At 40.0% G+C, this 56,448-nt stretch carries 71 protein-coding genes, 9 tRNA genes and 1 pseudogene (2 of these 81 running past the window's edge); 3 read left to right on the top strand and 78 right to left on the bottom strand.

Annotation, left to right across the window (positions count from 1 at the left end):
* From hemC to VAHSUH02_RS09845, 28 genes and pseudogenes are all read right to left on the bottom strand, one after another.
* Positions 1–358, bottom strand: partial view of a hydroxymethylbilane synthase gene (hemC, locus tag VAHSUH02_RS02410; RefSeq protein WP_005382339.1) — the beginning only. Its footprint begins 581 nt before the window's first position; the window shows 358 of its 939 coding nt (coding positions 1–358); its start codon is at positions 356–358; the stop codon falls past the left edge of the window.
* Between the two features lies 1 nt (position 359).
* Positions 360–1,634 carry a glutamyl-tRNA reductase gene (gene hemA, locus VAHSUH02_RS02405; RefSeq protein ID WP_005380364.1) on the bottom strand — a complete coding sequence of 425 codons (1,275 nt, stop codon included), beginning with the start codon at positions 1,632–1,634 and terminating at the stop codon, positions 360–362.
* Positions 1,603–2,250: a precorrin-2 dehydrogenase/sirohydrochlorin ferrochelatase family protein gene (locus VAHSUH02_RS02400; RefSeq protein WP_005380381.1), complete on the bottom strand. Its 648-nt coding sequence runs from the start codon at positions 2,248–2,250 to the stop codon at positions 1,603–1,605. Before VAHSUH02_RS02400 ends, hemA begins: the two co-directional genes overlap by 32 nt.
* Before the next feature lie 114 nt (positions 2,251–2,364).
* A complete protein-coding gene (locus VAHSUH02_RS02395) occupies positions 2,365–3,150 on the bottom strand; it encodes a YlmH family RNA-binding protein (protein ID WP_005375694.1) in 786 nt (261 codons plus the stop codon).
* Positions 3,150–3,938, bottom strand: a complete 789-nt coding sequence (gene proC, locus VAHSUH02_RS02390; RefSeq protein ID WP_005382338.1) for a pyrroline-5-carboxylate reductase — start codon at positions 3,936–3,938, stop codon at positions 3,150–3,152. The genes VAHSUH02_RS02395 and proC overlap by 1 nt, the downstream gene beginning before the upstream one ends.
* 26 nt (positions 3,939–3,964) lie before the next feature.
* The gene (locus tag VAHSUH02_RS02385) at positions 3,965–4,459 is read right to left on the bottom strand and encodes a cell division protein SepF (protein ID WP_005375690.1); all 495 of its coding nucleotides are present in this window, start codon (positions 4,457–4,459) and stop codon (positions 3,965–3,967) included.
* Positions 4,460–4,498: 39 nt separating this feature from the next.
* Positions 4,499–5,185 carry a YggS family pyridoxal phosphate-dependent enzyme gene (locus VAHSUH02_RS02380; protein WP_005382336.1) on the bottom strand — a complete coding sequence of 229 codons (687 nt, stop codon included), beginning with the start codon at positions 5,183–5,185 and terminating at the stop codon, positions 4,499–4,501.
* Between the two features lie 80 nt (positions 5,186–5,265).
* Positions 5,266–6,126: a peptidoglycan editing factor PgeF gene (pgeF, locus tag VAHSUH02_RS02375; RefSeq protein WP_005382335.1), complete on the bottom strand. Its 861-nt coding sequence runs from the start codon at positions 6,124–6,126 to the stop codon at positions 5,266–5,268.
* Positions 6,127–6,157: 31 nt separating this feature from the next.
* Positions 6,158–7,885, bottom strand: coding sequence for a radical SAM protein (locus tag VAHSUH02_RS02370; RefSeq protein WP_038148486.1), 1,728 nt, complete (start codon positions 7,883–7,885; stop codon positions 6,158–6,160).
* Positions 7,886–8,002: 117 nt separating this feature from the next.
* Entirely contained in the window at positions 8,003–8,722 is a 720-nt protein-coding gene (locus tag VAHSUH02_RS02365) for a DUF421 domain-containing protein (protein ID WP_005382330.1), read from the bottom strand.
* 12 nt (positions 8,723–8,734) lie between these two features.
* Entirely contained in the window at positions 8,735–9,196 is a 462-nt protein-coding gene (locus VAHSUH02_RS02360) for a DUF3290 family protein (protein WP_005382328.1), read from the bottom strand.
* 122 nt (positions 9,197–9,318) lie between these two features.
* Complete coding sequence (locus VAHSUH02_RS02355) at positions 9,319–9,828, bottom strand: hypothetical protein (RefSeq protein ID WP_005382326.1); 510 nt, start codon at positions 9,826–9,828, stop codon at positions 9,319–9,321.
* 145 nt (positions 9,829–9,973) lie between these two features.
* Positions 9,974–10,981, bottom strand: coding sequence for a ketol-acid reductoisomerase (gene ilvC, locus VAHSUH02_RS02350; RefSeq protein ID WP_005380378.1), 1,008 nt, complete (start codon positions 10,979–10,981; stop codon positions 9,974–9,976).
* Between the two features lie 141 nt (positions 10,982–11,122).
* Positions 11,123–11,908: an ABC transporter ATP-binding protein gene (locus VAHSUH02_RS02345; RefSeq protein ID WP_005382324.1), complete on the bottom strand. Its 786-nt coding sequence runs from the start codon at positions 11,906–11,908 to the stop codon at positions 11,123–11,125.
* An 11-nt stretch (positions 11,909–11,919) separates the two neighbouring features.
* The gene (gene ilvN / locus VAHSUH02_RS02340; RefSeq protein WP_005375704.1) at positions 11,920–12,408 is read right to left on the bottom strand and encodes an acetolactate synthase small subunit; all 489 of its coding nucleotides are present in this window, start codon (positions 12,406–12,408) and stop codon (positions 11,920–11,922) included.
* Positions 12,409–14,118 carry a biosynthetic-type acetolactate synthase large subunit gene (gene ilvB / locus VAHSUH02_RS02335; RefSeq protein ID WP_005380370.1) on the bottom strand — a complete coding sequence of 570 codons (1,710 nt, stop codon included), beginning with the start codon at positions 14,116–14,118 and terminating at the stop codon, positions 12,409–12,411.
* An 18-nt stretch (positions 14,119–14,136) separates the two neighbouring features.
* Positions 14,137–15,360 carry a threonine ammonia-lyase gene (gene ilvA, locus VAHSUH02_RS02330; protein ID WP_005380340.1) on the bottom strand — a complete coding sequence of 408 codons (1,224 nt, stop codon included), beginning with the start codon at positions 15,358–15,360 and terminating at the stop codon, positions 14,137–14,139.
* A gap of 47 nt (positions 15,361–15,407) precedes the next feature.
* The gene (gene ilvD / locus VAHSUH02_RS02325; protein WP_005380366.1) at positions 15,408–17,078 is read right to left on the bottom strand and encodes a dihydroxy-acid dehydratase; all 1,671 of its coding nucleotides are present in this window, start codon (positions 17,076–17,078) and stop codon (positions 15,408–15,410) included.
* Positions 17,079–17,593: 515 nt separating this feature from the next.
* Positions 17,594–18,997 (bottom strand): DASS family sodium-coupled anion symporter, encoded by a 1,404-nt coding sequence (locus VAHSUH02_RS02320; RefSeq protein WP_005382313.1) that lies wholly within the window; start codon positions 18,995–18,997, stop codon positions 17,594–17,596.
* Positions 18,994–19,437 carry a cupin domain-containing protein gene (locus VAHSUH02_RS02315; protein WP_005382311.1) on the bottom strand — a complete coding sequence of 148 codons (444 nt, stop codon included), beginning with the start codon at positions 19,435–19,437 and terminating at the stop codon, positions 18,994–18,996. Before VAHSUH02_RS02315 ends, VAHSUH02_RS02320 begins: the two co-directional genes overlap by 4 nt.
* 67 nt (positions 19,438–19,504) lie before the next feature.
* Positions 19,505–19,813 (bottom strand): heavy-metal-associated domain-containing protein, encoded by a 309-nt coding sequence (locus VAHSUH02_RS02310; RefSeq protein WP_005377855.1) that lies wholly within the window; start codon positions 19,811–19,813, stop codon positions 19,505–19,507.
* An 11-nt stretch (positions 19,814–19,824) separates the two neighbouring features.
* On the bottom strand, positions 19,825–20,067 hold the full coding sequence (locus VAHSUH02_RS02305; RefSeq protein ID WP_005377864.1) for a Sec-independent protein translocase subunit TatA/TatB: 243 nt from the start codon (positions 20,065–20,067) through the stop codon (positions 19,825–19,827).
* A 36-nt stretch (positions 20,068–20,103) separates the two neighbouring features.
* Positions 20,104–20,859 carry a 6-phosphogluconolactonase gene (gene pgl / locus VAHSUH02_RS02300; RefSeq protein ID WP_005382309.1) on the bottom strand — a complete coding sequence of 252 codons (756 nt, stop codon included), beginning with the start codon at positions 20,857–20,859 and terminating at the stop codon, positions 20,104–20,106.
* 168 nt (positions 20,860–21,027) lie between these two features.
* Positions 21,028–21,819, bottom strand: a complete 792-nt coding sequence (fabM, locus tag VAHSUH02_RS02295) for a trans-2-decenoyl-ACP isomerase (protein WP_005382307.1) — start codon at positions 21,817–21,819, stop codon at positions 21,028–21,030.
* A 134-nt stretch (positions 21,820–21,953) separates the two neighbouring features.
* Entirely contained in the window at positions 21,954–23,489 is a 1,536-nt protein-coding gene (locus tag VAHSUH02_RS02290) for an ABC transporter permease/substrate-binding protein (RefSeq protein ID WP_005382305.1), read from the bottom strand.
* Positions 23,490–23,741: 252 nt separating this feature from the next.
* Positions 23,742–24,134: a 30S ribosomal protein S9 gene (gene rpsI / locus VAHSUH02_RS02285; RefSeq protein WP_005377846.1), complete on the bottom strand. Its 393-nt coding sequence runs from the start codon at positions 24,132–24,134 to the stop codon at positions 23,742–23,744.
* Between the two features lie 20 nt (positions 24,135–24,154).
* Positions 24,155–24,595, bottom strand: coding sequence for a 50S ribosomal protein L13 (gene rplM, locus VAHSUH02_RS02280; RefSeq protein ID WP_005381375.1), 441 nt, complete (start codon positions 24,593–24,595; stop codon positions 24,155–24,157).
* Positions 24,596–24,779: 184 nt separating this feature from the next.
* Positions 24,780–25,010: pseudogene (locus VAHSUH02_RS09845) on the bottom strand (WapI family immunity protein); the annotation flags it as partial.
* Between the two features lie 200 nt (positions 25,011–25,210).
* On the opposite strand from VAHSUH02_RS09845, the gene VAHSUH02_RS02270 reads away from it, so the two are divergent.
* Complete coding sequence (locus VAHSUH02_RS02270) at positions 25,211–26,416, top strand: MFS transporter (RefSeq protein ID WP_005382302.1); 1,206 nt, start codon at positions 25,211–25,213, stop codon at positions 26,414–26,416.
* A gap of 97 nt (positions 26,417–26,513) precedes the next feature.
* Here the strand turns inward: VAHSUH02_RS02270 and rpsD are convergent, their stop codons facing one another.
* On the bottom strand, positions 26,514–27,101 hold the full coding sequence (gene rpsD / locus VAHSUH02_RS02265) for a 30S ribosomal protein S4 (RefSeq protein WP_005377187.1): 588 nt from the start codon (positions 27,099–27,101) through the stop codon (positions 26,514–26,516).
* Positions 27,102–27,434: 333 nt separating this feature from the next.
* On the opposite strand from rpsD, the gene VAHSUH02_RS02260 reads away from it, so the two are divergent.
* Positions 27,435–28,334 (top strand): LysR family transcriptional regulator, encoded by a 900-nt coding sequence (locus VAHSUH02_RS02260; RefSeq protein WP_005377113.1) that lies wholly within the window; start codon positions 27,435–27,437, stop codon positions 28,332–28,334.
* A 124-nt stretch (positions 28,335–28,458) separates the two neighbouring features.
* Positions 28,459–28,782 carry a YnfA family protein gene (locus VAHSUH02_RS02255; RefSeq protein WP_005382300.1) on the top strand — a complete coding sequence of 108 codons (324 nt, stop codon included), beginning with the start codon at positions 28,459–28,461 and terminating at the stop codon, positions 28,780–28,782.
* Positions 28,783–28,911: 129 nt separating this feature from the next.
* On the opposite strand, the gene VAHSUH02_RS02250 is transcribed toward VAHSUH02_RS02255, so the two are convergent.
* From VAHSUH02_RS02250 to rplD, 49 genes are all read right to left on the bottom strand, one after another.
* A tRNA-Val gene (locus tag VAHSUH02_RS02250) sits at positions 28,912–28,987 on the bottom strand.
* Positions 28,988–28,990: 3 nt separating this feature from the next.
* Positions 28,991–29,065 (bottom strand) — tRNA-Glu (locus VAHSUH02_RS02245).
* Between the two features lie 12 nt (positions 29,066–29,077).
* Positions 29,078–29,153, bottom strand: a tRNA-Asn gene (locus VAHSUH02_RS02240).
* A gap of 7 nt (positions 29,154–29,160) precedes the next feature.
* Positions 29,161–29,235: transfer RNA gene (locus VAHSUH02_RS02235), tRNA-Gly, on the bottom strand.
* A 3-nt stretch (positions 29,236–29,238) separates the two neighbouring features.
* Positions 29,239–29,314: transfer RNA gene (locus tag VAHSUH02_RS02230), tRNA-Val, on the bottom strand.
* 4 nt (positions 29,315–29,318) lie between these two features.
* A tRNA-Glu gene (locus VAHSUH02_RS02225) sits at positions 29,319–29,393 on the bottom strand.
* A 5-nt stretch (positions 29,394–29,398) separates the two neighbouring features.
* Positions 29,399–29,474: transfer RNA gene (locus tag VAHSUH02_RS02220), tRNA-Lys, on the bottom strand.
* Between the two features lie 5 nt (positions 29,475–29,479).
* Positions 29,480–29,555, bottom strand: a tRNA-Asn gene (locus tag VAHSUH02_RS02215).
* Between the two features lie 5 nt (positions 29,556–29,560).
* Positions 29,561–29,635: transfer RNA gene (locus VAHSUH02_RS02210), tRNA-Gly, on the bottom strand.
* A 266-nt stretch (positions 29,636–29,901) separates the two neighbouring features.
* A complete protein-coding gene (locus VAHSUH02_RS02205; RefSeq protein ID WP_005382802.1) occupies positions 29,902–31,005 on the bottom strand; it encodes a nicotinate-nucleotide--dimethylbenzimidazole phosphoribosyltransferase in 1,104 nt (367 codons plus the stop codon).
* Positions 31,002–32,039, bottom strand: a complete 1,038-nt coding sequence (locus VAHSUH02_RS02200) for a nicotinate-nucleotide--dimethylbenzimidazole phosphoribosyltransferase (protein ID WP_005382800.1) — start codon at positions 32,037–32,039, stop codon at positions 31,002–31,004. Before VAHSUH02_RS02200 ends, VAHSUH02_RS02205 begins: the two co-directional genes overlap by 4 nt.
* An 11-nt stretch (positions 32,040–32,050) precedes the next feature.
* Positions 32,051–32,938, bottom strand: a complete 888-nt coding sequence (locus tag VAHSUH02_RS02195; protein ID WP_005382798.1) for a prephenate dehydrogenase — start codon at positions 32,936–32,938, stop codon at positions 32,051–32,053.
* A gap of 62 nt (positions 32,939–33,000) precedes the next feature.
* Positions 33,001–34,347, bottom strand: a complete 1,347-nt coding sequence (locus tag VAHSUH02_RS02190; RefSeq protein ID WP_005382797.1) for an MATE family efflux transporter — start codon at positions 34,345–34,347, stop codon at positions 33,001–33,003.
* Positions 34,348–34,383: 36 nt separating this feature from the next.
* Positions 34,384–35,103 (bottom strand): LemA family protein, encoded by a 720-nt coding sequence (locus VAHSUH02_RS02185; protein WP_038148694.1) that lies wholly within the window; start codon positions 35,101–35,103, stop codon positions 34,384–34,386.
* A 1-nt stretch (position 35,104) separates the two neighbouring features.
* Entirely contained in the window at positions 35,105–36,937 is a 1,833-nt protein-coding gene (locus tag VAHSUH02_RS02180) for an MAG1210 family protein (RefSeq protein WP_005382788.1), read from the bottom strand.
* Between the two features lie 228 nt (positions 36,938–37,165).
* Positions 37,166–38,038, bottom strand: coding sequence for a 2-oxoacid:ferredoxin oxidoreductase subunit beta (locus tag VAHSUH02_RS02175; RefSeq protein WP_005382786.1), 873 nt, complete (start codon positions 38,036–38,038; stop codon positions 37,166–37,168).
* Position 38,039: 1 nt separating this feature from the next.
* Positions 38,040–39,791 carry a 2-oxoacid:acceptor oxidoreductase subunit alpha gene (locus tag VAHSUH02_RS02170; RefSeq protein WP_005381704.1) on the bottom strand — a complete coding sequence of 584 codons (1,752 nt, stop codon included), beginning with the start codon at positions 39,789–39,791 and terminating at the stop codon, positions 38,040–38,042.
* A gap of 141 nt (positions 39,792–39,932) precedes the next feature.
* Positions 39,933–40,718 (bottom strand): tRNA pseudouridine(38-40) synthase TruA, encoded by a 786-nt coding sequence (truA, locus tag VAHSUH02_RS02165; protein ID WP_005382782.1) that lies wholly within the window; start codon positions 40,716–40,718, stop codon positions 39,933–39,935.
* The gene (locus VAHSUH02_RS02160) at positions 40,718–41,518 is read right to left on the bottom strand and encodes an energy-coupling factor transporter transmembrane component T family protein (RefSeq protein WP_005382780.1); all 801 of its coding nucleotides are present in this window, start codon (positions 41,516–41,518) and stop codon (positions 40,718–40,720) included. The genes truA and VAHSUH02_RS02160 overlap by 1 nt, the downstream gene beginning before the upstream one ends.
* Positions 41,508–42,368, bottom strand: a complete 861-nt coding sequence (locus VAHSUH02_RS02155; RefSeq protein WP_005381679.1) for an energy-coupling factor transporter ATPase — start codon at positions 42,366–42,368, stop codon at positions 41,508–41,510. Before VAHSUH02_RS02155 ends, VAHSUH02_RS02160 begins: the two co-directional genes overlap by 11 nt.
* Positions 42,368–43,231: an energy-coupling factor transporter ATPase gene (locus VAHSUH02_RS02150; RefSeq protein WP_005382778.1), complete on the bottom strand. Its 864-nt coding sequence runs from the start codon at positions 43,229–43,231 to the stop codon at positions 42,368–42,370. Before VAHSUH02_RS02150 ends, VAHSUH02_RS02155 begins: the two co-directional genes overlap by 1 nt.
* Before the next feature lie 174 nt (positions 43,232–43,405).
* The gene (gene rplQ, locus VAHSUH02_RS02145) at positions 43,406–43,741 is read right to left on the bottom strand and encodes a 50S ribosomal protein L17 (protein WP_005377090.1); all 336 of its coding nucleotides are present in this window, start codon (positions 43,739–43,741) and stop codon (positions 43,406–43,408) included.
* Between the two features lie 12 nt (positions 43,742–43,753).
* Positions 43,754–44,752, bottom strand: a complete 999-nt coding sequence (locus tag VAHSUH02_RS02140; protein WP_038148691.1) for a DNA-directed RNA polymerase subunit alpha — start codon at positions 44,750–44,752, stop codon at positions 43,754–43,756.
* 73 nt (positions 44,753–44,825) lie between these two features.
* Positions 44,826–45,215: a 30S ribosomal protein S11 gene (rpsK, locus tag VAHSUH02_RS02135; protein WP_004695151.1), complete on the bottom strand. Its 390-nt coding sequence runs from the start codon at positions 45,213–45,215 to the stop codon at positions 44,826–44,828.
* Between the two features lie 19 nt (positions 45,216–45,234).
* Positions 45,235–45,603 (bottom strand): 30S ribosomal protein S13, encoded by a 369-nt coding sequence (gene rpsM, locus VAHSUH02_RS02130; RefSeq protein ID WP_005377185.1) that lies wholly within the window; start codon positions 45,601–45,603, stop codon positions 45,235–45,237.
* A gap of 23 nt (positions 45,604–45,626) precedes the next feature.
* A complete protein-coding gene (gene rpmJ, locus VAHSUH02_RS02125; protein WP_004695148.1) occupies positions 45,627–45,740 on the bottom strand; it encodes a 50S ribosomal protein L36 in 114 nt (37 codons plus the stop codon).
* A 26-nt stretch (positions 45,741–45,766) separates the two neighbouring features.
* Positions 45,767–45,985, bottom strand: coding sequence for a translation initiation factor IF-1 (gene infA / locus VAHSUH02_RS02120; protein WP_005377071.1), 219 nt, complete (start codon positions 45,983–45,985; stop codon positions 45,767–45,769).
* Positions 45,986–46,007: 22 nt separating this feature from the next.
* Positions 46,008–46,778 carry a type I methionyl aminopeptidase gene (gene map, locus VAHSUH02_RS02115; protein WP_005377194.1) on the bottom strand — a complete coding sequence of 257 codons (771 nt, stop codon included), beginning with the start codon at positions 46,776–46,778 and terminating at the stop codon, positions 46,008–46,010.
* Positions 46,779–46,781: 3 nt separating this feature from the next.
* On the bottom strand, positions 46,782–47,345 hold the full coding sequence (locus VAHSUH02_RS02110; protein ID WP_004695145.1) for an adenylate kinase: 564 nt from the start codon (positions 47,343–47,345) through the stop codon (positions 46,782–46,784).
* Positions 47,346–47,357: 12 nt separating this feature from the next.
* The gene (gene secY, locus VAHSUH02_RS02105) at positions 47,358–48,620 is read right to left on the bottom strand and encodes a preprotein translocase subunit SecY (RefSeq protein ID WP_005377189.1); all 1,263 of its coding nucleotides are present in this window, start codon (positions 48,618–48,620) and stop codon (positions 47,358–47,360) included.
* A 1-nt stretch (position 48,621) separates the two neighbouring features.
* Positions 48,622–49,065, bottom strand: coding sequence for a 50S ribosomal protein L15 (rplO, locus tag VAHSUH02_RS02100; protein ID WP_005381674.1), 444 nt, complete (start codon positions 49,063–49,065; stop codon positions 48,622–48,624).
* 22 nt (positions 49,066–49,087) lie between these two features.
* Positions 49,088–49,267, bottom strand: coding sequence for a 50S ribosomal protein L30 (gene rpmD / locus VAHSUH02_RS02095; RefSeq protein WP_005377126.1), 180 nt, complete (start codon positions 49,265–49,267; stop codon positions 49,088–49,090).
* Between the two features lie 14 nt (positions 49,268–49,281).
* Positions 49,282–49,785, bottom strand: a complete 504-nt coding sequence (gene rpsE / locus VAHSUH02_RS02090) for a 30S ribosomal protein S5 (protein WP_005377091.1) — start codon at positions 49,783–49,785, stop codon at positions 49,282–49,284.
* 18 nt (positions 49,786–49,803) lie between these two features.
* Positions 49,804–50,184 (bottom strand): 50S ribosomal protein L18, encoded by a 381-nt coding sequence (rplR, locus tag VAHSUH02_RS02085; RefSeq protein WP_005382771.1) that lies wholly within the window; start codon positions 50,182–50,184, stop codon positions 49,804–49,806.
* A 17-nt stretch (positions 50,185–50,201) separates the two neighbouring features.
* Positions 50,202–50,747, bottom strand: coding sequence for a 50S ribosomal protein L6 (gene rplF / locus VAHSUH02_RS02080; RefSeq protein ID WP_005377036.1), 546 nt, complete (start codon positions 50,745–50,747; stop codon positions 50,202–50,204).
* Positions 50,748–50,771: 24 nt separating this feature from the next.
* Entirely contained in the window at positions 50,772–51,158 is a 387-nt protein-coding gene (gene rpsH / locus VAHSUH02_RS02075) for a 30S ribosomal protein S8 (protein ID WP_005377044.1), read from the bottom strand.
* Between the two features lie 27 nt (positions 51,159–51,185).
* Positions 51,186–51,455 carry a 30S ribosomal protein S14 gene (gene rpsN / locus VAHSUH02_RS02070; RefSeq protein WP_005377140.1) on the bottom strand — a complete coding sequence of 90 codons (270 nt, stop codon included), beginning with the start codon at positions 51,453–51,455 and terminating at the stop codon, positions 51,186–51,188.
* A gap of 16 nt (positions 51,456–51,471) precedes the next feature.
* Positions 51,472–52,011 carry a 50S ribosomal protein L5 gene (rplE, locus tag VAHSUH02_RS02065; protein ID WP_005377127.1) on the bottom strand — a complete coding sequence of 180 codons (540 nt, stop codon included), beginning with the start codon at positions 52,009–52,011 and terminating at the stop codon, positions 51,472–51,474.
* A 23-nt stretch (positions 52,012–52,034) separates the two neighbouring features.
* Entirely contained in the window at positions 52,035–52,355 is a 321-nt protein-coding gene (rplX, locus tag VAHSUH02_RS02060) for a 50S ribosomal protein L24 (protein WP_004695118.1), read from the bottom strand.
* An 18-nt stretch (positions 52,356–52,373) separates the two neighbouring features.
* Positions 52,374–52,742, bottom strand: a complete 369-nt coding sequence (gene rplN / locus VAHSUH02_RS02055; RefSeq protein WP_005376994.1) for a 50S ribosomal protein L14 — start codon at positions 52,740–52,742, stop codon at positions 52,374–52,376.
* 24 nt (positions 52,743–52,766) lie between these two features.
* On the bottom strand, positions 52,767–53,027 hold the full coding sequence (gene rpsQ, locus VAHSUH02_RS02050) for a 30S ribosomal protein S17 (RefSeq protein WP_005377034.1): 261 nt from the start codon (positions 53,025–53,027) through the stop codon (positions 52,767–52,769).
* A gap of 39 nt (positions 53,028–53,066) precedes the next feature.
* Positions 53,067–53,270, bottom strand: coding sequence for a 50S ribosomal protein L29 (gene rpmC, locus VAHSUH02_RS02045; RefSeq protein ID WP_004695115.1), 204 nt, complete (start codon positions 53,268–53,270; stop codon positions 53,067–53,069).
* A complete protein-coding gene (gene rplP, locus VAHSUH02_RS02040; RefSeq protein ID WP_005377168.1) occupies positions 53,260–53,697 on the bottom strand; it encodes a 50S ribosomal protein L16 in 438 nt (145 codons plus the stop codon). Before rplP ends, rpmC begins: the two co-directional genes overlap by 11 nt.
* A complete protein-coding gene (rpsC, locus tag VAHSUH02_RS02035) occupies positions 53,697–54,362 on the bottom strand; it encodes a 30S ribosomal protein S3 (protein ID WP_005377155.1) in 666 nt (221 codons plus the stop codon). The genes rplP and rpsC overlap by 1 nt, the downstream gene beginning before the upstream one ends.
* Positions 54,363–54,378: 16 nt before the next feature.
* On the bottom strand, positions 54,379–54,714 hold the full coding sequence (gene rplV / locus VAHSUH02_RS02030; RefSeq protein ID WP_004695112.1) for a 50S ribosomal protein L22: 336 nt from the start codon (positions 54,712–54,714) through the stop codon (positions 54,379–54,381).
* A gap of 12 nt (positions 54,715–54,726) precedes the next feature.
* Positions 54,727–55,008, bottom strand: a complete 282-nt coding sequence (gene rpsS, locus VAHSUH02_RS02025; RefSeq protein WP_005377144.1) for a 30S ribosomal protein S19 — start codon at positions 55,006–55,008, stop codon at positions 54,727–54,729.
* A 23-nt stretch (positions 55,009–55,031) separates the two neighbouring features.
* The gene (gene rplB / locus VAHSUH02_RS02020) at positions 55,032–55,862 is read right to left on the bottom strand and encodes a 50S ribosomal protein L2 (protein ID WP_005377128.1); all 831 of its coding nucleotides are present in this window, start codon (positions 55,860–55,862) and stop codon (positions 55,032–55,034) included.
* Between the two features lie 26 nt (positions 55,863–55,888).
* The gene (gene rplW / locus VAHSUH02_RS02015; RefSeq protein WP_005376990.1) at positions 55,889–56,173 is read right to left on the bottom strand and encodes a 50S ribosomal protein L23; all 285 of its coding nucleotides are present in this window, start codon (positions 56,171–56,173) and stop codon (positions 55,889–55,891) included.
* Positions 56,173–56,448: the 3' portion of a 50S ribosomal protein L4 gene (rplD, locus tag VAHSUH02_RS02010; protein ID WP_005377066.1), read on the bottom strand. It continues 348 nt past the right edge of the window; only the last 276 of its 624 coding nucleotides appear in the window; the start codon falls outside the window, past its right edge — the gene reads right to left on this strand; the stop codon is at positions 56,173–56,175. The genes rplW and rplD overlap by 1 nt, the downstream gene beginning before the upstream one ends.

Raw genomic sequence — 56,448 nt, 5'->3', positions numbered from 1 at the left:
CTGGCAATTGGTCCAATGTTTTGTATTTAGGACTGACCAAAGCATCGAATGGTACTTCCCGTTTTGAAATAGCACCTAATGTAAGACCGTCTGGTAATTCCGTAGGCATATCCTTTAAACTATGAACGGCGATATCGATATCACCAGCATGCATAGCCGCCTCTAATTCAGCAGTGAATAAACCTTTGCCACCTACTTCCGCTAGTGGCTTATCTAAAATACGGTCCCCTTTCGTATTAAAATGGACTAGTTCCACTGTAATACCAGGGTATAAGCGTTGTAATTCACTTTTTACATATTCTGACTGCCATAAAGCGAGAGTACTCTTTCGAGTTCCAATTCTAATGTGGTTCCTCATTCTACGAGCCTTCTTTCTCGAGATTAAACATATCTTTGAATAAATCCCAATATAAACCTTCTTCTTGTGTACCTGCGATTTCATTGAAATGAATCATCGGTTCTCTTAGCATTTTTCTAACAATCATACGACTCATAGAATCAATGATGCGACGCTCTTTATCGGAAATATCCGGCAATTTAGCCAGCGCTCGATGTAATTCACGGCGACGAATACGGTCAGCCTTATCCGTCAATAATGCCATCATAGGACGTACGGATAAATAACTAAACTTTTCTAACACTTCATCGATGGCTTCGTGAATAATCGGTTCAGCCCGTTTCGCCTCTTCCTCGCGTTGTTGTTTATTTTCTTCTACAACGCTTTCTAGAGCATCGATATTGAATAGGTACACACCTTCGATATCCGCAACGACAGGATCAATATCACGTGGTACCGCAATATCAATCATCACGATGGGACGTCCATGACGCAATGCGGAAATCCGTTTAGCCTCTTTTTCACCAATAATATAATGCGGTGCCCCCGTCGATGTAATGATGATATCTGCATGTTCCGCTTGTTCTACATAGTGATCTAATTTAATGGCTTGCCCATTAAATTTCTTCGCCAAGGCTTCCGCTTTGGTAAAAGTTCGATTTGATACGAATATGGTTTTTACGCCCTTTGCTTGTAAGTGTGTAGCTGTTAACTCACTCATGGTACCAGCCCCTAAGATGAGGACTGTTGCTTCTGAAAGTGGTTTGTCTAGGCTATCTTCCGCCAAGTTAACCGCCGTGTAACTAACAGACACAGGTGTATTCGCAATGCCTGTATTGGTCCGAACCTTTTTACCAACACCAATAGCGCGTTGGAACAAGATATTAAATACGGTTCCCGTAAAGCCTGCACTATAGGCCGCAATATAGGCACCTTTCAATTGGCTAAGGATTTGACCTTCCCCCAATACTAGGGAGTCAAGGCTAGCAGATACGCGGAATAGATGTTCTATACACGCTTTCTCTTCATAGAAGAAAAATGCGGATTCATCAATTGTATCGGCATGTTTTAAATGCTTTAATACATCGAGCATATACGCTTTAGGAGATTGTACATCTTCTAATACGGCATAAATTTCCGTACGATTGCAAGTCGATAGAATGACGCATTCTGAAATTTTTTCATATTCATAGAGTCGATTTAAGGCGCTTTCTACCTCGTTTTTTTCAAACGAGAAACGTTCACGCACCTCAACGGCAGCACTTCTATGATTTAGTCCTAATACCACTAATTGCATGGTGTAGTTTCTCCTCTATCAAAGGCCATTGTCCCTTAAGAATAGCCTGAAATTCAGTTTCGCTTAAATGAGTACGCCAAAAACGGCTACGCTCCTCTACGCTAGGGATCAGTAACTTTACCTCTTCCCTCATAATTTTAAGTCTCGGTATGGCAATTTGCAATATATTATAACGATTCATCATATCTTGTTTCACAAGGCGATTAATACGTGGTCCCCCATTATTAGCACTAATCGCAACATGCAAATCACCCATATCGATTGTTGATGGTACTGTGAAATCACAAGCTGTAGCATTATCGGCACGATTGACTAGTATGCCATTATTGCGCGCTATAGCTTCGATATAATTATTAACAGCTTTATTATCTGTACAAATAAACAATAATTTACATTGTTTTACAATGTCTATATGGTCATCGCTAAACACTGTATTGTGCCAAATAAATCTGTTATCCTCAAGCCAAGCTTTCATCTGATTTGTTATAACAGGGCTAATGACAATGCATTGACAGGGCTCGTCTAAGCATAATGCTAGACGTCGTTCAGCCACGGCGCCACCACCTACAAATAAAATGGTATCACTCGCTGTAGTTTGTAATGTTAGAGATATCATAATGAACCTCGCATAATTGATGATACCGCTTATGTATACCTACATATGAAACTATAGATATACATAAGCGGTATAAAAAATCGGCTTGATGAATCAAGCCGATTGCTTATTTGCTTACATAAATCGTTTAAGGTAAACGCCGATACGTCCCTTACGGGATGTGCCCGTAATAGCCTCTACCTTCATTCGGCCACGACCACGCATAGAGATGATATCCCCTTCTTTGACCTCTTGGGATGGCCCCTTTGCAGGTTGCCAATTTACTTGCAATAAACCGGCATTTACAGCGCTCACCAATTTGGTACGGGATACGCTAAAGCCAGAGCTTGCTACCGCATCCAATCGAAGTGATGCAACGGTAGTACGCACTTCTTTAATCTTTTCTTCTTTTGGTGCTATCTCATCTAACTCCATCGGAGTTACAGATACGGCAACCATAGCAATCTTTGTAAAATTTTGCACTACAAAATCTGCTACAGCGCTATCTACGAGAATTTGTGCGCCCCCTTGGCCCATGATAATATCGCCAAATTTCGATCGATCAATGCCAAGCCCCATCAATGAACCAAGCACATCACGATGATTTAACAATCTAAATCGTGGATCCCAAGATACCTTCAAGGGAATGATACCCATATCTACTGTACCTTGAAAATGACTATCTACAAAGGCGATACGAATACGTTCCGCCCCTTCATAGCCGCCATAGGATTGAACGAGTAATTCAGGATAAGCCGCCTTAATTGCATCCGCAATAACAAGTCCTGCAGGACTTGTAAAGTCACATACGCGATACGGTTTTCCCTTTACCACTTGTTCTGCTAAATCAAGCATACGGCGCGCTTCTTCACCGCTACCGCTTGCTTCAAAATATCTAATTAATTTACTAGTATCAGCCATTATTTCCCCAATTCATTGGAACGAGCTAAACAAGCAACAACCCCATCTTGTAGGGCACTGCGCAAGCCACCTTTTTCCATAGCTCCAATGCCAGCAATCGTAGTGCCGCCAGGGCTAGTCACTTGATCGCGCAATATAGCAGGATGTGTGCTGGATTCTAATGCCATTTTACCAGCCCCGTACATCGTTTGGGCGGCCGCCTTAATCGCCAATTGACGAGGTAATCCAATGCGGACGCCCGCATCAGCCAAGGCATCTAAAATGACAAACATATATCCTGGGCCGGCACCAGACAAAGCGCCTAATCGATCTAGGTCGGCTTCACTGACAACGGCTACTTCACCAACCGCATTAAATAAAGCCTCCACGTGAATTGTATCAGCTCCATTATCCGCAGTCAACGCAGTCATACCACATCCAATAGATGCTGGAGTATTCGGCATGGCACGGTACAACACCGCGGTTGGTAATGCTTTGCGCAAGGTATCTAATGTTACACCAGCTGCTACAGATATAACCGTAGCACCCGCTTTCACAGACGTTAATTGGCTCAATACAGATGGTAATACCTGTGGTTTAACAGCTAAGATAATCGTGTCAAACTGTGCCATATCAGGTAATTCTACAAAACCTGTAACGCCCAATTCGTCAACTAATTCGTCGCGATGTTCAGGGCGACGCACTACGATTGATACATTATCTCTACGTAATATGCCTTGTGAAAGTGCGCCTCGTAAAAGGGCACCACCCATGGCGCCTACGCCTATACATACTGTTTTTCCCAACATAGTATCACCACTTTTTCTATACCGGATTATTTATTTTGCCAGTTAAATTCTTGTTGCTCAGTTGTTCCACTTTCAGATTCATTATTATAATCAATGGATACATTAACAGGTACGCACATGAAAATGTCTTTGCCTACCTTTTCCAATTTACCATCTAATGCAAATGTTGCACCAGATACAAAGTCAACAATACGAGCAGCTTCATGAGGATCTGTATTTTCAAAGTTAATCAATACAGGACGCATGTCACGCAATTGATGAGTGATGCTTTCAGAATCTTCAAAAACCTTAGGTTCGATAACAACTACTTTCATGGCTGTTGGACGTTGTGTCATAGTGGATGTGCCTCCTACCTTACGTGGATGGAACTCAGATGCAGCTGCTGTTGGTGCTACTGGTGGCACGTCCTCTGCATAGTCCTCATCATCTTCATATTCATACTCATCATCATAATCATAACGGTCATCATTATTAATGCCGATAAAATTTTTGATTTTTTGCCATTGTTCTCCCATAGACATGGTAATCCTCCTAATATACTCACACTGTTATATTCCCAATTAGTTATATACACGTTCCCCAAAGATGGCAGTGCCTACACGCACGATGTTAGCCCCTTCTTGTAAGGCTATTTCAAAGTCATGTGTCATCCCCATCGACAAATATTGTATATTCCCATCAGGGAAATACCCTTTCATATCTTCATACAAAGCATGTGCCACTCTAAAGATAGGTCTTGCATCCTCCGGATTTTCGAAAAACGGAGCCATGCACATCAACCCTTTAACGCGTACATGCGGTAAGGTCTTCGCATAGTCTCGTATGTCAGGAAAATCCTCTACGGACATACCAGACTTACTCGCTTCGCGAGCTACATTGACTTGTAACAATATATCTTGTACCTTATCATGCTTAGCAGCAACCTTTTCGATTTCATCTAATAGTTTCTTACTATCTACAGAATGAATCAAATCAAACATCGGTACCGCTTGACGAACCTTATTAACTTGTAAATGGCCAATTAAATGCCATACCAATTTAGGTCCTGTATAAAGCATTTGTTTTTCTTTTGCCTCTTGCACGCGATTTTCGCCTACATGAGTGCATCCAAGGCGAGCCACTTCCTCTACAGCCGTTACAGGATGATTCTTTGTAACCGCAACAAGTAACGCCGTATCCGTGCGCCCTACGCTAGCCATTGCATCAGCCATGCGTTGTTGGATTTTATGAAGGGATTCTTCAATCATATGATCCTCCCATATAGTAACGTATAAATAAATATCCTATAGACTTATATTATATAATATTTAACCAATAATGTATATCTTTACCGTTTTTCGAGCATACCAAATAATGCCATACGCCCTGTTTTACCATGTTCACGACGATAGGAAAAACAATTCTCATCGGTCATACTATCGGTACCACTAATACAGATTTGATCCTTTGGAACACCTCGTTGCAACAAATCTTCTTCGATAAATCGCCATAAATCAACATGTGGTGTCGCTTTCGACGCACCATCTCTAACGATATATCGGACCAATTCATCACTATTGGCATCAGTTATTTTCTTCCACTCGTCTGTGAAAGTATCTGCCAGTTCTTGATTAACCTCAAAGGATTTAGGTCCAATGCTAGGACCTAAATATACATAGCAGTCTTCAAAGCGCGTACCAAAATCTCGTTGCATCGCCTCTATGGTGATAACCGGTAGATGGCCTATAGCACCGCGCCAACCTGCATGAACGGTAGCTACCACATGATGCACAGGATCGTAAATGCCTACTGGTACGCAATCGGCAGTAAATAAGAATAATGGAATATTTGGTATATCCGTATAGATTGCATCACAATCTGGAATAGCAGTATCAGAACTCATAGCACCAGCACCGATTAAATCTTCTGTAATGCGTACCGCATTGAGTCCATGCACCTGATTACCACAGGTAATGCGGTCTGGCGATACACCTAAATGATCAGCCACAATGCTGCGGTTATCTAATACATCTTGTAATGAATCTCCTATGTGAGTAGCTAAATTTAGAGATTCACATGGCTTCTTAGATACACCGCCATGACGATATGTATCCCCCATAACCAGAGGAAATTGATTGGCCCAGTTAGGCATTTCAAAAGACCATTTACGATCATCATTTGTATTTACATTTACAACAGTAATATCCATACGACTGTTCCTCTACTATTTATTTCTCGAATCACTTACACACGCCACAGCGCTTACACCCTTCCATACAAGGCGGTGTATACGCTTCATCAACTGCCCGTTGCCATTCTTGTTCTAAATAACCATTTCTTAGGCCCATATCCAAATGAGACCAAGGCAAATAATCCTCAAACTTGCGTTCCCGATAATTGCAGTCATCCATGTCGAGGCCGGCTTTTTTCATTTCAGATTTAAAGGATTTGCTACCTCTATCTAGAGCACATGCAGCGAGTACCTTGCCTAAACGGCGATCACCTCGAGCGAGTACACCTTGGATATATGCTTCTTTAGGAGACTCAACGAGTACCTCGATACGACGATTTTTTTGCAATGATTTCTTAATATATTGTAATTTCTTTTCTACGCTCTTTTGATGATCCATAGCCATCCACTGGAATGGTGTAAATGGCTTTGGTATAAATGGATTGATACTAAGTGTTAATCGGCCTTTACAGCCCACCTCAGCCATGTGTGCTTGTGTACGTTCTGCCAGTCCTACGATAGCATCTATATCTTCATCCGTTTCCGTTGGAAGTCCTATCATAATATATAGCCTCATATGTTGAATACCGGACTTAGCGGATAACTGAGCCGCGGTGCGAAGATTTTCTTCACTAATCCCCTTGTTGATGACACGGCGTAAGCGTTCACTACCCGTTTCTGGTGCAATAGTAATTGTCTTTTGTCCACTTTCAGCCAATCCATCGACAACGGCTTGTGTCAAGGAATCGGCGCGCAAGGACGCACAAGAATAACGCATATCCTTAGAGCGAATATAGGTTACTAATTCATCAACCTCTGGATAATCGGAAATGGCCGCCCCCATAAGGCCCACCTTTTTTCCTAACTTTTCTGCTCTATCGACGCCTTCTTTCAAAATATCCAGTGGTCGTACACGCGGTACGCGGAAACAGTACCCAGCCATACAGAATCGACAATGGCGGCCACAGCCTCGAGCTACCTCAATGATATACATAGCGCCAAACTCGGTGAAATTCGTAGCAATTACCGTTTCACCTCCACTCGTTAGAGGCTCAAAATGGCGTCGTATAATTTTAGGCGCACCCTCTGCTATATCATAGCCAACAAAACGCTTATTATCGTCATATCGAGGCGTATATAAGACAGGTACATATACACCATCAATTTGAGCTAGTGCGGCAATCGTTTCTTCTCGGCTTTCACCATTCTCACGGCCCTTGCGAATTCGTTCTAACACAGCAGTAACGATACCCTCCCCTTCACCGATGATGAAAGCATCGATAAAATCGGCAAAGGGCTCAGGATTAAATGTCGCACAAGGTCCTCCGGCAATGACGATAGGATCAAAGCCAGTTCGATCTTCGCTCATAACAGGCACACGCCCATGTCGTAGCATAAGAGGAATATGAAAATAATCCATTTCAAAGGTCACATCAAAGGCTACCACATCAAACTGATGCATAGGTCGTTGCGTTTCAACACTCATAAGCGGAGTTTTCGTCTTATCATAGGCATCTAGTTCCTTTTTCTCAGGTAAGAATATCCGCTCGCATACACTAGATGGATGCAAATTGATTTCCTCATAAATAATGTGAAGGCCTAAATTGCTCATGCCAACGAAATATGTATTTGGATAAACAATGGCAACCTTTTGCTCCGCATGAGGGTTAATAGTTACGCGACTATCTTCATCTTTATAAAGTTCTTGTAATCGATCAATTAAATCTTTGCGATTCACTAATATCCTTTCTAATAAGCCCACTACGAATAGTGGGCTAAATAAAATAAATTTACTATGTATCTATAAATAGAATTATATTATATATCATTCATGCATTAATACTAGATTACCGTACTAGATTTTTGATTTTAAAGTATCTTTCGTCTTAGTTGTCTTGGTTTTAATGGTATTAACAATTTGAGGGCGATGTTTTTTCTCATAAGGATATAATGCAACTTTACCTTCTTTATACTCTGCAATATAAATATCCTTAACAGAATAGCCTTGCTCTTGCACCTCTTGTTCGAGCCACTCTCTATCCTTTTCAATCATATCAAGAGTAAATTGATTAATTTGACCATCATTGATCAAATCAAAACGAATATTTTCTTCACCGAACTGAACAACACTAAGCTGACCATTTTGCTCTAATACGGCGCGCTTAACATCTGCTACATATTGAACACCAGCTGTGCGAAGTTTTAGTTTTAACTCAGCCGATTGAATGCCATAACGCATACATTCCTCAGTTAAAATATGCCCTTTTTCAATAACAATTACCGGATGACCATCTAGAATTGTTTTAAAGAAACGCAGATTACCTTTTAAGAATTTAAGCGTCATTACGAGAATAGTCCATAAGATGAGGACTAACATAAATTGTAAAATACCAATCGCATCATTATAGATGATGGCGCCGATAATGCCGCCGAGTACATAGTTTTGTAATTGATCTAAGGCTGAGGTGGGCGCCAAATTACCTTTACCCATTAAGTTAATTTGTAAAATAATCGCCAAGAGACCTATGGCGAGTTTGGCAAAGACCATCCCATAGACGGCCATAGCTTCTGTCATATGTGGTCCTCCTTATGGTAATACATCCGCTTTATCATGAATTCGGTCTGTAGGACTTACTGTATACACACGAGTGATTGTATAGGTAGTAAATTCAGGATTAAATTGCACCTCATAGTATGCATCGCTAACCTTTAAAATCATACCATTACGTACCTTTAAGGAATTAACAGCTAATTGACCTTCATCAACACCACGGTCTGCACTAAAGGAATGCAAGAATTGAGCCATTCTAGAAGAATCTTCAGAGTAATTCTTCATACGACCATATTCTTGATATTCTAAGCCTAAGAAAAATACAATAATTAAGGATAATATAACAGTTAAATCACGGTAACGGCTTGTAAAACCATTACGCAAAACTTGAATGCCTACTCCGAGAAGGGCTAATAAAACAACTACAAAGATAACGAACCCTACTGTATGACCAGATGTGATTTGGCTTTCCACATAGGAAACGGTATAGAAGTCCATAAGGATGCTCCTTTCATATATCTTTTTATTATATCACAAATAAATATGATAATAACCACCAACGATTTATAAAAAATAGAGCTACCACAATGATAGCTCTATTAAACAGTTACTATACTAATTTATTTACATTCGCGGTACACGATGATATAAGCATGAGTATTCGCTGTAAAACCAGATTCTAATTCTAGTTCAACTTCTAAAATGGCATCGTCAACGTCACCTTTATAATACGCATTACGTTGTTCTGCGGAATAGAAATACATAGCCGCATTATATTTATTACCTGCTTGTACTGGAATTGTAATGGTAACAGGCTGTGTTTCAACATTCTTTGTTTTAGTACCCACATTATCCGTCGTGTAATATACGGATTCAATGGTATGTTCTCCTGGTGTTAATGCCACAATGACTTGACCATATTGACCAGTTTTATGATCAATAGTAGAAAGATCCTTACCATCAACCTTTACAGATTTACCATAAATATGAAGAATCGCTTTATTAGCATTCTCTTGTACAAATTGTTGTTCACCGGCTTGTCGTTTTTTATTGAACTTCATAAATACGGCAAACAAAATGGCCCAAATGACTGCAACCGCCACGATGATAATAATAGTTGTAGAACTCATAGTATCTCTCCTTATATCAAAATATACTACACTGACTCTACGTTAACTATATCATACGTACTTGTATTTCTCAATAAAAAAGCGACCCCAAATGGGGTCGCTTTCAGTAAGCCTATGCTTATCAAGAAATTACTAATGCAATCTCTTATTTCAACCAGCTCATCAAGTTGCGAAGTTCTGCACCAACTGGTTCGATTGGATGAACAGCTGCTGCTTCGCGATGTTCTTTAAGGAATTTTTGACCATTTTTGGAATCAGCCAAGAATTCATCAGCGAATTTACCAGATTGAATGTCAGCCAAGATTTGTTTCATAGCTTCTTTAGTTTCTGGAGTAATTACGCGAGGGCCTGCATAGTAATCACCATATTCTGCTGTGTTGGAGATGGAGTTACGCATTTTTTGGAAACCACCTTCGTAGATAAGATCTACGATCAATTTCATTTCATGCAAGCATTCAAAGTAAGCGTTTACAGGTTCATAACCAGCTTCTGTTAATACTTCGAAACCAGTTTGAATCAATGCAGTCAAACCACCGCACAATACAGCTTGTTCACCGAACAAGTCAGTTTCTGTTTCGGATTTGAAGTTAGTTTCCAAGATACCTGCACGGCCACCACCGATACCGCAAGTCCAAGCTAATGCTACTTCTTCAGTATCGCCAGATGGGTCTTTTTCTACTGCGTACAAGCAAGGAACGCCGGAGCCTTCTTGGTATGTACGACGAACTAAATGACCAGGACCTTTAGGTGCTACCATGAATACGTTGATATCTTCGCGAGGAACGATTTTACCGAAGTGAATGTTGAAGCCGTGAGCGAATGCTAAGTATGCACCTTGTTTCAAGTTAGGAGCGATATCTTTTGCATAAACGTCTGCTTGTAATTCGTCTGGAATCAATACCATAACGATGTCAGCGCCTTTAACTGCTTCTGCAGTTTCTTTTACAGGAAGACCTGCCTCTTCAGCTACTGCCCAGCTTTTGGAGCCAGCGCGAAGACCGATTGTTACGTCCATACCATTTTCTTTCAAGTTCAATGCATGAGCATGACCTTGAGAACCGTAACCTAAAACTGTAATTTTTTTGCCTTCCAATTTGCTCAAATTACAATCTGCATCATAATAAACTGTAGTACCTAAAATTTTACCTGCCATATTAGACAACCTCCAAACATATTCAATAGAATATAGACTATTTATATTGTACACAATCTAACAAAAATTTGCAAGATGTGGCGTACATTAATTTAGTATCAGCAAGCCAAATTCTTAACCTCTGATAAATAAAATTGATAACTACCGCACAATCACCCAAGGGCGATCATCCTTCCATACAACCTGCACGGGAATTCCAAATACATCAGATAGATTCTCATCGGTTAATACTGTATGTTTCAACCCCGCATGTACCATCTTGCCCTCTCGCAAAATAGCTACATGTGTAATGGCTGGTAGTATCTCTTCAATTTGATGTGACACATAAATAATTGGTGTCTTCTGCTCCTCTACTAGCGTAGATACGGAACGTAAAAACCTTTCACGCGCCGGCAGGTCTAGACCAGAGCAAGGCTCATCTAAAATCAGTAAATCTGGATTCGCCATAATGGATCTCGCCAACAATACACGTCGCTGTTCACCAGCAGACAATGTATAAAAGCAATGACCTTCTAAGTGACCTAGGCCAAACTCATAAAATAATTGCATCCCCCGCTCTCGCACCTCTGGTGATACATCTTGGTATATACCGATGCTACTAAAAGCACCGGATATAACCACGTCCTCGACGACTTGTTTATCCAAGGTAGATTGAAATTGCCCAAGAGCAGAGCTGACAAAACCTAATCTCGATTTAATCTTAGGCCATGCGTATTTCCCAAATTCATGACCGAAGACACGCAAGGTGCCTGTCGTTGGAATTTGGTAGGCTGGAATCATGCTGAGAAGCGTCGATTTACCAGCCCCATTAAGCCCTAAAAGAGCCCAGTTTTCACCTTTTTCTATATGCCAATTTACATTATCTAAGATATGTCTGCCATCGCGTCGAAAGCAGATATTCTCATAATGGAGCAATTCATTCTCCACACTATCATCTCCTACATTTTTTCTCCACGGCTCATAGCAGTGATACCTGTTTTGGCAATTTCAAGAATACCATAGGTTTCCATAATTTGGATGAAACCGCGTAATTTTTCTACGCTGCCGATAACCTCAATAATCATAGACGTAGGAGAAATGTCTAGTACATTACCGCGATATACGTCGGCAATTTGAACAATTTGAGATCGTGTTGTAGCTGTTGCTTTCACCTTGATAAGCATTAATTCACGGCAGACTACATCATGATCGTCAAAAACTTTAACCTTAACAACATCGATTAGCTTGTAGATTTGTTTTTGCACTTGATCGAGGATGCGGTCATCCGCTTCAACAGTAATGGTAATACGCGCATAACCTGGCTGATTTGTAATACCAGAGGTCATTTTTGTAACGTTAAAACCACGGCGGTTAAAGAGTGCCAAAATACGTGTACCAATACCTGGCGCATTTTTTGCAATGATTAAGACTTGATGTTCTTTAGCCATTTATAGCACCCCTTTCTTACCCATCATACCGCTTACAGTGCCACCTGCTGGAATCATCGGCAATACATTGTCTTCTCGTTCAACACGACAATCCAAGACGATGCTTTCGTCAGAGGTAATATAAGATTGGAAATCTTTATTGAAAGCTTCTACCGTATCGAGACGAGCTGCTTTCAAATCAAATGCATCAGCTAATTTCAAGAAGTTTGGACTTATTTCCAAATCTACATAGGAATAGCGACGATCATTAAAGATTTGTTGCCATTGACGAACCATGCCAAGATATCCATTATTGATGATCACAATTTTAATTGGTAAATTGTACTGGCGAACCATCATGAGCTCTTCACAAGTCATTTGGAAACCGCCATCACCAACTACGAGGATAACTTGTTTCTCAGGTGCCCCTACTTGTGCACCAATAGCCGCTGGCAAGCCATAGCCCATTGTACCAGCGCCACCAGAGGTAACAATAGTATGTGGCTTTTTATGAGTTAAGAATTGAGCTGACCACATTTGATGTTGCCCAACATCAGTTACAATGATGGCATCATCATTAGCGATTTTATTAAGCTCAGATAATACATATTGTGCATGTAACTCACCATTTGTAGACTCAGGAACCACCATAGGATATTCCTTTTGCCACTCGCGGATTTGTTCAATCCACGTCTCATGAGTAACAGGTTCAACTAATGCATTAAGTTCGGTTAATACTCGTTTTAAATCACCTACAATAGGTACGTTGATAGTAACATTCTTATCGATTTCAGCTGGGTCGATATCGATATGAATGATCTTTGCTTTTTTACAGAAGAAATCAGGATGACCTGTAATGCGGTCATGGAATCGAATGCCTGCCGCTATAACAAGGTCGGCCTCCTCTGTACAGTTATTAGCCGCTACAGATCCATGCATCCCTACCATGCCAAGTGCTAATTCGTGGTCTCCAGGGAAACCACCAAGACCAACCAGCGTATTAGTCACAGGAATTTGAGCCTTTTCAGCTAACTCCTTAAGTTCATCCATAGCGCCTGATTTCAATACGCCAGCACCAGCAATGATAAGTGGACGCTTTGCATTCTTGATAAGGGTTGCCGCTTTTTTAATTTGCCCTTGATGGCCTTTGTATGTTGGATCATACCCTTCAAGATGAATAGGTACTTCGTATAATTTATTGTATTCCGCCATAGATATTTTTTCTGTTTGAATATCCTTTGGAATATCGATTAATACAGGACCTGGACGACCTGTACCAGCAATGAAGTACGCTTCCTTGATAATGCGAGGCAAATCGTGAATATCTTGAACTAGATAGTTATGCTTAGTAATCGGCATTGTAATACCTTGGATATCCGCCTCTTGGAAGGAATCCTTACCGATAAACGGACGACCTACCTGCCCTGTAATGGCCACCATAGGTACAGAGTCCATGTATGCAGTCATAATGCCTGTTACAAGGTTTGTTGCACCAGGACCAGACGTAGCAAGGCATACGCCTACACGACCGGATACGCGTGCATAACCATCTGCTGCATGGGCTGCACCTTGTTCATGACGTACGAAATAGTGTTTAATTTCAGGGAAGCTATAAATTTCATCATAAATTGGAATGACTGCGCCACCTGGATAGCCGAACATATCAGTTACACCAAGGCGATGCAATGTTTCTAGGACAATGCGTGCCCCATTGATTGTTTCTGCGCTCATAGGAACCCTTTCAACCAGCTATTCTGATAGAATCTCGCTGGAATTTAAACGTTGAATAATGTAACCATTATTTTTAAAAGTATCAATAATGCTTTGGATGTGCTCTTCCCCATTGGTTTCAACCGTTACTTGTAATTCCACTTCATGGAAACGGTCAAGGTTTTTAAACTGATTATGATCGAGCTTAATTACATTTGCATCCGCCTCAGCAAGCATTTGAGATACCGCAACCAATTGACCTGGTTTATCCGGAAGATTTACAGAGAAGGTGAAGATCCGACCACGGACTACGAGACCTTTATTAATCATAGAGGAAATGGTAAGTACGTCGATATTACCACCGCTGACAATAGCTACCACCTTTTTATCTCGGCAGTCTAGCTTTTTAAGCCCTGCTAATGGTAAGATACCTGAATTTTCTGCTACTAATTTATGTTTTTCAACGAGCAACAAGAATGCTTCCATCAATTCGTAGTCTGAAACTGTAATTATTTCATCTACGTATTTCTTAATATATTCAAGTGTAGTTTCACCAATTTGACGTACCGCCGTACCATCAGCAATGGTAGCCACTTCGTCGAGTGGTACAGGATGATCGGCCTTTAATGCTGCCAAAGCACTGGCTGCCCCTTCTGGTTCTACACCAATAACTTTGATGCGAGGATTTTTTAATTTAGCAGCCGCTGCAATGCCAGATACAATGCCGCCGCCCCCAACAGGTACCAGTAATACATCCGCATCAGGTAGTTCTGCTAATACTTCAAGAGCAATTGTACCTTGCCCTTCGATGACATCTTCATCATCGAAAGGATGAACAAACACATAGCCGTTTTCTTGTTGGAGCTCCATCGCCTTTTGGTAAGCTTCATCATAAATCTCACCATGTAGTACAACCTCAGCCCCATATTGTTTTGTAGCATTCACCTTTATGAGAGGTGTATGTTTTGGCATGACGATTGTGGCTTTAATGCCGAGGCGTTTAGCTGCAAGTGCTACACCTTGTGCGTGGTTTCCTGCAGATGCGGCAATAACACCGCGGGCCTTTTCCTCTTCTGTCAATTTTGCAATTTTATTGTATGCTCCACGCACCTTAAAGGAGCCTGTTATTTGCAAGTTTTCTGGCTTGATATATACATCATTGCCACACTCGTCTGAAAACACATCACTATGAAGCAATTTAGTTTTCACGGTAATCGTGGTTAACCGTTCGCGAGCCTCCATAAAATCATATAACTTACGCATTAATACTCCTTTATTAAAGATTGGTATAAAATATATTACTATTAAGATTAGTCTTCAAATACTTCAATAGCACCTTGTGCTGCAGAGGATACGTGAAGGGCGTATTTTTTAAGGTAACCAGTTACATTGGATTTAAATGGTTTCAATGCTGCTTTACGGCGAGCGATTTCATCGTCAGATACAGCTAATTCCAATTTGCCGTTTGGAATATCGATGTTGATGATATCACCATCTTCAACAACGGCGATTGTACCACCAGCTGCTGCTTCTGGAGATACGTGACCAATGGATGCACCACGAGTAGCACCAGAGAAACGACCGTCAGTCAACAATGCTACGTCTTTATCAAGACCCATACCAGCGATCATAGATGTTGGTGTCAACATTTCGCGCATGCCAGGGCCACCTTTAGGGCCTTCGTAACGGATAACTACCACATCACCTTTTACGATTTTACCGCCTGTAATAGCTTCAACAGCTTCTTCTTCGCTGTTGAATACCTTTGCTGGGCCAGAGTGAACGAGCATATCATCATCTACGGCACCTGCTTTTACAACGGAACCGTCTACAGCAAGGTTACCTTTAAGAACCGCAATACCACCTGTTTCATGAACAGGATTATTCCATGGATGGATAACATCTTCATCCACAACATGAGCTGCTGTTGCAATTTCACCTTGTGTTTTAAGAGCTACAGTTTTGCAATCTGTATGCAAACGACCATTTTCTGCTAAACGTTTCAACACAGCAGATACGCCGCCTGCAGCATACAAATCTTCGATGAAGTATTTACCAGATGGAGAAAGTTTGGACAATTGAGGTGTGTTTTGTGCAATGCGATCGAAGTCGTCCAAGGACAATGGTACACCTGCTTCGTGAGCGATAGCTGGCAAATGAAGTGCTGTATTAGAGGAACCACCCAAAGCCATATCTAGAGCTACTGCATTTTCAAAGGCTTCGCGTGTCATAATGTCTTTAGGACGAAGGTTTGCTTTCAATACCTCTACTGCTTGCATACCTGCTAATTTAGCAAGACGTAAACGTTCAGAGTATACTGCTGGAATTGTACCATTACCAGGAAGGCCCATACCAAGAGCTTCTGTTAAGCAGTTCATTGTATTAGCTGTGTACATACCAGAGCAAGAACCACATGTAGGACATGCGGTATTTTCGATTTCAGCTAACTCAGCATCACCCATTTCACCAGTTTGATGTTTACCTACTGCTTCGAATACGTCGGACAAACCGATTTTTTTGCCATTGTGTACGCCTGCAAGCATAGCACCACCGGATACGAATACGGATGGAATGTTTAGACGAGCTGCAGCAATCAACATACCAGGTACTACTTTATCGCAGTTTGGAATGAATACCATAGCATCAAATGGTGTTGCCATAGCTGTTGCTTCGATGGAATCAGCGATGATATTACGAGTTACCAAGGAGTATTTCATACCGATGTGGTTCATAGCAAGACCATCGCAAATACCGATTGTATTGAATTCGATTGGTACACCACCTGCGTTGCGGATACCGTCTTTTACGGCTTGTACAATATTTTTCAAGCCCACATGACCAGGAATGATTTCATTGAAGGAATTGGCAATACCAATGACCGGTCTACCTAATTCTTCGTCTACGAAACCGAGTGCTTTTAATAAAGATCTGTGTGGTGCACGTGCTACGCCTGTTTTTAAATTGTCACTTCTACAACTCATGATATTCTCCTCACTTCTTTTGAAAGTATCCACTTGGACGGCTTTCACACTGAACAAAAAAAAGACGATTCCAAAGAACCGTCTTAAAAGTTTACAAATGATATTCCTTTTGTTTACAGAATTCCTAAATACATACATAAAAACCTATGTACCCCATGGAATACATACAAATAAGAAACACTATAGTCAAATCTTATTGATTGTATATTAAACCATTCGCGGAACTTTTAAGACAAAAACGTGTTAAGTTGTTGTTCATAATTCGAATGTTTTTAATAATCACGACCAGCGCGATAATCAACAAGCTAATGACTAAACCGAACATGTTTCCTCCTAAAATAATCTGTAACGATAAACCTATAATAACACGTTCTATAGTGTCATGCAATAAATATTCTATAGATTTATTATATTTTTTTTATGAAGTTCACCATACCCAATAGCTATGCCCATATATGTTTATGCACCAATATTGGATATACAAAAATCCCCCGCCGTAGCGAGGGATTTATATATTATAAAATACCGAACAGCCACATACCAAATGTACCAGCCCAGAAGTGAATCATAAAACTTACTACAGAAATAGCAAGACCTACGCGCCACCAAGTCCCTTGAGGTACATAGCCTGCACCAAAGAAGATTGGTGTTACACCAGAGCTATAATGCGTTAATGTACAGCCAGGGCTATTCATCAAACCAAAGAGCAAGATGGTAAATGGAATCGGCGCACCCATGGCAACCAAAATGGCTGCAAAGGCGGAGAATAATGCGGTAATACGCGCCGTACCACTAGCAAAGAAGTATTGAGAGTATACGAAGGTTGCAGAGATGATAAAGGATGCCCAGAACCAATCGATACCTACGAGATGTTGACTTACAAAATTAGCAAACACAGCCACTACACCAAGTTTACCAAGAAGGCCAGCCATACCAACGAGGGTCCCCATCCAAATGAGGATATCCCAACCGGTGCGTTCACCTAATATGTCTTCCCATGTAAGGGAGCCAGTTACAACACAAGCAAGAACACCCATCATAGCAACTACTGTAGGATGTAACTTTGTCCAAATCGCCGTAGCCCAAAGCAAAATACACAGGATAAAGATAATAGCCACAGAAATTTCAGATTTCGTAATTGGCCCAAGTGCATTTAATTCCTTTTGTGCCATCTCAGCTGCCTCTGGTGTTTCTTTGATTTCTGGCGGATAGATTTTATAGATAAACCATGGCATCAAAATCATACAAATAACACCAGGAATGACACCCGCTTGGAACCATTCCCACCAAGAAATATCATAACCAAATAATTTTGCACCTAAGGATGTGATCAATAGGTTACCGCTACAAGCAGTTAAAAAGATTGTTACTGTAATTGTATTGATGGTATGGGCCGTCGTCATCAAGTACGCCCCTATGCGACGTGCTGTATTGCCATGAGGCTCAGAGTCAAAGGCAAGGGAAATATTTTGGACGATTGGAAAAATGATACCGCCCCCACGCGCCGTATTAGATGGCGTGGCTGGAGAGATAATCAAATCCGTACAAGCTAAGGCATAGGCTAATTTCAGAGAACTTGTACCAAAGGCACGAATTAATGTGTATGCAATGCGCTTACCGAGGCCGGAATTAATAATACCTCTAGAAAAGAATACGGCTGCTACGATAAGCCACACATTAGCCTCTGCATAGCCACCCAAAGCTTGCACCATCGTAATAGAGCTCGTTGCCACAGCAGCAACAATGCCAAAGAGTGCCATAATGCCCGTCGGCCAAGGTCGTAAAATAAAGCCAACAATCGTAGCCGTAAAGATAGCCAACAAATGCCAACCTTCGGGCTTAATCGCCTCTGTATGAGGCAAAAACCAAATAATCAGGCCTACTAAAACGGTTAAGGCCGCTCGTGTCCATGTACTCATAATCCCTCCAAAAATTCCTTAATCTTAGGATTTTGACGCAATGTTTCCATTTGTTCATCAGTCAATAATTTAACCTTATCTCGGTCTTTATTGACAAGACAGAAAAATCCTATATAGTCGCCCTTATTAGCTCTAAATTGATGAATTGTATTGCCTGGGATTTCAATAAAGTCCCCTTGTGCTACATCATAAATTTCATCACCTAGTAAAAGTTGCCCCTTACCGCGGCCAATCATAACCATATGTGTATGCTCATGATACTCTAACGTAGAGTAGCCCCCGGGCAAACATTCAAAATAACGGAATTGGCAGGGAATATCATAAGCCCCATCATATAACACTTGTCGTGTTACATCCTTAAAAGGACTACCATCTTGTTTATACACCAAGGTATCGACGCCATCCCATTTAAAATTTTCCGAATCAAACTTGCGTATCATCTCATCACCTCACAATACAAAAAGGGCTGTATCGAAACGATGTTTCAATACAGCTCTATGAATTCGATTATTTAAAGAGACGTTTAATCGTACCTAGTAAACCATGGCTATGTTCACGAACACCATCAACCACGGACTCTACATCAAATCCAGTTCGTTCAATAGCTGTTGTAATCGTTTCAACAGATACCTTTGCTGGATCAAAAGATACAGTAGCCGTTTTATTTGGCAAATCAACTTCGGAGCTAAGTACGCCTTCTAGGCCTAATGTAGCACCTTCTACTGTTTCCTTACAATTATTACACATCATACCAGGTACAGTGAATACCTTTGTTACAACGCCATTATCTTCACCACAACCGCAATCTTTGCACATAATAATACCTCCTAATCATTAGCTTCCTTATGTTTTTCATCATTTTTAGCCCCAGCTGTCACATCGATAGTGGTAGCAGATTTAACGGCTTCCTTTGTTTCATCGACAGCTTTCTTTGGGCCGGAAAGAGCATCTTTAAATTCATTGATACCCTTACCAATCGCTTTACCCACTTCAGGTAATTTACCAGGTCCGAAGATAACTAGAGCAATCACTAAAATAACTATTAATTCAGGTGTTCCTATAGACCCCATTTGTATCTCCTTTATATTTACTTAATACTACACCAATCAGTGTACATCATTATACGCATCTTTGTCCACATACCATGTCATAGGTTCTTGTGAAAGCACTGCACCTGGCAGTACACGACCGATACGTTTATCCCATGATGTATCTTCATAATCCTCACGTTGGTACAAAACCTTTGTAAGGGCAGTCCGTTTACTTTCACCAGTCACAGTGAACCAAAGGACATCTGTTTTTGCCAAAAACGAGAAGGTCATGGAAATGCGTTCCCACACCTTGCCATCCTCAACGGGCACAACGTTGCGATCTGCTATACGCAGTGCATGAGAACCCGCAAAAAGTCCTGCTGTATGACCATCCTCACCAAGATCTAGGATTGCTAAATCCAGGCCAGATTTTTTACAAGCTTTAAGAACATTGCCTATTTCTTTCTCGTACTCGTCAGCTGCCTCTATAACAGTTTTCGAATTGGTGTTAATAGGAAAGAAATGGGCCGCCCCCTTCGCCTTACAAAGCAGATATGGTTTTACACGGTTGAAATAATTATCTTCATGAGACTGAGGCAAAAATCGCTCATCAGTCCAGACAAAAAATATCCGTTCCCAGTTAACACGCTCAATGTACTCAGCAGAGTTCAACGTCTCTAACAAACCATTGATGACTGTGCCTCCAGTGATACCTACAATGCATGTTTCGGTGCGGCTGATTTCTTCATTGGTGAAAGCAATAAAATCCTCCGCCAATGCAGCGACCACATCACTAGGGGTATCATAACATTTAATTGTATCTTGAGCCATAAAATATGGACCTCCTAAAACTATCTTAATAGTTCTATTATATACGTTTTGTCAATGTATGAAAAGGAAAACCGATGTAACACACTATATGAGTCACATCGGTTCTAATGATATGAGTATGTAGTTCTAATTTACATACTATTTAGCACATCTTATTACAAAACAGTCTTACTTTTGGCCAAATTTAGGACGACGGCGTTCTGTAAAGGCAAGAACACCTTCTTTGAAATCTTCAGAAAGACCTAATTCACATTGATTTTCTACTTCAAACTTCTTGTACTCTTCCCAGCCAGATAAGAAGCTATTCCACATCATTTCCTTCATAACGCGGTACGATTTTGCAGGGCCTTTTGCTAATTTTTCAACTAGGCGTCTTGTAGCAGTCTCTAAATCCTCTGGTTCACAAACTTTATATACAAAACCAAGTTCTTTACCTTTTTCAGCGGAAACCGCTTCGCCAGTCATAACGATATGCATAGCACGGTTCATACCAATAGATCGAGTTAACAAGAACAAACCACCTGCATCTGGAGCAAGACCTACGTTTACGAAGGCTTGAATAAAGCGTACATTATTAGCTGCAACCACAAAATCCGCAGCTAACGCCATGTTGAACGCCGCACCTGCTGCAGCACCTTGAAGGCTCATGATAACAGGTTTAGGTAAGCGTTTCATAGCCATAGAAATCTGCGCCACGAGCTCAACAATTTCAAATAAAGATTCTGTATCACCATCATTTACAGCGCGTTCCATTTCTGTTAAATCGCCACCAGCAGAGAATACCTTGCCTTCAGCATTGATCAGCAATGCACGAACACTTTCATCATGATGTGCTTTATCTAAAACCTCAAGGATTTCCTTGCACATTTCGATATTAAAACCATTCGCCACTTTAGGGCGATTAAATGTCAACGTACCAATGCCGTTGTCCACTACGTATTGAATTGTATTATAAATCATATGAGTTCTCCTATATGAAAATCTATTTTCGATAAATTTCGATTATTATATATCTATTATAGGGGAATTAATTATAGATGTAAACGTAATCTTATAATCACAATACAATACTATGTACCCGCTATCAACCCACGTTAGTATAACAAACCTTTGATGCGTAAGTATCGCTCAGCAACATCATGAGTTTTCTGTCCTTCCGATTCCACTTCATAGTTCATATATGACATATCCTGATCCGTAATCGTATTTGTCAATTTCAGCAATACCGATTCTAGTTCAGGATGCTTCTTTAACACATCCATTCTGACGACATTACCACAAACATACGACGGATATAAATGTTTATCGTCCTCAAGAACAACAATAGACGCATGGCTCAACTGACCGTCAGTAGTAAATATAGGCATAGCATCCACATGTCCGCTTTCAATAGCCTGATATTTCAAACCTATATCCATATCCTTCGTATCTTTAAAGTCCATGCCGTATACTCGCTGTAATCCCGAATACCCATCTTGGCGCCCGAAAAAATCATATTCCCCACCTAAAATCAATTGTGACGAAACCCTCGCTAAGTCTGAATATGTTTTTAAATTATATTTGTTAGCAATATCCTTACGTACAGCCATTCCATATGTATTATTGAAACCATACATACCGACCCATTTAAATTGATATGTATCCTCGTAAGCGCGCTGTAATTCATCAAATAAATTTTCACTATATTGCGTGTCTCGTTTTAGTACTGCATTCCAACCGGTACCAGTATATTCAGGATAGATATCGAATTGACCGGACTCCATGGCCGGTTGAATATTGGAGGTTCCTCCGCCTACTCCGGCTGTTACTTCAACAGTTAAATCTGTATCTTGTTCAATAAGAAGTTTCAGCATATCGCCCAAAATCAACTGTTCTGTCATCGGTTTTGTAGCTACATGAATTACGTCAGATTGTTGCGACGGCCACATAAACACACCAATACCACTAATTATCACAATTGAGGCTATAATACCAATACGTTTAAAAGTACGTTTGCAATGCCCTCTATATAGTATGATTTTCTCAAAAAAGCCCAATACACCATCCATAATCAATGCTAAAAAAGCAATTAGTAAACTGCCGGCTACAGTCATAGTCGTATTATTTGTAGTAATACCTCGATAAATAGCTACACCAAGACCTCCGGCACCAATAAATGATGCTACCCCAGTAAGCGCTATAGTCATAACTAGCATATTTCGTATACCGACCATGATTACCGGAAAGGCTAAAGGCAATTCAATATATCGTAAACGTTGTACATGAGATAACCCCAGTGATGTAGCCGCTTCAATCATTTCCTTGTCAATACTGCTTAACCCAGTATATGTATTTCTCACCATCGGCAATAATGCATATATCACAAGAGCAATCACTGCCGTTGCATTCCCAATTCCTGAAAAGGGAATCAAAAATCCCAGCATGGATATGGATGGTATAGTATACAAGAAATTAATAACCATCATGGTCGGATTAACTGCTCGACGATACTCGTTAAGTAAAATACCCGCAACCAATCCTAAAATAATGGCAATTATACTGGAAAGCAAAGCTATGACGACATGTTCCCATAATAGACCTGAGAAAAAGCTCCAATTCTCCACTAGTAAATGATATATATTTTGTATCATACAGCCCCCTATACACAGGTAAATATATTATGTAACATATCATGAAATACAGTTACTGGGACCTGTCAATTGAATAGCTTTCATTAATTCCATAACAATATCTCCTATCATTTATAATACTCAGATTTCATATGACTGATTCTTTTATCATTACTATCATCATAACAGATAATTATTAGTGTCACCATAATCTAAGCAACAAAAAACACCTGCAGACATTGTCTGCAGGTGTAATAACTTGTTGTCCAAATATTAACGTTTGGAGAATTGGCTTGCTTTGCGGGCTTTTTTAAGACCGTATTTTTTACGTTCTTTCATACGTGGGTCACGAGTCAAGAAGCCAGCTTTTTTCAAAGATTGACGAAGTTCGCCATCTACGTCCAATAACGCACGGGAGATACCGTGACGAATTGCACCAGCTTGACCGGAAGGACCGCCACCAGCTACAGTTGCGATTACATCGTATTGTTCAACTGTGTTAGTCAAATTCAAAGGTTGTTTTACGATCAATTCCAAAGTTTGGCGACCGAAATATTCATTAAGTTCACGTTTGTTAACAGTGATTTTACCTGTGCCCGGTACCAGACGAACTCTAGCAACGGAAGATTTTCTACGACCAGTGCCGTAATATTGTGCTACTGCCATTATATGTTCCTCCCTCTAGATTATCGTACGGAAATTTCTAATACTTCTGGTTTTTGAGCTGCATGTGGATGCTCAGGACCAGCGTATACGTTTAATTTACGGTATTGTTGTGCACCCAATTTGTTTTTTGGAAGCATACCACGAACTGCCATTTCAACAACACGTTCAGGTTGTTTTTCAAGCATCATGGACAATTTAGTGAAACGGGAACCACCTGGGTAACCAGAGTGACGGAAGTATTCCTTTTGTTCCAATTTTTTACCAGTTACGCGAATTTTTTCTGCGTTTACAACGATCACATGGTCACCAGTGTCTACGTGTGGTGTGAAAGTTGGTTTATTTTTGCCCCGAAGAACTTTTGCAACTTCGGCAGCAAGGCGTCCTAAAGTTTTACCTTCAGCGTCAACAACATACCATTTCCGTTCGATTGTGTTCGGATTGGCCATAAATGTAGTTTTCATGCTGCATATCCTCCTAATAACGTCATAATTCTACCAAAATCAGCTTGTCCTTTGCTTCCGGGGCTAATGGAAACACGACTAAAGCTTACTCAAAATAGTATACAGATTTTATGGGGTTGTGTCAATTAAAATTTAATACTTATATGTTGTCATCAAATTATTTTTTTAATATAGAATTACACTGCTATATTACATCATTCAATACGGTCTGATCAGTATTAAGAGAAAGTTTAACCCAGTTATCACGCCAACTGCCTCCTAATTGATCTTCTACTTTTATATGTCCATATGAATCACATATAATTTGGACATAATTATCCGAATCATCATAAGCAATACGAACTTCTCCGTCTAATGTAATATACAGTAATTTGAGTTGACCGATTAATTCTATAAATTCATTTACAGTATAAATAATAAAAATGAACAGTCCCCTTTATTATCTTTCATTAGCAGAAACCTACTTATATTACATATTACTTTATATTATGCAGGAAATTTATATATTTATATAGAATAATTAATATATAATATCAAAATTAGTAAAAGTTTAATTTAGATTTTGTAAAATAATACATATTATATCAGTACTTCTATAATCTAGGAGATGATAATATGAATCTAGAAAATAAAAACTCAGGTCTCTTAAATAGTGCTCTATTTTTTTCAACAATGGGAAGCACAGCAACAACACTAGGCTTTATAACATATATATTCAATACCACCCATAGTCCCTTTGATACAGGGGCAGTTACAATAGCGACATTATTAGTTGGAATGTTATTAGGCCCATTTTTAGGGATACTCGTAAAAGAAAAAGGCTTAATGTGGTCTATGGTAGTTCCTGAAATAGTTTCGGGTTTTATATTATTAATTTTTGTTTTCATAGATAACCTATATCTAGTATATATCATAGCTTTTCTTATAGGTTTTAATAATAAAATTTTAGGAATCGCTAGACTTTCATTTGTACCTAATATTACAAATGATTTAGTCAAATTCAATGCACTGCTCCGGTCTATTAATCGTTTTGCATTAATAAGTGGTTCCTTATTATTTAGCGTTATAATTAATTACTCTTTAACGATGGTATTCGTTATTGATGCAATTACTTATATTGTTTCAGCCTACCTACTTTATCGTTTAAATAGAAATGTAAGAATACAGTCACACTCAACTATCTCAAAAAAAACTATTAGAGAAAGCATATATGATCGCATTCAACTTCTATTAAAAGGATATAAGTTATTATTCCTAAATAAAAAAATTAATTTTATAGTTTATTTGGGTATATTAGCCAGAATATTTTATATGTGTATACCTATTCTACTATTAATATTTATTAAAGATATCTTACATTTAACTGATAGTCAGTATGGATATACGCAAACAATCTCTAGATTGGCATCATTCATTATTTTTGGAATTCTTGCTAAATATTTTACCATTAATTTAGCAACGAGTTTTAAAAAGATTTTGTTCCCTCTTTTTATACTATACGGAGGAAGTATTTTTTGCATAGCCTATATAGACACAATAGAACAACTTTATATTCTATATAGTATATCTGAAATATTATTATTTACAGCCGTTGTTTTAGTTCATGCATATATACAATCTATTTTTTCACAGGAAGAGTTAACATTAGCTAGCGGTTCTGTAAGTACAGGCTTCTCTATTGGATCAATATTATCAATAACTATATTTACAAACTTAGCAAATATATTACCGCTACATGATATATTTTTTATATGTGGACTGGGGATAATTATAAGCACAGCTATTATAATAGGCTATACTCGATTAAACCAAGAAAGATAGATTTTATGATAATTATTTGATTTACCCTTTTATAAATAATACACACATAATATATAAAAAATCCGCAGTGCGTTGCACTGCGGATTTTTGCGCCAAATTATTTGGAGTACAATTCGACGATAAGTGTTTCGTTAACTTCGATAGGAAGTTCTTCACGTTGAGGAAGACGAGTGAAAGTAGCTTTGAAGCCTTCCAAGTCTTTTTCAATGTAAGGAAGTTCGAAAGAACGAAGTTCTTGGAAATTAGTTTTGAACATTTCGTTGTCGCGGGAAGCTTCACGAAGTTCAATAACGTCACCTGGTTTACAGGAGTAGGATGGGATGTCTACACGACGACCATTTACCAAAATGTGGCCATGGTTTACCATTTGACGAGCTTGACGAATGGAGTTACCGAAGCCGATGCGATATACAAGGTTATCAAGACGTTGTTCCAAAAGGATCAACATGTTTTGACCTGTAACACCTTGCATTTTTTTCGCTTTATCATAATAGCGTACGAACTGGCGTTCTAGCAAGTTGTAGTAAGCTTTAACTTTTTGTTTTTCTAATAATTGTGTGCCATACTCAGACATTTTTTTCTGACGTTGGTCTTTTTTGACGCGATTCAAGGCTTTTGCGTGACCGAATACGTTCACACCAAAGCGACGACAAAGTTTGAATCGAGCCTCTCTTCTCGTTGCCATGTGATTATCACCTCATAAATTAATATATACTTGTACCACGACATAAAGGTACTTAGTAATAATATCACTTCTTATGCCCCTATGTCAATTAGTTCTACCTATAAATAGCATGTGCAAAGCATATTCTTTCGCCATACTATTTATCATTATTTTTACTCACCTATCATAGCATTAGAAACGAAATTTCTTATAAAAGAACCGCTCTATATCTATTCTAATTAATTCATCGCCTTTTATAGATTTAGATGAAAAAATACTTATAGTATGCTACAATACAATTAATATAGGTAATAAGTAGTAATGTGAGGTTTTTATTATAATCGGAGTACCGAAATGAAAGAATTACCAACCATGCAAGAGCTACAAAGTTTTATTACATATAATAAAACAGGTAGCTTTACACTAGCAGCACAAACGATGAATATCACCCAATCTGCTTTCAGTGCGCAAATGAAAAAATTAGAACGACTTGTAGGCGTTAAATTAATTTCTCGTTCCACCCGCGGTAGTCGTTTGACGCCAGAAGGTGAACTATTCCTGCCTGAAGCAGAACTCGTATTGGACACATTGGAGAGAGCCATACAATCCATCCGTTTAGCTAGCAAGGTTGAACGCCCTATCCTAAACATCGGCGTTCTTCGTAGCCTCGGCGACATTCGCCTCAACGGATATGTATCGCATTTCTTTGAAAACCATCCTGAATTTTCTGTATCTATTTACGATATGGAAGAAGAAGAGCTATTGCTCGATTTACGAGAAAATCGTATCGACATTGCCCTTCTCTATTTACCAAATAATAAGGACATGTCCTTATATGAATCAAAAGCGCTACGGGAAGATGAATTTGTATATTATGCGCCAAAATTGATTGATCAAGTTAAAGAAGCTACGTTAAAATCAATTCAACAATTCCCACTTTTAATGTATCCACCTAAATATTTTATGTACCGTACATTAAAAGCATATGTAGGTAATGGTCAACAAAATCTACACATCCGTGGTAGTCGCTTATCTAATCCGTACACAATGATTGATTATTGTGGTAAGAATGAATCTGGTTGCATCGTAGCGCGTCAAATTCTCGACGCCCTCAACATCACTACTGGCTATTTACCATTAGAAAAACCATTTAAGTTACAAGTATGTTTCGCATACAAGAAAAATAATTCTAAAACTGAAACGATGCATACATTTATGGACTATGTCCATCAGGAATCCCCTGCGAGATTATAATACTCAATCCCTCGTTTTATTAGCGAGGGATTTTTTATTGTTTTCAAACTCAATAATCTACTACTGACAGGGTACAATAACCATGATACACTAATATGAGATTTATAATCATTGTGAGGTATATATGTTATTATCTATATTCTATTTTTTATTAGCCGGTATCGCTGAAATTGGCGGTGGATATCTCGTCTGGCTCTACATACGCGATGATAAAAGTCCTCTATATCTACTAGCAGGCGCCATTATCTTAATCTTGTACGGTATAATTCCTACATTTCAACCAGAGGCCAGTTTTGGCAAGGTCTATGCTGCATACGGCGGCGTATTTATTGCACTCTCCATTCTATGGGGCTGGTTTGTCGATGGATTGCGCCCCGACATGTACGATATTATCGGCGGTCTAGTTTGCCTTGTAGGTGTATATATCATCATGTATGCACCACGATAAATTTCATACACAATATGATATTAATAACTATGCTGAAAGCGACACATGGTGTCGCTTTTTGTATTTGTACTGCACACATCTGAATTTATAACACAAAAAAGCAGTTATCCGAAGATAACTGCTTTAGCTTGGTGGACGATGACAGGATCGAACTGCCGACATCCTGCTTGTAAGGCAGGCGCTCTCCCAGCTGAGCTAATCGTCCATGTGGTGACCCGTCCGGGAATCGAACCCGGGATACCGCCGTGAAAGGGCGGTGTCTTAACCGCTTGACCAACGGGCCATGATATGAAATTGGCTCCCCGAGTAGGACTCGAACCTACGACCGATCGGTTAACAGCCGATTGCTCTACCGACTGAGCTATCGAGGAACATTAGTGGAGCGGGAAACGAGATTCGAACTCGCGACCCCCGCCTTGGCAAGGCGGTGCTCTACCGCTGAGCTATTCCCGCATATGGTGGACGATGACAGGATCGAACTGCCGACATCCTGCTTGTAAGGCAGGCGCTCTCCCAGCTGAGCTAATCGTCCATATTGGTGACCCGTCCGGGAATCGAACCCGGGATACCGCCGTGAAAGGGCGGTGTCTTAACCGCTTGACCAACGGGCCAAAGTTGGTGACTCACCCGCGACTCGAACGCGGGACACCCTGATTAAAAGTCAGGTGCTCTGCCAACTGAGCTAGTGAGTCATGAATGGCTCCCCGAGTAGGACTCGAACCTACGACCGATCGGTTAACAGCCGATTGCTCTACCAACTGAGCTATCGAGGAATGTATGGAGCGGGAAACGAGATTCGAACTCGCGACCCCCGCCTTGGCAAGGCGGTGCTCTACCGCTGAGCTATTCCCGCATACAGAACCGATAATTACTATATCATAATTACCTTCTGTTAGTCAAGAACTAAACCAGGTCAGTTCTGACTGCCTTATAATAATATCAATTTACACATATAGTGTCAATGGTTTTTCAATGAATTTCCTATAAAAATAATACGAAATCTATATGATACAAATCTACCTGATTTACAACAAACATATAAAAGAGGACTTTCAAATATATAGTTTCATTACTATTTCTTAAGTAAAGGAACTATATATCATGAAGTCCTCTCTATCATTATTTAATATCTTCTTGTCTACCTTTACCGGCACCATCCTCAGCGGCACGAACCTCTGCTTCTACGAATGTTTTCATGTCATTTAACATATGCATAGATGCATCTACGATAGATAGCCCCATTGTAGAGCCTAAGCCTTCATCGATTTGTAAATCATAATGTAATGGAGGTTTTACATCTAAAAAACGACATTGTTCCTTATGAATAGGATCATCGTAAACAGCGGATGAGAAAACATAGTCTTTCACCAATGGTTCCATCGTCACTGCTGCGAGTACAGCAGCACCAGTTAGTGCATTATCGTATACCACAGCCATACGATGACTAGCAGCACCTAAGATAAAGCCTGTTAAGAAAGTAATATCGAGGCCACCTACTACATGAAGCAAACGCAATAGCGCAGTGCGACGGTCGCTTTCAGATAAAACAGACCAATCATCTACAGTAATATCAAATGGATCTACAAACGAATGGATGTGTACAGCACGCTGTGCAATGGTAGGTCCATTATCAAATTCTGTCAATAAAGTCTCGTATGATGCGCCTGTAATGGTAGCGGTCGTAACCAACGCATCAAGAAATGTGCGTTCACCTATATTACCTAAGGCCACCACTTGTAGGCCTGCTTCATGTAATTTATCCGCATAACCAAAGCCCATTTCAAGCGCCTGTTCCAATTCATCATAACTAATAGAAGGTTCTACGCCAAAGAAGTGGGACCCATTACGAATAACTCGAGAATCAATATTCGCCAAATGTTTTGTATCTTGTTCTAAGCCAATATTAACAACGTAAACCGGTGCTTGTAATTTAAATGCCGCCCCTTGCGTAGCACTCATACCTTCATTAAATCGTTTTATTGCATTTAAACTAGTATGTCCATGTTCAACATTTTGAGGACCGTCCACAAGATGGTCTGCGCCTACTATAAGAACACCATATTTTAAATGATTTGGTTTAGGATTCGCCAATACGCCTGCAAATCGTTCAGCTATCGTTTCGAGCATAGCCAGGCTATAAATAGGTTTGGTTAAATTATCAATGCGATACCGGCATGTTTCCATCGCTTTCGTATCTAATGGTTGAATGTTAAAAGCTCTCATGCCTTACCTCCTGTGACAGACTTATACATATGCACTGCAAGGTCAAGCATCCCCATTTGAACGGAGCCACCAGAGGCTTCTCCTAAGCAAAGACCTAAGTCCACATAGGCTTCTAATCCAAGATTTTGCAATGAAGATTTAGCCGCTTTTTCTGCAGATAAATGAGAGGCCATAACGTAATCCATGGAGGCTGGAACCAATGTTTTAGCCACCAGTGCGCAAGCAGATGTATTAAAGCCATCGATGATGACCATACCATGATGAGCAGCTGCCCCCAAAATAACACCTACAATACATGTAAATTCAAAGCCCCCTACGGCAGCCAAAATACCAATGGCGTCGTCCTTTGGGATATCCTTATATTTAACTAATACATCATGAACGATGCGTTGTTTTAATTTAAGGCGCTCATCGGAAATATTCGTGCCTCGCCCAGTGGCCTCTTCTGCAGTAAGACCGGCAAACTTAGCCGTCATAAGTGCACTAGCTGTCGTGTTGGAAATCCCCATTTCACCTACAAGAAACACATTGTACCCGTCAGCCATCTTTTCTTGAACCAATTTGATGCCCGTCTCAATACCTTCGATTGCTTGTTCCCGCGTCATAGCCGGTTCTTCTACAAAATTCTTTGTGCCCATCCCCAACTTATGAGAACGCAGTCCAGGGACCCAGCTCATATCCGCATCAATGCCCATGTCGATAACTTCCATATGCGCACTACAATAATTGGCTAAGGAATTGGCGCCAGCCCCTTTTGGAATTAAATAGTTTTGCGTCATGCCAACAGTAGTTTCCTTTGGATAGGCACTAACCCCCATATCGGCAACGCCATGATCGGCAGAGGCAATGATCATACAAGGTTTTGGAATTGTTACATTCTTTTGATTTGTAGCTGCCCCATATTGAGCCACCATATTGACGAGACGTCCATATTGCTTACTATCTGACGCATCATTCCAATTCTTAATAATATGTTGTTCAATCTCTTTACTACGACTGTGAATCGCGTCGCAGGTTTCTTGTAGTAACCCCATAACAACTCCTCTTAATTATTCTTAATTTGTCCCGTCAAGTACGGTAATTTATTTCTAACATCTCGGCTTCTATTTAAATAGTCTTCTAAGGCTTGGCCTTCGTCTTCTTGTGAAAGTATTTCTTTTACCCGACGAATTTCGTCTTCCATTTTAGACAAGCCTTCTAATACATTATGACGATTCCCATAAATGATTTCACGCCACATGGATGGCAAACCGCCGGCTACACGCGTACAGTCACGGAATCCACCCGCGGATAAACGCATACGTAATTCGCCGAGCTCATCGCCACCAGATACTTGTGTTAAAATGGCGGCTATCAGATGCGGCATATGACTAACCATCGCTAAATACGCATCATGAGCATATACATCGACAAATTCGATACGGGAACCAACGGCACGCCCCATATCAGCCAATTCTTTAGCCACCTCTACATTATATACGTCAGACGCCTTATCCTCTAATACAATCCACCCCATGCCTTTAAATAGGTTTTTATGAGACACTTCATAGCCGCCCTTTTCAGATCCCGCCATAGGATGAACAGATACGAAAAAGGTTCCCTTTGGAATAGATTCATACACGGCACGTACAAAATTTTCCTTTGCACTGGATACATCTGTTACCACCTGACCTGGTTTAAACAGATGAGCCACCTCTGTAAAAAGTCGAGCATTAGTATCTGGCGGCAAGGAAAACACTACGATATCCGAATATTCAATGAGTGGCTCTACCTCGGTCCAAGCTTGGGATACTACCCCATCTTGTAATGCTGCATCACATACCTCTTGTCGGCGTGCATACCCTACTACATCATAATCTGTATAGGCTTTCAAAGCCTTTGCCAACGAACCACCCAACAAACCTAACCCAATGATACCTACGGTTTTACTCATATAAACCTACTTTCACAAGCGTCCCTATATCTCCAATATAGAAACGCAAACAAACTATACCACTACACCTCAATAAGACGTTTTTCTTTCCATTTTCCGCTATACCAGCGATAGATAAACAATACACCTCGTAAAATCTCATCAGCAGCCATAGCAATCCATATGCCTACAAGGCCCCAGCCCCAATAAATACCAAATAGGTACGATAATGGCACAGCACATAACCACATGCCAAAGATACCAACTAGCATTGGGGTACGAATATCACCTGCGGCCTGTAAACAACCGACCATAACGATATTGACCGCCCGCCCTAGTTCAAGGAAAATCTCAACCAAGAGCACATTATGGGCTAAGGATAAAATCTCAGGATCCGTTGTAAATACAGATAGAACCGTATCACTCGTTATATAAAAGAACGTTGCCAATCCTACATTGATAGCGATGGCTAAAAACATAGAATGCCACACGCGATTCGTTACTTCATCTTGCCGTTTAGCGCCCATCAAGAATCCTACCATAACTTGCGATGCATTTGATAAGGCTATGGTATACACATAACACAACATGGCGATGACATATACATAAACCTTCGTATTAATCACAGTTAACCCTAGAATATTGACCATCTTCATAATCGTCGTTTGCGATAATTGATAGCTCAATGTTTCACCGCCAGATGGCACACTAATATGGAGCAAGGATTTAACCGTATGCCAAGGAAAGGGTCTTAAATAAGACGTGCTAACCTGCAACTGCAACAGTGTCTTGAACAGATATACGATGATAAGAAGGCCAATTACCTTTGAAAGCCACGTAGAAATAGATACACCGAGTACACCAAGACTCGGTATCGGGCCATGACCGAAAATTAGAATATAATTCGTTCCTACATGGATAATATTCATAACGAGTGCCACATACATGGTAATACGCGTCAACGAATGGCCTCTAAATACGGCAACCAATGCATAGTACATGGCCTGTATTGGTAATCCTGCCGCTACAATAGTCGTATATAACGATGTATCCCCCATCGTTTCTGGTGGTATCCCAAGCCATGTAAAAATCCATTCATGGCAAGTGATGAAAAACACCGCCGCCACAGAGGAGAATACAAAGTTTAGCACTAAACTAACGGTACAAACCTCTGATAACTTTGACTGATTTCGAGCACCCAAGTATTGGGCAATCAAAATCGTCGTGGCAGTGCTCATAACAACGATGAGCATGATAAAAATATTTAAAATTTGATTCGCATTAGCTACAGCGGCTACCGCCTGTGGCGAGTAATGACTCATCATCAGTTGGTCGATATTGCCGACGAGCATTTGCAGGAATACTTCGATAAATATAGGCCAGCTTAAGGTCCAAATAGACAAGCTAATGCCTTTTTCATATGTTTTCATAGTATCCCCTTTATATTACGCATCAAACTTTATCAACTAAAAGAAAACACCTTTTGCTTTTTCTTTAGTCTCTTGATCTGCTATGAATGGAATTCTTGTGGTTCTACCTTCTTTAGCAGCTACAATTTTTTTGAATGGGAAATCGAATATTTCTCGATTCCACGTATTTACCGCATCATTATATAACGTTCTAGCAGCTGTAATTTCTTTTTGCAAATATGAATTTTGTTGCATCGCATCGCGAATTGTATCTTGGCTTTGCAATTCTGGATAATTTTCTATAGCTACATTTAATGCTCTCGTCGCTTTATTAAGCTGAGCATTTACATCGCTTCTAGATTCTTCACTAAAATTACCACTTCTATACTTTGCAATATCCACAAGAATGTCTTTATCTACTTCGATAGATTTTTCTACAAGTTTAGCCGCATTAGAAAGAATAACAACCCGTTGTTCCATATAGTTATCAATTTCAGATGCTGCATTTTGAATTCGTTGTTCCATCATATTAAATTCGGAACTAATTTGTTTTAATCGCCACCAAGGATAAACAAGTACAACCACACCTATAGCAGATATGAGGTACTTGTCAATCACTATCCCTAAAACGATAGCAATTACACCGATAGCCATTAAAATCGTAGGTATCAGTTTTTCAAAACCACTGGTTTCTACGGGAATCACCTTAGCAATAACATGTACATCTCTGCCTTCTGCCATAATCTCTGGGGTCATTTCATCAAGTTGATTAGCCATTTTACTTACCTCCATTTTGTTCAAAAATCGTATGTAATAAGTCTACTAGAGACTGATTATCTTTATAGAGTTTCCCTACCATAAAATGTCCATAGGCAAAGGAACCATTTTTGTTATTTTCGGATCGTTGGTAATGATTCAATTCTTTAATACGCTTGAAATCATCGTCAACTGTATCTACTTCTGCTACTTCAATAAGTTCATGCTTTGTAACCGGCACATATTCATTCCACTTAACTGGTACATAATAGGTTCTACCATTACCTGCTGTAACAGGAACCTCATCCACATGCTCAATAGTCCTATACGAATAAGCATCTACCTTGATAATTTCCGAATCTGCCTCTTTTTTATAGTGACTCGTTTTTAGCAATGTTTTTACATTACTTCTCTGCGTTGCATCAGGAGGAATAAATAACCCAAGGTTCATCTTATTCGCGAGCATTTCTGTAATGTAATCATTATATTTAAAATCATAAGATTTCTTATAAATATAATCAGTAGAAGCCATTTGTTGATATACAGGAATTGCTAAGACTGGCAAAAATGAAAAATACATATGCTCAAAATAGCTACAGTTAAAATTAATGAATTTCTCTTTAATCTTTTCAAAGGAGAAATCATAGTATTGTGATGGTACGGTATCGAAATTCCAATCCATAGAGTTATCAGTTAAAATTTCATTGATTTTACATTGTTTATTGAAAACAAAGTCATCACCATAGGGAGAATTCTCAAAAATATCTTTGTAATTACTTTGTGCTAATGGGGTGAATAACACGCGGAACTCGACCTCATTATTTCGGTCTAATGCATTAAATTGTGCATCGAACTCTTCATTTGCCAACGCCTGAAAGTTTCCACCATCTTCTAAGGCATCTTCACTTTTCTTTCTAAGCCCTGCAATGCGTTTTGCCAGTTGAATCTTCGCACCTCCAAAATTAAATAAACCTTTTTCTGGTGGTCTTCTATGGAATATTAAATTCGGTGCTGCATGATTACCATATACCAAGGATATTCTATCCGCATAATATGGACCAGGTCGTTTTAAAGTGGCACGAAGTGTTTCACTTACATCTCTAGTTTTTGTATTGCCATCAGAATCTATATATTCTTCTGTATAGACGACCTCACGAGTACCTTCATATGTATAATCATCAATCCAATGGATAATACGCTTAATAAACACAAAAGGATTTCCTAAAATATCTCCGGAAGTAATATCCAATGTAGAGCGATTTACATCATCTTTTTCTAAAAAGCCATAATCTTTAACGAGCTGTTCATAACGTTCCATATTAAAATTGGAATCTAGATGAATAAAGGGAATCGCCTTTTTTATAAGTTCTGCGGTCATTTCACTATGAAATAATTCATTTAGAGGCTCCATCATTTCATAGCCGTCCTCACGCATTTGACTTAGCGTTGCATCTAAATCATTCAGTTTCTCTTCGAGGCTCTTACGATTAGGTCGAATCCAATATACATACAGCCCTATGCATAAGACTATAATAGCGATACATATAACGATGGATAGAATATCCATTTGCGGTTGTGAAAACTGATACACACCATAAATAAGTGCGCCTATGCCCACAATGAAATCGATAATTCGTACAATACCAAATCGTTTATATGTACTGTTAGACTGATTTCGATTCTCCGAAACATTCGTATACTTATCGATTAAGTCTTTATTTTTATTAATATCAACCTGTGATTGATTTACCAAATCTTGAAAATAATCTTCTGTAATACCTTGGAATGTATCCTTAAGACTTTCTCTGTAATACTTTAGTGGTTCTAGTAATGCTTCATTATATTCATTCGACACGTTACTCTACCCCTCTATCTTATGGCTGTAATAGTTAAAATACGTCTAGCAGGTACTATACCTATGTTTAATTATAAATAACTTAAATTAAAATTAGTATATCAGTTAAGAAAAACTCCGTAAAGTAATTATCACTAACCGAAAAGTAATAAAATGAAAATCCCCTCTTTACATAGTAGTCAGTAAAGAGGGGACCTATATCAGAACACGATATATGTTAAGTTAAACTTACTTAAATTGATTGCAAAGGCTATCAAATAATGCTTGATCAGGTTTAACAACATCTTCAGTCAATGGACGTGGATGTGTACCACCATTAACAGCGGCCATAGCTTTTTCAAAGGAAGGTTTAGTCGTATCTTGATAGATAAGACCAGTAACCAAACCTTGTGTTTCACCTAATGTTTTAAGTGCAGTCGCACGGTCTGTTGGATCATATCCTTCTGGCAAGCTAGTCAAATGTTCTTTGAACCAGTCATAGCTATTGTGTTTGTTGTATGTAACACATGGGCTAAATACGTTGATGAAGGAGAAGCCTTCATGGTCCATAGCTTGTTGAATCAAATCAACGAGTTCAGCACGGTTAATCATATAACCTTGTGCAACAAATGTAGCACCTGCAGCGATAGCAGTTTCACAAACGGACAATGGTGATTCAAAGGCCCCACGAGGTGTTGTTTTTGTAACAAAACCGATATCGGAACGAGGGGATGCTTGACCTTTAGTCAAACCGTAAACATGGTTATCCATAACGATATATGTCATGTTTACATTACGTTTGAAAGCATGAATAGTATGACCCATACCGATAGCGAACGCATCACCATCACCGGAACAAGCGATAACTTCTAAGTCTTGGTTAGCAAGTTTAACGCCTTGAGCGTATGGAAGCGCACGACCATGAGTTGTATGTGCACCATATGCATAGAAATAACCACCGATACGGCTAGAACAACCGATACCAGAGATAACTGCCAATTTTTCAGGTGGAATATTTTTTGCTACTACTGCATCAGTAATGGCAGCTTGTACCCCATAATGACCACAACCAGGACACCAGTTAGGGCGAATATCATTTCTGTAATCTTTAGCTGTTGTCATATTATAGGACCTCCTTAATTGCATTTTTCACATATGATTTTGTGAATGGATTACCATCATATTTCAAGCAGCTAGAAATTTTGGATTTCTTATGCATGTTGATTTTGAATAGGTTAGTCAATTGACCTGTTGCATTATGTTCTACAATAACAACTTTTTTAGCTGCATCCATGAATGGTTGCAATTGTTTTGCAGGGAATGGTTTAATCAAACGAAGTTGTAAATGGTTAACTTTAACGCCTTCTTGATCGAATTCAGCAACTGCTTCTTCGATAGCACCACGGCTAGAAGCCATACCTACAACGAGTACATCAGCTTCATCGTATTTTGCATTGTTCAAGAATGGTTCATAGTTATCAGCTACAGTTTCCAATTTGCGGAAACGTTTATCAGTTTGCGCTACGTGCATTGTAGGCGCTTCTGCTGGTTTACCTTCTTCATTATGTTCTAGACCTGTAGAAAGGAATAGACCATTTTTCATGCCAGGAATCGTACGAGGAGAAATACCATCTTCTGTCAATTCAAAGCGTTTGAAGTAGTTAGGTTGTTCCAATTCAGGAAGGTCAGCTTCCTTCATCATTTTACCGCGATTAATAGGTACACGGTTCAAGTCGAATGTAGGAACGGATTGTTTATTCAAACCTTGTTGTAAGTCCGGCATAAAGATAACTGGGCATTGATACATTTCTGCCAAGTTGAAAGCTTTTTGAATTTCGTAGAAACATTCTTCGATGGATGTTGGAGAAATAACGATACCTGCATAATCGCCATGAGCGTTGTAGCAAGCCGCATCAATATCGGATTGTTCTACCTTTGTAGCCATACCTGTGGATGGGCCGGAACGTTGTACGTCGATAACAACCATAGGAAGTTCTGCCATGGATGCCATAGACAAGGATTCTGCCATCAAGGATAGACCAGGACCAGAAGTACAAGTGAAACCACGAACACCTGCATATACACCGCCCATAGCAGTCATACAAGCTGCAATTTCATCTTCTGTTTGAACGATAGTAGCACCTAATTTATCCATGTTTTTAATCATGTATTCCATTACTTCAGATGCTGGAGTAATAGGATAGGATGCCATGAAACGGGAACCTGCTGCAATAGCACCAAGAGCACATGCTTCATTACCTAATAAGAACATTTGATCTTTCTTACCAGGAGCTGGTAATGTATCGATTTCTACATCACCTAATTTTTCCATTACAAGGCTATGACCATCATCAAAAGCTGCCAAGTTTTTATCCACGATTTCTTGGGATTTTTTCGCAAATTTTGCAGCGATTGCATCTTTAAACATCTTAGTGTCGAAACCAAGAAGCGCTACGGACATACCAAGTGCTACGATATTACGCATCAACAAGGAACCTTGTTTCATTGCCGTTTCAGAGATTGGCAAGGATAAGCAGTTAACTTTGGAACCTTCAAATTTAGAAAAATCTGGTTTTACTTTACTATCGCAGATGATATAACCACCATCACGCACTTCAACGCCATGCATATCAACAGTTTCTTGGTCAAGAGCTAACAAGAAGTCTACGCCTTCACCAATGGACATAACTTGTTCTAATGCAACGCGCAATGCGAAGGTAGTATGACCACCTTTGATACGGGATGCAAACAAACGTTGACTATATAGAGAATATCCTTCTTTTGCAAGGATTGTAGCCATGATTTCGCCACAGCTCTCGATACCTTCACCTTGTTGTCCACCCATTTTCCAGATAAAATCTTTACGTTTTTGCAAGAGATTCACCCTCCTTAGGATATAATTACAATGCTGACAAGAGTCTACCCTATGTATATTAATTACAGCTAAGTAATAAACCTGTCTCATAGTGCAATTGTAACATGTATAGTAGACGTTTTACAATGTAACATTTCATAATTATTCTTCTTTAATACGTTCTATTACCGCATGTAGTCTATCAGTAGTAAAGAAAATTTCCTCTAATACTAGGCCTTGAGCCGGTGCTGTTTTTCCAATTCGCTTACGATCCTTTGCGACCAATAATTCAGGAATTTGGGCCACTGATTTTCGGCCCAGCCCAATGTCCACTAATAAGCCTGCTATATTTCGAACCATATGATATAAAAATCCATCACCCACAACAGAAATATCGATACGCCCTGCATTCTCTTTAATACCGATGGCATAAATGGTTTTTACCGGATCCACCGGTGTCGTATTAGCCCCTTTCAATGTAGAAAAATCATGCGTTCCTTCAAGAGCTTTACCTGCTTGACGCATGGCTTCAACATCTAGAGATTTCTTTACATGCCAATGATACCGCTGCCCCATAGGGTCTGCAATTTCACGATTATAAATGGAGTAAATATATTCCTTACCAAAAATATTATGACGAGGTTTCCAATCTAATGGTATCTCAATAGCCTCTGTTACAACGATATCCTTTGGCAAATGGGCAATCGTCGCCCGTGGAATATTCTCTACCGGTATGGATCCCGATGTTTGAAATGCACAGACTTGAAAGCGTGCATGTACACCCGCATCGGTACGCGATGCACCATAAATTTGGATTGGTTCAGCACAAATAATAGATAATGCCTTTTCCAAAGCCCCTTGAACAGTAATCCCCTTATCAGCAGGTTGTTTCTGATAACCCGCTAAATCAGTACCATCATAGGCCACAATTAATCGTATATTCCGCATTATCCTAACCACCATAGGAGTAATAAGATAGCCGTTACAATAAACACGGCTCCCAAGCCTACATAATCAACCCATGTAATGCTGAGTTCTTTCATACGCGTACGATTGACACCGCCGCGATAGCAACGTGCTTCCATAGCGATAGCCAATTCATCAGCACGGCGGAATGCACTAATAAATAATGGCACTAAGAGAGGCACCATATTTTTAGCTCGCTGAATAATCGAACCTGTTACAAAATCAGCACCACGAGCCGATTGGGCTTTCATAATACGATCCGTTTCATCAAGCAAGGTAGGAATAAAACGCAATGCAATGGTCATCATCATAGCTAGTTCATGAGCCGGCACACCGATGCGGCGGAATGGGTTTAGTAAATGTTCAATGCCATCTGTCAGCCGTATAGGTGATGTCGTATAGGTTAGCAATGACGAGAATAAGATTAAGAATACTAATCGTGCCGCCATTTGCAAGCCCATAGCCAGTCCATTATCCGTAATATTAATGATGCCATAGGAGATGATGCTATTACCAGGAGTTGTAAAAATATGAATCCCCATTGTGAATACAATGATAATCCATAATGGTTTTATCGCATTCCACATCAAACGTAATGGCAGACGAGATAATAACATAGCACCAATGGTGAAAGCCGCCACAATGCCATATGCCAATGGTGTGTTCGCCAAGAATATGGCAACAACGAAAATAGTAGTGCCTATAATTTTTGCCCGTGGATCCATACGATGTAATAACGAGTTACCAGGGAAGAATTGGCCAATTGTAATATTATTTAACATGTTGACCTCCTTCTAGAATAGCTTGTACAGCATCATCTACGGTTAATACTTCGTTTGATACATCAAGGCCTCGGTTCCGCAATAATTCGATCAATACGGACACAGGTGGCACATCTACGCCAACCTGTTGTAATACATGGCGATGATGATTAAAGATATCTAACGGTTTACCATCCAGTACAATCTGACCCTTATCTAATACAATGAGACGATTCGCCATGCGTGAAATATCTTCCATATTATGAGATACGAGGATGACTGTTACATCTTTTTCCTTATGTAATTTAATAATTTCATCAAAGATTTCTTCACGCCCAAATGGATCAAGGCCTGCAGAAGGTTCATCGAGTACAAGGAAATCCGGTTCCATCGCCACTACACCAGCTATGGCAACGCGGCGCATTTGACCGCCAGATAAATGAAACGGAGAACGTTCAGCATAAGTATCATAATCCAGACCTACAAAGGCCATAGCTTCACGCACTCGACGGTCCACCTCTTCTGCATCAAGGCCTAAGTTTTTTGGCCCAAATGCAATGTCTTCGGCAATCGTTTCCTCGAAAAGTTGATGTTCAGGGTATTGGAATACCATGCCTACCTTATGACGCATATGTTTTGCTTCATCAGTTTTTTCACTTACGTCCACACCATTGACCGTCACTTTACCAGTCGTAGGATGCAATAAACCGTTGAGATGTTGTACAAATGTGGATTTACCCGATCCAGTATGTCCAATAATGCCAAGAAATTCACCATTTTCAATGGTCACTGAGATGCCCTTCAACGCTGTTTTCTCAAAAGGAGTACCCACACCATAGGTATAGGTAATATTATCTAATACAATAGCCATCAGTGTGCCTCCTTCGCATAGTACGTCGTTAATGCATCACCAAGTTCATCATTAGTAATGATATCATTAGGGATATCTACGCCCTTTTGAATGAGTTTCGATGCAACCTCAGCTGCAACAGGTACATCTAAGCCTAAATCTTTTAGCGTAGCCACTTGAGTAAATATTTCACGCGGTGTTCCCTCTTGTAATTTAACGCCATTTTTCATAACCACAACACGGTCTGCGGTTACCGCTTCCTCCATAAAATGGGTAATGATTACAATGGTAATACCTTCTTCTTTATTGAGTCTATGAATTGTTTCAAGAACCTCTAAACGCCCTTTTGGATCCAACATAGCAGTAGGTTCATCTAGTACGATACAATCTGGTTTCATAGCAAGTACACCAGCAATGGCAATCCGTTGCTTTTGACCTCCAGATAATAAATGCGGACCATGTTCCGCATATTCAGTCATATTTACTGCAGCCAAAGCGTCATCAACACGTTTACGAATTTCAGCACTAGGTACGCCCAAATTCTCTGGACCAAATGCTACATCCTCTTCTACCACAGCTGCTACGATTTGATTATCTGGATTTTGGAATACCATGCCCACATGTTGGCGAATATTCCAGATATGTTCATCATTTAATGTGTCAAAACCACATACGGTAACATTTCCCGCTGTAGGTTGCAATAACACATTAAAATGCTTAGCCAATGTACTTTTACCACTGCCGTTAGTACCTATAATGGCCACAAATTCGCCGCGCCGTATGGTAAGACTCACATCATCTAGGGCACGCACGTCATTACCATTTTCATCAACATATAAATGGCTTAAATGATTGACCTCAATCATTGTTTCGTTTGATTTCATGAATAGCCTCGTATCTTTCTAGTCAATTTCGTTTTATGTGAAAGTTAACAATTAATCTTCCATCACTACGATAACTGCTACTATATAACGATATTTGTACTAGTCGATTGTACCATAAAATTGACAATAAAAAAACGGTGTTGCAACCGAAGTTACAACACCGTATGAGTTTGATTAAACTAACTCGATAATAGCGCAAGGTGCAGCGTCACCTTTGCGAAGACCAGTTTTGATTACACGAGTGTAACCACCTTGACGGTCTGCATATTTTGGAGCAATTGTATCAAACAATTTTTTTACTACGCTTTCATCCATGAGGTATGCAAGAACTTGGCGACGTGCATGAAGATCACCACGTTTAGCCAAAGTTACCATTTGATCAGCCAAAGAGCGAAGTTCTTTCGCTTTAGCTTCAGTAGTTTCGATACGCTCATATTGGAAGAAAGATGTTAACATGCTACGGAACAACGCTTTACGAGCGGAGCTATCGCGGCCTAATTTTCTGTACATTCGTCTTCCTCCTTATTCGCCTTTTTGCTTAAGGTTAAATCCACCTGGGTGGTTGCTGAGTTTTTCAGCGATTTCGTCGATAGATTTTTTACCTAAGTTGCGAACTTTTCCTAAGTCATCAATGGTTTTGTCTAGCAAATCTGCAATTGTGTTGATACCAGCACGTTTCAAGCAGTTGTACGCACGAACAGAGAGTTCCAATTCATCGATGGAAATCTTAGCTGGGCCATCATCTTCTTGAACATCTTGAGGAGTAGGATCAACTACATCACCTTCAAGATTTTGATCGTCTAATTCAACAACACTTGTAGAGTGCGCTAATTTAGTGAAGTTCCCTAAATAACCAATCATAATGGCAGCAGATTTTGCCACTGCATCAGCAGCGGTAATGGAACCATCAGTCCAAACTTCTAATGTAAGTTTGTCGAAGTCCATTTCATTACCTACGCGAACATCACTCACTTCGTATTTAGCACGAAGAATTGGGGAGAAGATGGAATCGATTGGAATGCAACCGATAACATCTGTATCCTTTTTATTCTTAGTAGAAGGAACATAGCCCTTACCACGTTCGATTACTACGTCCATTACTAAATGAGCTGTTTCATCCATTGTCGCAATCACGAGCTCTGGATTCAATACTTCTACTTCTGTTGGAAATTGTTCAGCCAAATCAGCAGCTGTTAATACACCATCCTTTTGGAAATCAAAGTGAACTTCCAATGGCCATTCTGCATCTTCTTCAAGCTTAATGCACAATTGCTTTAAGTTAAGGATGATATCCGTAACATCTTCGCGGATACCAGGAATAGTAGAGAATTCATGAAGAACCCCATCAATTTTGATAGAGGTGATAGCTGCCCCATCCAAGGATGAAAGCAAAATTCTGCGCAAGCTATTACCGAGAGTGATACCATAGCCACGATCTAATGGTTCGCATACGAATTTACCATAGCGACCGCCTTCGGCGATGTCCACTTTCTCGATTTTAAGTTTCTTTTCTTCGCTCATCAGGAACATCCTCCTATATAACACACGTTCTTAGTTTAATTATAGCACGGCCGTCAAAACGGCCGTCTATATATTATACACGACGGCGTTTTGGAGGGCGACAACCATTGTGAGGAATTGGAGTTACGTCTTTAATGGAAGTAACTTCAAGACCTGCAGCTTGTAAAGCACGAATTGCAGCTTCACGGCCGGATCCAGGACCTTTTACAAATACTTCAACAGTGCGAAGACCATGTTCCATTGCAGCTTTAGCAGCTTGTTCAGCAGCCATTTGAGCAGCGAATGGAGTGGATTTACGGGAACCACGGAAGCCCAAGCCACCAGCGGAAGCCCAAGACAACGCATTACCGTTTGTATCTGTCAAAGTTACGATAGTGTTATTGAATGTAGAACGAATATGAGCCGCACCGGATTCAATATGTTTCTTTTCTTTTCTTTTTGTTCTAACAACTTTTTTAGCCACGCTTTATCCCTCCTTTATCTTATTTCTTTTTACCAGCAATTGCTTTTCTAGGACCTTTGCGAGTACGTGCATTCGTTTTAGTACGTTGACCACGAAGTGGTAAACCCATACGATGACGTTTGCCTCGATAGGAGTTGATTTCAATCAAGCGTTTAATGTTAAGTGCTTCTTCACGACGAAGGTCACCTTCTACTTTATAATCAGCATCTAACACTTCACGAATTTTCGCTACTTCATCTTCAGAAAGATCGCGAACACGTGTGTCAGGATTGATACCAGTTTTAGCTAGAATTTCGTCTGCTAAAGTAGGACCAATACCATAAATATAAGTTAAACCAATTTCCACTCGTTTATCACGAGGTAAATCTACACCGGCGATACGTGCCATTTAAATCTCCACCTCCTATCAGATTATCCTTGTTTTTGTTTATGTTTTGGATTTTCGCAAATAACCATTACGCGGCCTTTGCGTTTAATGATTTTACATTTTTCGCATATCTTTTTAACTGATGGTTGAACCTTCATTAGTACCTCCTTTGTGGACCCTATGCTTATTTAAAGCGATAGGTGATGCGACCACGATTTAAGTCATATGGTGTCAGTTCCATAGTAACTTTATCACCAGGAAGAATACGGATAAAATTCATACGCATTTTACCTGACACGTGAGCTAATACCACATGACCATTTTCCAATTCTACTTGGAACATAGCATTAGGTAATGCTTCTACTACCGTACCTTCCACCTCAATAACGTCTTCTTTTGACATATTTTTTCCTCCGGTTACCTGTTTATTTAATTAACCGCGGTTCATCACGCATGGTTAATATTTCAGGGCCGTTTTCTGTAACAACCACTGTATGTTCGAAATGAGCAGCTGGTTTACCATCAATGGTAACTGCCGTCCAGTCATCACCCAACACACGAACTTTATAAGAACCTAATGTAATCATTGGTTCAATACACAATACCATACCTGGTTTCATCACAGGACCGTGGTCCGGATTACCATAATTTGGAATTTGTGGATCTTCATGCATTTCACGGCCTAAACCATGACCAACGAAGTCGCGAACGACACCGTAACCATGTTTCTCACAATACGTTTGAACAGCGTGACCGATAGCACCGATATGGTTGCCAACTTTCACTTGTTCGATTCCCTTGAACAGACTTTCCTCTGTTACTTTTAACAATTTCATCACATCTGGTTTGACATGACCAATTGGAATTGTCACAGCCGAATCGCCGTGATATCCATCAATAGATGCTACAAGATCAATACTGAGGACATCACCGTTTTTAAGCTTACGCTTAGCGCTCGGAATACCATGAACAACTTCTTCATTGATAGAAGCACAGATTGTAGCAGGGAACCCATAGTACCCTTTACAACTTGGTATACCACCGTGGCTGCGAATATATTCTTCGGCAATTGTATCTAACTCAAGCGTCGTGATGCCAGGTTTAGCCTTTTCTACTAACAAGGACAACGTGTCTGCTGTAAGCTTGCTTGCCTTGCGGATACATTCAATTTCATGGGCAGATTTCAAAATAATCATGGATTATTTCTCCAAAGCCTTAATGATGTCAGCAAATACTGCGTCTACATCTTGTAAACCATTAATTTCTTGATACAAACCGCTATTACGATAGTAATCAATTAATGGTTTAGTAGATTCTTCGTACACAGCTAGACGTTTCTGTACTGTTTCAGGGTTATCATCAGCACGATTTTCAAGAACTGCTCGTTCACTAATGCGTTTAACAAGTTCTTCAGAAGGAACATTTAAGTTAAGCACAGCGTCCAAAGAAATTCCTAATTCTTTTAAGATTGCATCCAAGGATACAGCTTGCGCTGTAGTTCTTGGGAATCCATCAAGAATAAATCCAGATTTGCAGTCATCTTTAACCAAGCGATCACGTACGATACCAACAGTTACACTGTCTGGTACCAATTGACCAGCATCGATATATTTCTTAGCCTCAACTCCAAGAGGTGTTTCGTTCTTAATCGCAGCGCGGAACATATCACCTGTTGAAATTTGGGGAATACCGTATTTTTCAATAAGTCGAGCTGCCTGTGTGCCTTTACCAGCACCAGGAGGTCCCATTAATAAAATATACATTCTGTTTCCCTCCTATTTTACAAAGCCCTTATAGTGGCGTGTTACCATAAGTGACTCAATTTGTTGCATTGTATCAAGTGCTACACCTACAACGATCAAGAGAGCTGTACCACCAAAGTATACGCCTTGCACGCCTGTAATCGTACCGAGGAAATTCGGTATGATAGCGACGATAGCTAAGAATACAGCACCAGCCAATGTAATCTTGGTCATCACGTTATCCACATAATCAGCAGTAGGTTTACCCGCACGAATACCAGGGATAAAACCACCGTATTTTTTCATATTATCTGCCATATCTGTAATGTTGATAGAGATTGCAGTATAGAAGTATGTAAAGATAAAAATCAATATTGCATACAATGCCGTTTGTAACGGCGTTCCCCATGTGAATAAATCCGCAATTTTATGAACGAAATCGTTTTCAATAAATTGCGCAATCGTTACAGGGAACATCAACACAGATGACGCAAAGATAATTGGAATTACACCTGCCTGATTGACTTTCAACGGCAAGAATGTAGAGTGACCACCGTACATTTTACGACCAACTACGCGTTTAGCATATTGAATCGGAATACGACGTTGGCCTTGCGTAACTGCTACTACAACAGCAATCATTGCAATTGCAATTACAGCAAATAAGAATGCTTGGAACATGTTAATAGTTCCAGTTTGTATATATTGGTAAATGGTTTGAAGACCATCTGGTAAACGAGCTACGATACCAGCAAAGATAATCAAGGAAATACCATTACCAATGCCATATGCTGTGATTTGTTCGCCAATCCACATCAACAAGCATGTGCCTGCTGTTAGGATGATGGCTACAACAAATACACTAAGGATATCATTATTTACGAGAGCGGAATTTGCACGTAGTGCAAACGCCATGCCAAAGGCTTGGACAAAACCTAAAACAACCGTACCATAACGAGTTACCTTCGCAATTTTTTTACGGCCCTCTTCACCATCTTTACTCCACGCTTCAAACTGTGGAACTACAGCTTGAAGTAGTTGCATGATGATGGAAGCATTAATGTAAGGTGTAATACTCATTGCAAAGATAGAGAACTTACTTAGCGCACCACCAGCAAACAAGTCTAATAGACCGAATAGGTTACCGGATGTAAACAAAGATTCAATTACAGATGCATCTACACCAGGTACAGGGATGTGAATGCCGGCTCTAAACACGGCAAACATCATCAATGTGTACAAAATCTTATTACGCAACTCGGTAATCTTAAAGATGTTTGAGAGGCTATCTAGCAAACTAGATCACCTCTACTTTTCCGCCTGCTGCTGTGATTTTTTCTTCAGCAGATTTAGTGAAGCCGTTAGCAATAACAGTTAGGTTTTTAGTTTCCAAAGAACCATTACCTAAGATGCGGATGCCATCGCGTACGTTTTTCAAAATACCAGCTTCAATAAGAGCTACTGGATCAACTGTTGCACCGTCTTCAAAACGGTTCAATTGTTCTACGTTAACTTCAGCATATTGTTTAGCAAAAACGTTGTTGAAACCACGTTTTGGTAAACGACGATAAAGAGGCATTTGGCCGCCTTCAAAACCGGAGCGAACGCCACCGCCAGAACGGGAGTTTTGACCTTTTTGACCACGACCAGATGTTTTACCCAAGCCAGAACCTAAACCACGGCCTACACGAGTACGAGTTTTTTTGGAACCAGCTGCTGGTTGTAATTCATGAAGTTTCATTCAGTGCACCTCCTTATCAGTATTAAACTTCTTCAACTTTTACTAAATGTCTAACTTTGTGAAGCATACCTTGAATTTGAGGTGTTACTTCTTTTACGACTTGAGAATTAGTTTTTTTCAAGCCCAAAGCTTTAACTGTCGCGCGTTGATCTTCAGGACGACCGATTAAGCTTCTTGTTAATGTTACTTTAACTTGTGCCATTTCTTGTCTCCTTATTACGCGTTATAGATTTCTTCAACGGATTTACCGCGAAGTTCAGCAACTTCGCTAGCACGTTTCAAATCTTTCAAACCTTCAATTGTAGCACGAACCATATTGTTAGGGTTAGAAGAGCCCAAAGATTTAGTTAAGATGTTACGAACACCAACCAATTCCAATACGGCACGAACAGGGCCACCAGCGATAACGCCAGTACCTTCAGCAGCTGGTTTCAAGAATACGCGGCCTGCGCCGAATACACCTGTTACGCTGTGAGGGATTGTACCATTTTTAACTGCTACGTTTACGATATTTTTCTTAGCATCATCGATACCTTTGCGGATAGCTTCAGGTACTTCCGCAGCTTTACCTAAGCCAACGCCTACATAACCGTTGCCATCACCAACAACTACAAGTGCGCTGAAGGAAAAACGACGACCGCCTTTAACTACTTTGGCTACGCGGTTGATGAATACTACTCTTTCTTTAAGATCAAGACTGGTGTAGTCAATTCTCGCCATGTCTATAGTTCCTCCTTCTTAGAATTTTAAGCCTGCTTCACGAGCACCTTCTGCAAGTGCTGCTACGCGACCATGATAAATGTAACCACCACGGTCAAACACTACAGTGTCAATACCTTTAGCGATAGCTTTTTTAGCAACTGCTTCACCAACAGCTTTAGCAGCAGCAATGTTACCACCATAGGATAAGTTTAAATCTTTATCTAAAGAGCTAGCAGCTACTAATGTTGTACCTGCTACGTCATCGATAACTTGAGCGTAAATGTTGCTCAAGCTGCGATATACGTTCAAACGTGGACAAGTTGCCGTACCAGAAATATGGCGGCGAATACGAAGATGACGTTTTGCTCGAGCGATGTTTCTACTAGATTTACGAGGCAAGATATTCACTCCTTTCATTCATATAGATGATATTACTATTTACCTTTTGCACCAGCTTTACCAGCTTTACGACGAACAACTTCGCCTTCATAGCGGATACCTTTACCTTTGTAAGGTTCAGGTTTTCTCCATTTACGGATATCAGCTGCTACTGCACCTACAACTTCTTTGTCTGCACCAGACACAACGATTTTGTTAGGAGCTGGAACTTCAATTGTAATACCAGCTGGAGCTTCCATCTCTACCGGATGAGAGAAGCCAAGTGTAAGAGCCAATTTATTGCCTTGTTTAGCCGCTCTGTAACCAACACCGTTGATTTCAAGAGTTTTTGTAAATCCTTCTGCTACGCCTGTTACCATATTAGCAACAAGAGCGCGAGTCAAACCGTGAAGGGCACGATGAGCTTTATCTTCGGAAGGACGAGCTACTGTGATTGTGTTACCTTCTACAGTGATGATCATATCTGGATGCAAATCGCGAGATAATTCACCTTTAGGACCTTTTACGTTCATATGATGGTTATCATATGTAACAGTAACGCCTGCAGGAATCTCGATAGGCATTCTACCGATACGTGACATTATTTCTACCTCCTATTGCTACTATTACCAAACGTATGCGATTACTTCGCCACCAAGACCTTCTTTACGAGCTTGTTTGTCGCTCATAACGCCTTTGGATGTAGAAATAACTGCGATACCCAAACCACCAAGTACACGAGGAAGTTCTTCCTTTTTCGCGTAAACACGTAAACCTGGTTTGGAAATACGTTTAATTCCTGTAATAACTTTTTCGTTATTGGAACCATATTTCAAAGTTACTTTTAAAGTGTTTTCTTCTTTTTCAACGTTCTTTACGAAACCTTCTTGTAAAAGGATTTCAAGAACTGCTGCTTTCATTCTAGATGCAGGAATGTTTACCGTTTCGTGAAGTGCAGCATTTGCATTACGGATGCGCGTAAGCATATCCGCGATAGGATCGGTCATTACCATAATCTAAAAACCTCCTCTCGTCTAATATTACCAGCTGGCTTTTTTAACACCAGGAATTTGTCCTTTGTACGCCAATTCACGGAACGCAATACGGCTGATACCGAATTTACGCATATAGCCGTGAGGACGACCAGTTAAGTTGCAACGATTGTGCAAACGTGTTGGGGATGCATTAGCTGGTAATTTGGACAAGCCTTCATAATCACCTGCTGCTTTAAGCGCCGCACGTTTAGCTGCATATTTTTCAACGATTTTAGCGCGTTTCTTTTCGCGTTCAATCATAGATTTTTTAGCCATCTATATGTTCCTCCTATTATTTTTCAAAAGGCATACCGAATTGAGTCAACAATTCACGAGCTTCTTCATCTGTTTTAGCACTTGTTACTACGATGATATCCATACCAGTAACGCGTTCTACCTGATCATATTCGATTTCAGGGAAGATGAGCTGTTCTTTAAGACCCAAAGCGTAGTTACCACGGCCATCAAATGCAGTTGCGCTGATACCGCGGAAGTCACGTACACGAGGTAATGCCGCATTGATCAATTTATCAAGGAATTCATACATGCGTTCGCCACGAAGAGTAACTTTTGTACCCAACGCCATGCCTTCACGAACTTTAAAGTTCGCAATAGATTTTTTAGCTTTTGTGATTACAGGTTTTTGACCAGCAATAATTGTTAAGTCATTAACTGCAGCTTCTAAAGCTTTTGCATTGCCTACAGCATCGCCAACGCCGATGTTGATAACGATTTTTTCCAATTTAGGAATTTCCATTACGTTGCCGTATTGGAATTTTTCTTGCATACTCTTTTTAATTTCAGAGTTGTATTGTTCAAATAAACGAGACATTTATGTAGCTCCTCCTTTCCTGATTATTTAAGTACTGTACCGGATTTAACAGTTGCACGAACGAATTTACCGTCTTTACCTTCAACTTTTTTGATACGAGTAGCTGTTTTAGTTTCTGGGTCAACAACCATTACGTTAGAAACATGGATACCAGCTTCTTTAGTAACGATGCCGCCTTGTGGGTTAGCTTGAGAAGGTTTTGTGTGACGTTTTACAGTGTTTACGCCTTCAACAAATACGCGTTCTTTTTTAGGTTCAGTAGCAATTACTGTACCTTGCTTACCTTTATCTTTACCGGAGATAACAACAACTGTATCGCCTTTTTTGATTTGTAATTTAGCCATATGCTGCGTTCCTCCTTCTTATAATACTTCTGGAGCTAAGGAAACGATTTTCATGAAGTCTTTTTCACGAAGTTCTCTAGCTACAGGTCCGAAGATACGAGTACCACGAGGGGTTTTATCTTCTTTAATAACTACTGCTGCGTTTTCATCAAAACGGATATAGGAACCGTCTTGACGGCGGATACCTTTTTTAGAACGAACAATAACAGCTTTGACTACGTCGCCTTTCTTGACAACGCCACCGGGTGATGCATCTTTTACAGAAGCAACGATTACGTCACCGATATTGCCGAATTTGCGATAAGAACCGCCCATGACTTGGATGCACATAATACGTTTTGCACCAGTGTTGTCGGCAACATTCAAAATTGTTTGTTGCTGGATCATCGTCTATTCCTCCTTACATCACTCTTATTTTTGTCTTTCAAGAATTTCAACAACTCTCCAACATTTATCTTTAGAAAGTGGACGAGTTTCTACAATTTTAACTGTATCACCAATGCGGCACTCATTATTTTCATCATGAGCTTTGAAGCGTTTATTGCTAACCATTGGCTTATTATATAATGCGTGAGGTACTTTACGTTCTACAGCAACAACAACAGTTTTTTCCATTTTGTTGCTAACAACTTTACCTACGCGGACTTTACGTACGTTTCTTTCTTCTGCCACGATTTTAAGCCTCCTTTTCAAACTTTAACAAATCTGTCATTATGCGTTTTCAGATTTAAGTTCAACTTCACGTTGTACAGTTTTAATACGAGCGATTGTCTTCTTAACTTCACGAATGCGCATAGGATTCTCTAATTGACCTGTTGCAAGCTGAAAACGGAGGTTAAATAACTCTTCCTTAAGACCGGAAACTTTTTGTTCCATTTCGGCAGCGCTCATATTGCGAATGTCATTAACCTTCATTTACGTCACCACCCAATTCTTTACCCTTAACAACAAATTTGCATTTGATTGGAAGTTTATGGCTTGCAAGACGCATAGCTTCACGAGCTACAGCTTCTGGCACACCGTCCATTTCAAACATTACACGACCTGGTTTAACTACTGCTACCCAGTATTCAGGAGAACCTTTACCGGAACCCATACGAGTACCAGCTGGTTTAGCTGTGATTGGTTTGTCAGGGAAAATTTTAATCCATACTTGACCGCCACGTTTGATATAACGAGTCATAGCAATACGAGCAGCTTCGATTTGACGGTTTGTGATCCAAGATGGTTCGCATGCTACCAAGCCGAACTCACCATGAGACACTGTATTACCGCGCATAGCACGACCTTTCATACGGCCGCGGAATTGCTTACGATGTTTTACACGCTTTGGAATAAGCATTACTTGCCACCTTCTTCCTTCTTAGCAGGTTGTTTTGCTTCTGGCAAAACTTCACCTTTGTAAATCCATACTTTAATGCCGATACAACCATAAGTTGTATGAGCTTCAGCAGTACCGTAGTCGATATTTGCACGAAGTGTGTGCAATGGGATGGAACCTTCACGGTAGGATTCGCTACGAGCGATTTCAGCGCCACCAAGACGACCGCTAACCATGATTTTGATACCTTTTGCACCTAAGCGCATTGTACGACCAACAGCTTGTTTCATAGCACGACGGAAACCGATACGACGTTCCAATTGGCCAGCAATATTTTCTGCAACAAGAACTGCATCCATGTCTGCTTGTTTAATTTCTGCAATGTTTACGTCAACTTGTTTATCAGTGAAACGAGTCATTGCTTTTTTGATATCTTCGATACCAGCACCACCACGACCGATAACCATACCTGGTTTTGCAGTGTGGATAGTCAATTTAATACGTTTATTTGTACGCTCGATTTCAATGCGGGAAATACCAGCAATGAAAAGGGTTTCTTTCAAGAAGTTACGAATTTTTACGTCTTCATGAAGATTAGCAGCGAAATCTTTTTCTGCATACCACTTTGCGTCCCAATCTTTTACGATACCGACACGCAAACCGTGTGGATTAACTTTTTGACCCACTCTGTTTCCCTCCTTCTTAAGCTCTTTCTTTAACTACTACTGTTACGTGGCTAGTGCGTTTCAAAATTTTGAAAGCTTGTCCACGGGAACGAGGATGAATACGTTTCAATGTAGGACCTTGATCAACGAAGATCTCGGATACATACAAGTTATCCACATTCATATCAAAATTGTGTTCTGCATTTGCGATTGCGGAACGCATAACTTTTTCGACTACATCAGCGCCAACTTTCGGAGTGAACTTCAAGATGGCAAATGCCTCGCCGATGTTTTTACCGCGCACTAAATCAGCAACGATACGGATTTTACGAGGCGCGATTCGGATATGTCTAGCGATTGCTTTTGCTTCCATTAATTATTCCTCCTATTTTTTGCCTGTAGATTTTTCGTCCTTACCGTGACCTTTGAAAGTACGTGTAGGAGCGAATTCACCTAATTTATGACCTACCATATCTTCTGTAATAAATACAGGTACATGTTTGCGACCATCATGCACAGCAATTGTGTGGCCTACAAAACTAGGGATAATAGTAGAGGCACGGGACCAGGTTTTTACAACTTTCTTTTCGTTAGTTTCGTTTAAAGCATCAACTTTCTTAAGCAAATGATCTGCTACGAAAGGGCCTTTTTTAATAGATCTGGACACTATTTTATCTCCTTTCCTTTATCCTATTTTGTACGACGTTTAATGATTAAGCTGTTAGAAGCTTTTTTCTTGTCGCGAGTTTTAACACCATGTGCTGGTTTGCCCCAAGGTGTAACAGGATGTTTACGACCAACAGGAGATTTACCTTCACCACCACCATGTGGATGGTCACAAGGGTTCATTACAACACCACGGTTACCAGGACGAACGCCCATCCAACGATGACGACCAGCTTTACCAATTACTAGGTTGCTGTGTTCAGCGTTGCCTACAACACCTACAGTTGCACGGCATTCTTGACGTACGCGGCGCATTTCGCCAGATGGTAAACGAAGAATAGCATAGCCATTATCTTTACCCATCAATTGAGCGGATGTACCAGCGGAACGAACGATTTGACCGCCTTTACCGATTTTTAATTCGATGTTGTGGATTTGAGTACCGTCTGGGATATTAGCCAATGGTAAGCAGTTACCAGGTTTAATATCAGATTCAGGACCGGAGAATACAACGTCACCAACTTTTAAGCCGTTAGGAGCTAAAATATAACGTTTTTCACCATCAGCGTAGTTAAGCAAAGCGATACGAGAAGAACGGTTAGGATCATACTCGATTGTTGCTACTTTAGCTGGGATATTATCTTTAGTACGTTTGAAGTCAATGATACGGTATTGACGTTTATGACCGCCACCTTGGTGACGAACTGTCATTTTACCAGTATTATTACGACCACCTTTTTGGGAAATCTTAGCTAACAAAGATTTTTCTGGTTTGCTTGCTGTGATTTCGTCGAAGGCGGATACTGTCATAAACCGGCGACCAGCGGAGTACGGTTTAAATGATTTAATTGCCATTAGTGGGCCTCCTTACAACTAGACTCTTAGACACCTTCAAATAATGTAATGGATTCGCCAGCTTTTAAAGTTACGATAGCTTTTTTGTAATCGCTACGTTTACCTTGTGTACGACCCATGCGTTTAGTTTTGCCTAATACGCGAATAGTAGCTACTTTTTCTACTTTTACATTGAAGATTTTTTCAACAGCTTGACGGATTTGCACTTTATTTGCAGTCAAAGGCACGCGGAACGTGTATTTGTTTTCTTCCATAAGCTTTGTGGATTTTTCGGTAATAACCGGACGGATTAGTACATCATGTAATTGCATTATCCAAGTACCTCCTCAATTTTTGCGACAGCGCCTTTAGTAATGAAGAGCTTATCGTAATGAAGAAGATCGAAAATGTTCATACCTTCGCAAGCCAATGCTTTAACACCTTGGATGTTGCGAGCGGAACGTTCAACATTTACATCACCTTCAGTGATGAACAATACTTTTGCATCGCCAACATTGAAGCTATTGATAATATTCAATACTTCTTTTGTTTTAGGAGCTGCTAATGTGATTTCTTCCAAAACGTATAATTCGCTATTATTTACCTT

Source organism: Veillonella atypica KON (genome assembly GCF_002959915.1).
In the GTDB taxonomy this organism is placed as follows: domain Bacteria; phylum Bacillota; class Negativicutes; order Veillonellales; family Veillonellaceae; genus Veillonella; species Veillonella atypica.
This window is presented reverse-complemented; position numbering and strand designations above follow the sequence as displayed.

Coding starts and splice junctions, on each gene's coding strand:
- ilvC (WP_005380378.1), bottom strand. CDS start 10,981: ATGGCAGGTAAAATTTTAGGTACTACAGTTTATTATGATGCAGATTGT.
- rplP (WP_005377168.1), bottom strand. CDS start 53,697: ATGCTTATTCCAAAGCGTGTAAAACATCGTAAGCAATTCCGCGGCCGT.
- hemA (WP_005380364.1), bottom strand. CDS start 1,634: ATGCAATTAGTGGTATTAGGACTAAATCATAGAAGTGCTGCCGTTGAG.
- ilvD (WP_005380366.1), bottom strand. CDS start 17,078: ATGAGTTGTAGAAGTGACAATTTAAAAACAGGCGTAGCACGTGCACCA.
- fabM (WP_005382307.1), bottom strand. CDS start 21,819: ATGATTTATAATACAATTCAATACGTAGTGGACAACGGCATTGGTACG.
- proC (WP_005382338.1), bottom strand. CDS start 3,938: ATGTTGGGAAAAACAGTATGTATAGGCGTAGGCGCCATGGGTGGTGCC.
- VAHSUH02_RS02185 (WP_038148694.1), bottom strand. CDS start 35,103: ATGGCTAATCAACTTGATGAAATGACCCCAGAGATTATGGCAGAAGGC.
- ilvA (WP_005380340.1), bottom strand. CDS start 15,360: ATGCGTAAGTTATATGATTTTATGGAGGCTCGCGAACGGTTAACCACG.
- VAHSUH02_RS02150 (WP_005382778.1), bottom strand. CDS start 43,231: ATGAAATCAAACGAAACAATGATTGAGGTCAATCATTTAAGCCATTTA.
- VAHSUH02_RS02305 (WP_005377864.1), bottom strand. CDS start 20,067: ATGGGGTCTATAGGAACACCTGAATTAATAGTTATTTTAGTGATTGCT.
- ilvB (WP_005380370.1), bottom strand. CDS start 14,118: ATGAGCGCAGAAACAATCAATGGGGCACGCATTGTCCTAGAAACATTG.
- rpsD (WP_005377187.1), bottom strand. CDS start 27,101: ATGGCAACGAGAAGAGAGGCTCGATTCAAACTTTGTCGTCGCTTTGGT.
- rpmD (WP_005377126.1), bottom strand. CDS start 49,267: ATGGCACAAGTTAAAGTAACATTAACAAGAAGCTTAATCGGTCGTCCT.
- rpsM (WP_005377185.1), bottom strand. CDS start 45,603: ATGGCACGTATCGCCGGTGTAGATTTACCTCGTGATAAACGAGTGGAA.
- VAHSUH02_RS02365 (WP_005382330.1), bottom strand. CDS start 8,722: ATGACAGAAGCTATGGCCGTCTATGGGATGGTCTTTGCCAAACTCGCC.
- VAHSUH02_RS02160 (WP_005382780.1), bottom strand. CDS start 41,518: ATGTTAAATAATATTACAATTGGCCAATTCTTCCCTGGTAACTCGTTA.
- rpsI (WP_005377846.1), bottom strand. CDS start 24,134: ATGGCAGTAGCACAATATTACGGCACTGGTCGTAGAAAATCTTCCGTT.
- VAHSUH02_RS02175 (WP_005382786.1), bottom strand. CDS start 38,038: ATGACAACAGCTAAAGATTACAGAAATGATATTCGCCCTAACTGGTGT.
- rplR (WP_005382771.1), bottom strand. CDS start 50,184: ATGAAAGGAGTGAATATCTTGCCTCGTAAATCTAGTAGAAACATCGCT.
- VAHSUH02_RS02315 (WP_005382311.1), bottom strand. CDS start 19,437: ATGATACGCAAGTTTGATTCGGAAAATTTTAAATGGGATGGCGTCGAT.
- VAHSUH02_RS02270 (WP_005382302.1), top strand. CDS start 25,211: ATGAATCTAGAAAATAAAAACTCAGGTCTCTTAAATAGTGCTCTATTT.
- VAHSUH02_RS02395 (WP_005375694.1), bottom strand. CDS start 3,150: ATGGCTGATACTAGTAAATTAATTAGATATTTTGAAGCAAGCGGTAGC.
- rpmJ (WP_004695148.1), bottom strand. CDS start 45,740: ATGAAGGTTCAACCATCAGTTAAAAAGATATGCGAAAAATGTAAAATC.
- rplB (WP_005377128.1), bottom strand. CDS start 55,862: ATGGCAATTAAATCATTTAAACCGTACTCCGCTGGTCGCCGGTTTATG.
- truA (WP_005382782.1), bottom strand. CDS start 40,718: ATGCGGAATATACGATTAATTGTGGCCTATGATGGTACTGATTTAGCG.
- VAHSUH02_RS02110 (WP_004695145.1), bottom strand. CDS start 47,345: ATGTATATTTTATTAATGGGACCTCCTGGTGCTGGTAAAGGCACACAG.
- rplV (WP_004695112.1), bottom strand. CDS start 54,714: ATGGAAGCAAAAGCAATCGCTAGACATATCCGAATCGCGCCTCGTAAA.
- VAHSUH02_RS02205 (WP_005382802.1), bottom strand. CDS start 31,005: ATGAGAGCTTTTAACATTCAACCATTAGATACGAAAGCGATGGAAACA.
- rpsE (WP_005377091.1), bottom strand. CDS start 49,785: ATGGCGAGAATTGACTACACCAGTCTTGATCTTAAAGAAAGAGTAGTA.
- pgeF (WP_005382335.1), bottom strand. CDS start 6,126: ATGGATATTACTGTTGTAAATGTAAATACAAATGATGATCGTAAATGG.
- rplF (WP_005377036.1), bottom strand. CDS start 50,747: ATGTCACGTATCGGTAGAATGCCTATCGAGATTCCTGCAGGCGTTACT.
- pgl (WP_005382309.1), bottom strand. CDS start 20,859: ATGGCTCAAGATACAATTAAATGTTATGATACCCCTAGTGATGTGGTC.
- VAHSUH02_RS02380 (WP_005382336.1), bottom strand. CDS start 5,185: ATGATTGAAGAATCCCTTCATAAAATCCAACAACGCATGGCTGATGCA.
- VAHSUH02_RS02385 (WP_005375690.1), bottom strand. CDS start 4,459: ATGTCTATGGGAGAACAATGGCAAAAAATCAAAAATTTTATCGGCATT.
- VAHSUH02_RS02190 (WP_005382797.1), bottom strand. CDS start 34,347: ATGAAAACATATGAAAAAGGCATTAGCTTGTCTATTTGGACCTTAAGC.
- rplW (WP_005376990.1), bottom strand. CDS start 56,173: ATGCAATTACATGATGTACTAATCCGTCCGGTTATTACCGAAAAATCC.
- VAHSUH02_RS02155 (WP_005381679.1), bottom strand. CDS start 42,368: ATGGCTATTGTATTAGATAATATTACCTATACCTATGGTGTGGGTACT.
- rplN (WP_005376994.1), bottom strand. CDS start 52,742: ATGATCCAGCAACAAACAATTTTGAATGTTGCCGACAACACTGGTGCA.
- VAHSUH02_RS02355 (WP_005382326.1), bottom strand. CDS start 9,828: ATGAGTTCTACAACTATTATTATCATCGTGGCGGTTGCAGTCATTTGG.
- VAHSUH02_RS02310 (WP_005377855.1), bottom strand. CDS start 19,813: ATGTGCAAAGATTGCGGTTGTGGTGAAGATAATGGCGTTGTAACAAAG.
- rpmC (WP_004695115.1), bottom strand. CDS start 53,270: ATGAAGGTTAATGACATTCGCAATATGAGCGCTGCCGAAATGGAACAA.
- VAHSUH02_RS02255 (WP_005382300.1), top strand. CDS start 28,459: ATGTTATTATCTATATTCTATTTTTTATTAGCCGGTATCGCTGAAATT.
- rplE (WP_005377127.1), bottom strand. CDS start 52,011: ATGTCTCGTTTATTTGAACAATACAACTCTGAAATTAAAAAGAGTATG.
- rplQ (WP_005377090.1), bottom strand. CDS start 43,741: ATGTACAGAAAATTAGGCCGCGATAGCTCCGCTCGTAAAGCGTTGTTC.
- rpsH (WP_005377044.1), bottom strand. CDS start 51,158: ATGGTAATGACCGATCCTATCGCGGATATGCTTACGCGCATCCGTAAT.
- infA (WP_005377071.1), bottom strand. CDS start 45,985: ATGTCAAAAGAAGACGTTATTGAGGTGGAAGGTACGGTAGTAGAAGCA.
- VAHSUH02_RS02200 (WP_005382800.1), bottom strand. CDS start 32,039: ATGGGGTTACTACAAGAAACCTGCGACGCGATTCACAGTCGTAGTAAA.
- rplO (WP_005381674.1), bottom strand. CDS start 49,065: ATGAAACTTCATGAATTACAACCAGCAGCTGGTTCCAAAAAAACTCGT.
- rplX (WP_004695118.1), bottom strand. CDS start 52,355: ATGGCTAAATTACAAATCAAAAAAGGCGATACAGTTGTTGTTATCTCC.
- rplM (WP_005381375.1), bottom strand. CDS start 24,595: ATGAAAACTACATTTATGGCCAATCCGAACACAATCGAACGGAAATGG.
- VAHSUH02_RS02400 (WP_005380381.1), bottom strand. CDS start 2,250: ATGATATCTCTAACATTACAAACTACAGCGAGTGATACCATTTTATTT.
- VAHSUH02_RS02290 (WP_005382305.1), bottom strand. CDS start 23,489: ATGATACAAAATATATATCATTTACTAGTGGAGAATTGGAGCTTTTTC.
- VAHSUH02_RS02320 (WP_005382313.1), bottom strand. CDS start 18,997: ATGAGTACATGGACACGAGCGGCCTTAACCGTTTTAGTAGGCCTGATT.
- VAHSUH02_RS02195 (WP_005382798.1), bottom strand. CDS start 32,938: ATGAGTAAAACCGTAGGTATCATTGGGTTAGGTTTGTTGGGTGGTTCG.
- rpsN (WP_005377140.1), bottom strand. CDS start 51,455: ATGGCTAAAAAATCTATGATTGAACGCGAAAAGAAACGCGCTAAAATC.
- VAHSUH02_RS02360 (WP_005382328.1), bottom strand. CDS start 9,196: ATGGACTTCTATACCGTTTCCTATGTGGAAAGCCAAATCACATCTGGT.
- VAHSUH02_RS02260 (WP_005377113.1), top strand. CDS start 27,435: ATGAAAGAATTACCAACCATGCAAGAGCTACAAAGTTTTATTACATAT.
- map (WP_005377194.1), bottom strand. CDS start 46,778: ATGATTATTTTGAAATCTGCCCATGAAATTGAATGTATCCGCAAGGCA.
- ilvN (WP_005375704.1), bottom strand. CDS start 12,408: ATGGCTAAAGAACATCAAGTCTTAATCATTGCAAAAAATGCGCCAGGT.
- VAHSUH02_RS02140 (WP_038148691.1), bottom strand. CDS start 44,752: ATGAGCGAAGAAAAGAAACTTAAAATCGAGAAAGTGGACATCGCCGAA.